This is a genomic window from Photobacterium aquimaris (assembly GCF_002954455.1).
GTDB classification, from domain to species: domain Bacteria; phylum Pseudomonadota; class Gammaproteobacteria; order Enterobacterales; family Vibrionaceae; genus Photobacterium; species Photobacterium aquimaris.
The window spans coordinates 1-57,671 of the sequence record NZ_MSCC01000002.1 but is presented as its reverse complement, the minus strand read 5'-3'; the positions used below and the strand labels follow the sequence as shown (position 1 = coordinate 57,671).

At 38.2% G+C, this 57,671-nt stretch carries 53 protein-coding genes and 2 pseudogenes (1 of these 55 running past the window's edge); 33 read left to right on the top strand and 22 right to left on the bottom strand.

The window, feature by feature from the left end:
• The 3 genes in view from BTN98_RS11320 to BTN98_RS11310 are tightly spaced (each overlapping or abutting the next) and all read right to left on the bottom strand, a layout consistent with a single transcriptional unit that may run on beyond the window.
• On the bottom strand, positions 1-74 hold the 5' portion of the coding sequence (locus BTN98_RS11320) for a DUF4381 domain-containing protein (protein WP_060999980.1). 448 nt of this gene lie to the left of the window's left edge; 74 of the gene's 522 nt are visible here — the first part of the coding sequence; the start codon lies at positions 72-74; the stop codon falls past the left edge of the window.
• Entirely contained in the window at positions 74-1,024 is a 951-nt protein-coding gene (locus tag BTN98_RS11315; protein WP_060999979.1) for a DUF58 domain-containing protein, read from the bottom strand. Before BTN98_RS11315 ends, BTN98_RS11320 begins: the two co-directional genes overlap by 1 nt.
• Positions 1,021-1,977: an AAA family ATPase gene (locus BTN98_RS11310; RefSeq protein WP_060999976.1), complete on the bottom strand. Its 957-nt coding sequence runs from the start codon at positions 1,975-1,977 to the stop codon at positions 1,021-1,023. Before BTN98_RS11310 ends, BTN98_RS11315 begins: the two co-directional genes overlap by 4 nt.
• Before the next feature lie 691 nt (positions 1,978-2,668).
• Here BTN98_RS11310 and BTN98_RS11305 point away from each other — a divergent pair.
• From BTN98_RS11305 to BTN98_RS11280, 6 genes are all read left to right on the top strand, one after another.
• Positions 2,669-3,409, top strand: a complete 741-nt coding sequence (locus BTN98_RS11305) for an SDR family oxidoreductase (RefSeq protein ID WP_060999974.1) — start codon at positions 2,669-2,671, stop codon at positions 3,407-3,409.
• A gap of 57 nt (positions 3,410-3,466) precedes the next feature.
• On the top strand, positions 3,467-4,672 hold the full coding sequence (locus BTN98_RS11300; protein WP_060999972.1) for an acetyl-CoA C-acetyltransferase: 1,206 nt from the start codon (positions 3,467-3,469) through the stop codon (positions 4,670-4,672).
• 72 nt (positions 4,673-4,744) lie between these two features.
• Positions 4,745-5,095, top strand: coding sequence for a phasin family protein (locus BTN98_RS11295; protein ID WP_060999970.1), 351 nt, complete (start codon positions 4,745-4,747; stop codon positions 5,093-5,095).
• Positions 5,096-5,210: 115 nt separating this feature from the next.
• Positions 5,211-6,986: a class I poly(R)-hydroxyalkanoic acid synthase gene (gene phaC / locus BTN98_RS11290; protein WP_060999968.1), complete on the top strand. Its 1,776-nt coding sequence runs from the start codon at positions 5,211-5,213 to the stop codon at positions 6,984-6,986.
• Between the two features lie 199 nt (positions 6,987-7,185).
• Positions 7,186-7,590, top strand: a complete 405-nt coding sequence (locus BTN98_RS11285) for a DUF4332 domain-containing protein (RefSeq protein WP_060999966.1) — start codon at positions 7,186-7,188, stop codon at positions 7,588-7,590.
• Positions 7,591-7,636: 46 nt separating this feature from the next.
• Positions 7,637-7,957 (top strand): DUF1496 domain-containing protein, encoded by a 321-nt coding sequence (locus BTN98_RS11280; RefSeq protein ID WP_060999964.1) that lies wholly within the window; start codon positions 7,637-7,639, stop codon positions 7,955-7,957.
• 95 nt (positions 7,958-8,052) lie between these two features.
• Here BTN98_RS11280 and BTN98_RS11275 read toward each other — a convergent pair whose 3' ends face one another.
• From BTN98_RS11275 to BTN98_RS11250, 6 genes are all read right to left on the bottom strand, one after another.
• Complete coding sequence (locus BTN98_RS11275) at positions 8,053-8,352, bottom strand: DUF406 family protein (RefSeq protein WP_060999963.1); 300 nt, start codon at positions 8,350-8,352, stop codon at positions 8,053-8,055.
• A gap of 126 nt (positions 8,353-8,478) precedes the next feature.
• Complete coding sequence (locus BTN98_RS11270; protein WP_060999961.1) at positions 8,479-10,404, bottom strand: RecQ family ATP-dependent DNA helicase; 1,926 nt, start codon at positions 10,402-10,404, stop codon at positions 8,479-8,481.
• A 223-nt stretch (positions 10,405-10,627) separates the two neighbouring features.
• Positions 10,628-12,064 (bottom strand): amidohydrolase family protein, encoded by a 1,437-nt coding sequence (locus BTN98_RS11265; RefSeq protein ID WP_060999960.1) that lies wholly within the window; start codon positions 12,062-12,064, stop codon positions 10,628-10,630.
• A gap of 120 nt (positions 12,065-12,184) precedes the next feature.
• Positions 12,185-12,886 (bottom strand): PAS and helix-turn-helix domain-containing protein, encoded by a 702-nt coding sequence (locus tag BTN98_RS11260; protein WP_231730720.1) that lies wholly within the window; start codon positions 12,884-12,886, stop codon positions 12,185-12,187.
• A 267-nt stretch (positions 12,887-13,153) separates the two neighbouring features.
• Positions 13,154-14,032 (bottom strand): phospholipase A, encoded by an 879-nt coding sequence (locus BTN98_RS11255; RefSeq protein ID WP_060999958.1) that lies wholly within the window; start codon positions 14,030-14,032, stop codon positions 13,154-13,156.
• Between the two features lie 166 nt (positions 14,033-14,198).
• Positions 14,199-15,242 carry an alkene reductase gene (locus BTN98_RS11250; protein WP_060999957.1) on the bottom strand — a complete coding sequence of 348 codons (1,044 nt, stop codon included), beginning with the start codon at positions 15,240-15,242 and terminating at the stop codon, positions 14,199-14,201.
• Between the two features lie 124 nt (positions 15,243-15,366).
• Here BTN98_RS11250 and BTN98_RS11245 point away from each other — a divergent pair, with 124 nt between their 5' ends.
• Entirely contained in the window at positions 15,367-15,945 is a 579-nt protein-coding gene (locus tag BTN98_RS11245; protein ID WP_060999955.1) for a TetR/AcrR family transcriptional regulator, read from the top strand.
• Between the two features lie 95 nt (positions 15,946-16,040).
• On the opposite strand, the gene BTN98_RS11240 is transcribed toward BTN98_RS11245, so the two are convergent.
• Together BTN98_RS11240 and BTN98_RS11235 are read right to left on the bottom strand one after the other, a co-directional pair.
• Entirely contained in the window at positions 16,041-19,079 is a 3,039-nt protein-coding gene (locus BTN98_RS11240; RefSeq protein ID WP_060999953.1) for an efflux RND transporter permease subunit, read from the bottom strand.
• Positions 19,080-19,084: 5 nt separating this feature from the next.
• Positions 19,085-20,194, bottom strand: coding sequence for an efflux RND transporter periplasmic adaptor subunit (locus BTN98_RS11235; RefSeq protein ID WP_060999989.1), 1,110 nt, complete (start codon positions 20,192-20,194; stop codon positions 19,085-19,087).
• Between the two features lie 202 nt (positions 20,195-20,396).
• Between BTN98_RS11235 and BTN98_RS11230 the strand changes: the two genes are divergently transcribed.
• Together BTN98_RS11230 and BTN98_RS11225 are read left to right on the top strand one after the other, a co-directional pair.
• A complete protein-coding gene (locus BTN98_RS11230) occupies positions 20,397-20,999 on the top strand; it encodes a TetR/AcrR family transcriptional regulator (protein WP_060999951.1) in 603 nt (200 codons plus the stop codon).
• Between the two features lie 167 nt (positions 21,000-21,166).
• The gene (locus BTN98_RS11225) at positions 21,167-21,577 is read left to right on the top strand and encodes a YgiW/YdeI family stress tolerance OB fold protein (RefSeq protein ID WP_060999950.1); all 411 of its coding nucleotides are present in this window, start codon (positions 21,167-21,169) and stop codon (positions 21,575-21,577) included.
• Positions 21,578-21,632: 55 nt separating this feature from the next.
• On the opposite strand, the gene yidA is transcribed toward BTN98_RS11225, so the two are convergent.
• Entirely contained in the window at positions 21,633-22,442 is an 810-nt protein-coding gene (gene yidA / locus BTN98_RS11220) for a sugar-phosphatase (RefSeq protein WP_060999948.1), read from the bottom strand.
• Positions 22,443-22,716: 274 nt separating this feature from the next.
• On the opposite strand from yidA, the gene BTN98_RS11215 reads away from it, so the two are divergent.
• The 8 genes from BTN98_RS11215 (at position 22,717) to BTN98_RS11180 (ending at position 31,459) form a co-directional block, all read left to right on the top strand.
• On the top strand, positions 22,717-23,688 hold the full coding sequence (locus BTN98_RS11215; RefSeq protein ID WP_412779404.1) for an ABC transporter substrate-binding protein: 972 nt from the start codon (positions 22,717-22,719) through the stop codon (positions 23,686-23,688).
• 17 nt (positions 23,689-23,705) lie between these two features.
• Positions 23,706-24,602: an ABC transporter permease gene (locus BTN98_RS11210; RefSeq protein ID WP_060999943.1), complete on the top strand. Its 897-nt coding sequence runs from the start codon at positions 23,706-23,708 to the stop codon at positions 24,600-24,602.
• Positions 24,599-25,810 (top strand): quaternary amine ABC transporter ATP-binding protein, encoded by a 1,212-nt coding sequence (locus BTN98_RS11205; protein WP_060999941.1) that lies wholly within the window; start codon positions 24,599-24,601, stop codon positions 25,808-25,810. The genes BTN98_RS11210 and BTN98_RS11205 overlap by 4 nt, the downstream gene beginning before the upstream one ends.
• A gap of 167 nt (positions 25,811-25,977) precedes the next feature.
• Positions 25,978-26,976: a glycine betaine ABC transporter substrate-binding protein gene (locus BTN98_RS11200; protein ID WP_060999939.1), complete on the top strand. Its 999-nt coding sequence runs from the start codon at positions 25,978-25,980 to the stop codon at positions 26,974-26,976.
• Positions 26,977-27,235: 259 nt separating this feature from the next.
• Positions 27,236-27,964, top strand: a complete 729-nt coding sequence (locus BTN98_RS11195) for a response regulator (protein WP_060999938.1) — start codon at positions 27,236-27,238, stop codon at positions 27,962-27,964.
• 77 nt (positions 27,965-28,041) lie between these two features.
• Positions 28,042-29,493: an ATP-binding protein gene (locus BTN98_RS11190; protein WP_060999936.1), complete on the top strand. Its 1,452-nt coding sequence runs from the start codon at positions 28,042-28,044 to the stop codon at positions 29,491-29,493.
• 13 nt (positions 29,494-29,506) lie between these two features.
• Positions 29,507-30,763, top strand: a complete 1,257-nt coding sequence (locus BTN98_RS11185; protein ID WP_060999934.1) for an ABC transporter substrate-binding protein — start codon at positions 29,507-29,509, stop codon at positions 30,761-30,763.
• 33 nt (positions 30,764-30,796) lie between these two features.
• Positions 30,797-31,459, top strand: a complete 663-nt coding sequence (locus tag BTN98_RS11180; RefSeq protein WP_060999987.1) for an alpha/beta hydrolase — start codon at positions 30,797-30,799, stop codon at positions 31,457-31,459.
• A 66-nt stretch (positions 31,460-31,525) separates the two neighbouring features.
• On the opposite strand, the gene BTN98_RS11175 is transcribed toward BTN98_RS11180, so the two are convergent.
• Positions 31,526-32,890 (bottom strand): MATE family efflux transporter, encoded by a 1,365-nt coding sequence (locus BTN98_RS11175; protein WP_060999932.1) that lies wholly within the window; start codon positions 32,888-32,890, stop codon positions 31,526-31,528.
• A 103-nt stretch (positions 32,891-32,993) separates the two neighbouring features.
• On the opposite strand from BTN98_RS11175, the gene BTN98_RS11170 reads away from it, so the two are divergent.
• The 4 genes from BTN98_RS11170 (at position 32,994) to BTN98_RS11155 (ending at position 35,639) form a co-directional block, all read left to right on the top strand.
• Complete coding sequence (locus tag BTN98_RS11170) at positions 32,994-33,878, top strand: LysR family transcriptional regulator (protein WP_060999986.1); 885 nt, start codon at positions 32,994-32,996, stop codon at positions 33,876-33,878.
• Positions 33,879-34,030: 152 nt separating this feature from the next.
• Positions 34,031-34,363 (top strand): hypothetical protein, encoded by a 333-nt coding sequence (locus tag BTN98_RS11165; RefSeq protein ID WP_060999931.1) that lies wholly within the window; start codon positions 34,031-34,033, stop codon positions 34,361-34,363.
• 194 nt (positions 34,364-34,557) lie between these two features.
• On the top strand, positions 34,558-35,124 hold the full coding sequence (locus tag BTN98_RS11160; protein WP_060999929.1) for a hypothetical protein: 567 nt from the start codon (positions 34,558-34,560) through the stop codon (positions 35,122-35,124).
• A gap of 110 nt (positions 35,125-35,234) precedes the next feature.
• A complete protein-coding gene (locus BTN98_RS11155; protein ID WP_105030009.1) occupies positions 35,235-35,639 on the top strand; it encodes a copper resistance protein NlpE in 405 nt (134 codons plus the stop codon).
• A gap of 93 nt (positions 35,640-35,732) precedes the next feature.
• Here BTN98_RS11155 and BTN98_RS11150 read toward each other — a convergent pair whose 3' ends face one another.
• Entirely contained in the window at positions 35,733-36,638 is a 906-nt protein-coding gene (locus BTN98_RS11150) for a LysR family transcriptional regulator (protein WP_060999924.1), read from the bottom strand.
• Between the two features lie 174 nt (positions 36,639-36,812).
• Here BTN98_RS11150 and BTN98_RS11145 point away from each other — a divergent pair, with 174 nt between their 5' ends.
• Together BTN98_RS11145 and BTN98_RS11140 are read left to right on the top strand one after the other, a co-directional pair.
• Positions 36,813-38,069, top strand: coding sequence for an adenylosuccinate synthase (locus tag BTN98_RS11145; protein ID WP_060999922.1), 1,257 nt, complete (start codon positions 36,813-36,815; stop codon positions 38,067-38,069).
• 325 nt (positions 38,070-38,394) lie between these two features.
• Positions 38,395-38,526 carry a DUF2256 domain-containing protein gene (locus tag BTN98_RS11140; protein ID WP_082732203.1) on the top strand — a complete coding sequence of 44 codons (132 nt, stop codon included), beginning with the start codon at positions 38,395-38,397 and terminating at the stop codon, positions 38,524-38,526.
• On the opposite strand, the gene BTN98_RS11135 is transcribed toward BTN98_RS11140, so the two are convergent.
• Positions 38,523-38,921, bottom strand: coding sequence for a thiol-disulfide oxidoreductase DCC family protein (locus BTN98_RS11135; RefSeq protein WP_060999920.1), 399 nt, complete (start codon positions 38,919-38,921; stop codon positions 38,523-38,525). The two genes, BTN98_RS11140 and BTN98_RS11135, sit on opposite strands and share 4 nt — an antisense overlap.
• Before the next feature lie 175 nt (positions 38,922-39,096).
• Here BTN98_RS11135 and trmY point away from each other — a divergent pair, with 175 nt between their 5' ends.
• The 5 genes and pseudogenes from trmY (at position 39,097) to BTN98_RS11110 (ending at position 45,235) form a co-directional block, all read left to right on the top strand.
• On the top strand, positions 39,097-39,693 hold the full coding sequence (gene trmY / locus BTN98_RS11130; RefSeq protein ID WP_060999918.1) for a tRNA (pseudouridine(54)-N(1))-methyltransferase TrmY: 597 nt from the start codon (positions 39,097-39,099) through the stop codon (positions 39,691-39,693).
• Between the two features lie 401 nt (positions 39,694-40,094).
• Positions 40,095-41,555, top strand: coding sequence for a peptide MFS transporter (locus tag BTN98_RS11125; protein ID WP_060999915.1), 1,461 nt, complete (start codon positions 40,095-40,097; stop codon positions 41,553-41,555).
• A 172-nt stretch (positions 41,556-41,727) separates the two neighbouring features.
• Positions 41,728-43,046, top strand: a pseudogene (locus BTN98_RS11120) (ABC1 kinase family protein).
• Positions 43,047-43,200: 154 nt separating this feature from the next.
• On the top strand, positions 43,201-44,190 hold the full coding sequence (locus BTN98_RS11115) for a patatin-like phospholipase family protein (RefSeq protein WP_060999911.1): 990 nt from the start codon (positions 43,201-43,203) through the stop codon (positions 44,188-44,190).
• Between the two features lie 67 nt (positions 44,191-44,257).
• The gene (locus tag BTN98_RS11110; protein ID WP_328585773.1) at positions 44,258-45,235 is read left to right on the top strand and encodes an alpha/beta fold hydrolase; all 978 of its coding nucleotides are present in this window, start codon (positions 44,258-44,260) and stop codon (positions 45,233-45,235) included.
• A gap of 116 nt (positions 45,236-45,351) precedes the next feature.
• Here BTN98_RS11110 and BTN98_RS11105 read toward each other — a convergent pair whose 3' ends face one another.
• Entirely contained in the window at positions 45,352-46,197 is an 846-nt protein-coding gene (locus tag BTN98_RS11105) for a hypothetical protein (RefSeq protein WP_060999906.1), read from the bottom strand.
• A 270-nt stretch (positions 46,198-46,467) separates the two neighbouring features.
• Positions 46,468-47,406, bottom strand: a complete 939-nt coding sequence (locus tag BTN98_RS11100) for a Dyp-type peroxidase (RefSeq protein WP_060999904.1) — start codon at positions 47,404-47,406, stop codon at positions 46,468-46,470.
• Positions 47,407-47,877: 471 nt separating this feature from the next.
• Here BTN98_RS11100 and BTN98_RS11095 point away from each other — a divergent pair, with 471 nt between their 5' ends.
• A complete protein-coding gene (locus tag BTN98_RS11095) occupies positions 47,878-48,075 on the top strand; it encodes a hypothetical protein (RefSeq protein WP_036791113.1) in 198 nt (65 codons plus the stop codon).
• A 370-nt stretch (positions 48,076-48,445) separates the two neighbouring features.
• Here the strand turns inward: BTN98_RS11095 and BTN98_RS11090 are convergent, their stop codons facing one another.
• The 3 genes from BTN98_RS11090 to BTN98_RS11080 are packed head-to-tail and all read right to left on the bottom strand — an operon-like array spanning position 48,446 to position 53,210.
• A complete protein-coding gene (locus tag BTN98_RS11090; protein WP_060999903.1) occupies positions 48,446-50,452 on the bottom strand; it encodes a diguanylate cyclase domain-containing protein in 2,007 nt (668 codons plus the stop codon).
• Positions 50,442-51,059 carry a YfiR family protein gene (locus BTN98_RS11085; protein WP_060999901.1) on the bottom strand — a complete coding sequence of 206 codons (618 nt, stop codon included), beginning with the start codon at positions 51,057-51,059 and terminating at the stop codon, positions 50,442-50,444. The genes BTN98_RS11090 and BTN98_RS11085 overlap by 11 nt, the downstream gene beginning before the upstream one ends.
• A 9-nt stretch (positions 51,060-51,068) precedes the next feature.
• Positions 51,069-53,210: a TonB-dependent receptor plug domain-containing protein gene (locus BTN98_RS11080; RefSeq protein ID WP_082732202.1), complete on the bottom strand. Its 2,142-nt coding sequence runs from the start codon at positions 53,208-53,210 to the stop codon at positions 51,069-51,071.
• A gap of 583 nt (positions 53,211-53,793) precedes the next feature.
• Between BTN98_RS11080 and BTN98_RS11075 the strand changes: the two genes are divergently transcribed.
• From BTN98_RS11075 to BTN98_RS11065, 3 genes are all read left to right on the top strand, one after another.
• Positions 53,794-54,084: a hypothetical protein gene (locus BTN98_RS11075; protein ID WP_060999899.1), complete on the top strand. Its 291-nt coding sequence runs from the start codon at positions 53,794-53,796 to the stop codon at positions 54,082-54,084.
• A 314-nt stretch (positions 54,085-54,398) separates the two neighbouring features.
• Positions 54,399-55,271, top strand: a complete 873-nt coding sequence (locus BTN98_RS11070; RefSeq protein WP_060999897.1) for a class I SAM-dependent methyltransferase — start codon at positions 54,399-54,401, stop codon at positions 55,269-55,271.
• A gap of 140 nt (positions 55,272-55,411) precedes the next feature.
• Complete coding sequence (locus BTN98_RS11065) at positions 55,412-55,828, top strand: GFA family protein (protein WP_060999895.1); 417 nt, start codon at positions 55,412-55,414, stop codon at positions 55,826-55,828.
• Between the two features lie 33 nt (positions 55,829-55,861).
• On the opposite strand, the gene BTN98_RS11060 is transcribed toward BTN98_RS11065, so the two are convergent.
• Positions 55,862-56,242 carry a hypothetical protein gene (locus BTN98_RS11060; RefSeq protein ID WP_060999893.1) on the bottom strand — a complete coding sequence of 127 codons (381 nt, stop codon included), beginning with the start codon at positions 56,240-56,242 and terminating at the stop codon, positions 55,862-55,864.
• A 160-nt stretch (positions 56,243-56,402) separates the two neighbouring features.
• Between BTN98_RS11060 and BTN98_RS11055 the strand changes: the two genes are divergently transcribed.
• The gene (locus BTN98_RS11055; RefSeq protein WP_060999891.1) at positions 56,403-56,969 is read left to right on the top strand and encodes a GNAT family N-acetyltransferase; all 567 of its coding nucleotides are present in this window, start codon (positions 56,403-56,405) and stop codon (positions 56,967-56,969) included.
• Positions 56,970-57,113: 144 nt separating this feature from the next.
• Here the strand turns inward: BTN98_RS11055 and BTN98_RS11050 are convergent.
• Positions 57,114-57,671, bottom strand: a pseudogene (locus tag BTN98_RS11050) (porphobilinogen synthase); the annotation flags it as partial.

Genomic DNA, 57,671 nt, shown 5'->3' with positions numbered 1-57,671 from the left:
AGCGGCCAATAGCTGGGAGCGGAGTGAAGGTGAATATCAGCCAATGGCAATGTGGGTGTTGTCGGTTGTGTCATTACCTGATCCCTTGTGAGTGTGCGCCAAGCTGCTGCAATAAAGGTTGCGCCGCTGACAGCGAATGCAATGGTATGGCAAGTGAGGTTGCCATTTCAGTAATAAAATTTTGGTGGTGCTGATATTGCGCGCTTAATGAGTCACGCGTTTTTTTGGCTGAAAAGTCTAGCCATGCCGATTGCTGATTATCAGTAACATGTTCATAGCCTCGAAATTGTGTTTGCCCTTGTTCAAGTGGATCATAAATTTGGACAAATTGGATTCGATTATGCTGACGAAGTTGGCTTAAACGGCGTTTATCTGTGGCTTTTAAAGGGTAAAAATCACTGATAACAATAATCTCACTACCTTTAGGGCAAAGATAATGCAAACGTTTTAAAGCCGTTGAGAAGCCGTCATTATTAGCATGATCAAGCGCTTTTAATGCATCCTGCTGGGCTGAAATTAACGCGTTTATAATATGTAATGGTCCTCGTTGGCGTGCTGTTGGTTTACATTCAATGGTACTAATACCGTTATAGATAACAGCGCCTATACGATCTTGTTCATCAATAGCTAACCAACTCAGTAAACTAGCAAAATGTGCCGCTTGGACTGATTTAAGCATTAACTGCGACCCAAATTGCATACTGGTACTAATATCGATAAATAACATGACTGGCTGTTCACGTTCTTCTGTGAACAGCTTAGTATGTGTTTTGCCGGTACGTGCAGTCACCCGCCAGTCAATGGAACGAATATCATCTCCCGCTTGATACGGGCGAACTTCTGAAAAATTCATTCCTCGCCCTTTATGGCGACTTTGATGGTGTCCATTAAGCTGTGACCAAATACTTTTTGCAGGTGCTAACCACCTTACAGCTTGATTTTTATATTGCAGTAGCTCTGCAAGACACACATTGACGCCATCGCTATGGGGTGGCAGCGCTACGTTGATGTGTGCTGATTTCATAAGCTAGCAACCTGCGAAATAAGCGTATCGACAACACGATCTGCTGCAATTCCTTCAGCTTGTGCTTCATAGCTTAATAATAAACGGTGACGTAGTACTGGATATGTCATTACTTGAACATCTTCAGGTGTTACAAAATCTCGACCGCTTAACCAAGCATGCGCACGTGCACAACGATCAAGCGCCAACGTTGCACGTGGACTCACACCCATTTGTAGCCACGATTGTAATTGTTCACCAAAGCGGTGTGGTTCACGGGTCGCCATCACTAAGCGAATAATGTAATGCTCAACATCGTCAGCCATATGAATATTGAGTATTTCTTTGCGAGCCGCAAAAATATCACTTTGACTAATATGAATTTGTTCAGCAGCTGCAACGCCTAATGCTTCGCCACGATTAAGGCGTAGAATTTCAAGTTCGCTCTCTGCATTGGGGTAATCGACATTGAGCTGTAATAAAAAGCGATCTAATTGTGCTTCAGGTAATGGGTAAGTCCCTTCTTGTTCAATCGGGTTTTGGGTTGCCATTACTAAAAACAATTCAGGTAATGGGTAGGTTTTACGACCGGCCGTGATTTGTTTTTCAGCCATTGCTTCTAACATCGCCGCCTGTACTTTTGCTGGCGCACGGTTAATTTCATCAGCAAGCACTAATGAATTAAAGATAGGCCCAGGTTGAAAAGTAAATTCTGCTGTTTCTGGACGGAAAATATCAGTACCTGTTAAATCAGAAGGTAATAGATCGGGCGTAAATTGAATCCGATGAAAATCCCCTTCAATACAATCTGCAAGTACTTTTACAGCACGTGTTTTCGCTAATCCTGGAGGACCTTCAACAAGAATATGACCATCAGCAAGTAATGCAATTAGGAGTTGTTTTACTAAATTAGGCTGACCGATAACCTGACTTTGGAGATAATCATTTAGACGTTGAAATGTGCTAGCTAACATACCGAGACTTCCTTTGAAATTTAAAATACTTACGATGGAACAATTTTTTTCGGACTACTAAAATTTGATTAAGTTCACATTTTATACCCCGATTTTTTAAAATAATCAGCGTGGAATCGATGTTTATTACTGCAAAAGCTTCGTTATTAATATTATTTGGGCAATATTATGAGATTCAATCTTTGAGAGTGAATTTATAATTTAGTACCATTTTTGTAACATTTTCAAAAAAACTATCCAGTTCTTAACCCTTCTATTTTATTAAAGTCATCCGACCACTTATCCGTATTAAAATCTCAAATTTTAAAAAGTATGCAACATTTAATTAACTCACTAATGGGTATTAATACGCATGTGGTTTTATAATGCTATGATATCAAATGAATTATTACTTTTTTTTATTCATTTGATAATAAAATCTTATGTTAATAAAATGATTTCTTTTACACGCTAGTGATTAATTTGTTAATACCAAATGGTAATGGTTCTAAAAATGTTAATTCCTTTGCTTGCCATAAATATGCATCTGTGTTGTTATGTTTGGCATATGCAATGTGTTTGTAATAATCACGTATTATATTGAAGTGACTGTAAAACAGCAGGTCCAAGAATGTAAGGCTAGTGTGAACAAATATCAGATAGAGCGTTTATTTTAATAAGTACGGCAAGATCAAAGGAAGGAGCCTTAGAAATGAAAAAAGTAGCATTAGTGACAGGCGCGAAAGGCGGTATCGGTTCTTCAATAACTCAGGCTTTAGTTGACGCTGGCTTTCGTGTTATTGCCACTCATCACCCAGAAAGTGAGCAATCAGCTAAAGAGTGGATGAAAGAAAATAACTATTCAGATGAATCTGTAAAATTGTTGCCATTAGATGTTGTTGATACTGCATTTTGTAAAGAGTCATTAACTGCACTACTTGAACAAGAAGGTCATATTGATGTTCTTGTTAATAACGCAGGAATTACCAAAGATACCACATTCAAACGCATGACAGCAGAACAGTGGAATGATGTGATTAACACAAACCTTAATAGCTTGTTTAATGTTACTCAACCTTTGTTTGACTCAATGTGCCAACACGGTAATGCGCGCATTATTAACATTACCTCGGTTAATGGTTTAAAAGGTCAATTTGGTCAAACAAATTATTCAGCAGCAAAAGCGGGAATGATTGGTTTTACTAAAGCACTTGCTGCTGAAGGTGCTCGTGCTGGTGTTACGGTAAATGCTATTGCCCCAGGCTACACAGGTACAGCAATGGTTGAAGCAATTAAACCAGAAGTACTTGAATCAATTAAAGCAGAAATTCCAATGAAACGCTTAGCGCAACCACAAGAAGTTGCGGCAGCGGTTGTCTTTTTAGCAAGTGATGCTGCGGCCTATATTACTGGTGAAACATTATCAGTGAATGGCGGTTTATACATGCACTAATGGTGCTGTTTATAACAAAGACAAAAAATAAATCATATTATAGAAAGGATGCAAAATATGGCTAAGGTTTACATTGTTGCCGCAAAACGTACCCCAATCGGTAGTTTTAATGGTGCGTTAAAATCAGTGTCTGCAGCACAACTCGGCGCGGTTGCAATTAAAGGTGCATTAGCACAAATCAACGTGCCTGCTGATGCAATTGATGAAGTTATTTTAGGTAATGTGGTTGGTGCTGGCCAAGGTATGGGGCCTGGTCGTCAAGCAGCTATCTATGCTGGATTACCTAATGAAGTTCCAGCTTATTCATTGAATATGGTGTGTGGTAGTGGCATGAAAGCATTAATGGATGCTGCTGCGCATATTAAAGCTGGTGATGCAGATCTCGTGGTTGCCGCTGGTGCTGAGAACATGTCACAGATTCCATTTTGTGCATCATCAAAAATTCGTGATGGTCAGAAAATGGGTAACCTTGAGCTAACAGATCTTTTAATTGCTGATGGCTTAACGGATGTTTTCAATAACTATCACATGGGTGTAACAGCTGAAAATGTGGTAGAAAAAGTCGGTTTAACACGTGAGCAGCAAGATAATTTTGCGCTTGCGAGTCAGCAAAAAGCCGTTGAAGCAATTGAACAAGGACGCTTTGTTGCTGAAATTTGCCCAGTAGAAGTTGTTAGTCGTCGCGAAACCGTGATTGTTGACACTGACGAATACCCGAAAGCAAATGCTTCAATTGAAGATTTGGCTAAGTTGCGTCCTGCATTTAATCGTGAAGGTTCAGTTACTGCGGGTAATGCTTCTGGTATCAATGATGGTGCAAGTGCAATTATTGTTGCTTCTGAAGCGGCTGTTGCTAAATACAACCTAACACCATTAGCTGAAGTTGAAAGCTATGCGCAAGCGGGTGTTGCTCCTGAGATTATGGGTTTAGGCCCTGTTCCTGCGGTACTTAAAGCATTAGAAAAAGCAAATCTTTCAATTGAAGATATTGATCTTCTTGAATTTAATGAAGCATTTGCTGGTCAAGCATTAGGTGTCTTCCATGAAGTTGCTAAAGAAACAGGCACTAAGGTAGAAGATTTAGTTGAGCGTGCGAATGTAAATGGTGGTGCAATTGCACTAGGTCACCCTCTTGGTGCATCTGGTAGCCGTATTCTAGTTAGCTTACTGCATGAAATGTGTCGTCGTGATGATAAATACGGCATGGCAACATTATGTGTTGGTGGCGGTATGGGTACTGCAGTTATTTTAAAACGTGTTTAAGTAAATAAACTAATACAATCAGTGTGATATGGATAATTATCACACTTTATTACTATCAATGAGGAATGTTCTATGTATACGGAAATGTTTAAATCTTTTTCTGAGCAAACAGAGAAAACACTAGCACCATACGCAAAATTCAACAAAGTATTTGCTAAAAATGTTGAGCAATTAACTGAGCTTCAATTGTCTGCAGTTCGTGCTTACAGCGATCTTGGCTTAAAGCAACTTAAAGCAGTAAGTGAAGTGAAAGATATTCAATCTCTAACTGCATTTAATAGCCAGCAGCTTGAAACGTTAACTAAGCTTTCACAGCAGCTTCTTGATGATAGCAATAAGTTTTCTTCTGTAGCACAAAGCTTTAAAACTGAAGTTGAAGAGCTTGTTGCCGACAACGTTAAGCAAGCAACACCAGCTATTTAAGTGATGGTCAATTACACGACTCTAAATTGGTGTGTAATTATCTGATACTTATATAAATCAGCCATATAAGATGATTATATGGCTGATTACTTAGTCCAAGTACAGGGTTTTTGTTATGAACAATCACTTTTTTTCGGACTACTTTGCCAAGCTCCAAGATATGAACCAGTTATGGTGGAAGGAGTTAGACTCCGGCAAGGCAGCCATGAATACCCCAGTAACAAAAGCGCTTAATGATATTAACTTGGAAGATGCCACTGAATTTTTAGAGAAAGCGGCTGCTCAGCCTGGCGCTTTAGCTAAAGTCCAAATGGACTGGTGGGATAATCAAGTAAAAATTTGGCAGAATGTTGCAATCGGTAATACGACAGCAGAAAGTGCCTTTATTAAGCCTGCAAAAGATGACAAGCGTTTTAGTGATCCTGCATGGGAAAATGAAGCTTTTTATAATTATATTAAGCAGTCATATTTATTATTCAGTAACACAATGCGTGAAACAATTGAATCAATTGATGGACTTGATGACAAAGCAAAAGAGCGGTTAGGCTTTTTTTCACGTCAAGCGATCAATGCGATGTCTCCAACCAACTTTGTTACAACTAATCCTGAATTAGCTAAATTAACTGTTGAAACTAACGGTGAAAATCTAATTAAAGGGATGGAACTGTTACAAGAAGACATACAAAGCAGTGCTGATGTACTCAAAATTCGTATGACGAATAGTGGTGCATTTGAGCTCGGTGTCAATATCGCTAATACTGAAGGTGAAGTTGTTTTTAAAAATGAATTATTTGAATTAATTCAGTATAAACCTCTCACTGAAGCTGTTAATAAAACACCTCTCTTGATTGTGCCGCCATTTATTAATAAATACTATATTTTGGATTTGCGTGAGCATAATTCAATGGTACGTTGGCTAGTTGAACAAGGCCATACTGTATTTATGATGTCGTGGCGTAATCCTGATGCATCATTGAAAGATGTTGATTTTGAGCATTATGTTCTAGATGGTGTTGTAAAAGCGGTTGATGCTGTTGAAGATATTACCGAACAAAAACAAATCAACACAGTTGGCTACTGTATTGGTGGTACATTATTAGCAACGACACTTGCGTATTATGCTGCGAAGCGTATGCGTAATCGTATTAAATCAGCGACATTCTTTACCACATTATTAGACTTCTCTCAGCCAGGTGAAATTGGTGCTTATATCAATGATCCAATTATTACGGCGATTGAAGCACAAAATATTGAAAATGGTTATATGGATGGGCGTTCATTGAGCGTTACTTTCAGTTTATTACGTGAAAATAGTTTGTACTGGAACTATTACGTTAATAATTACTTGAAAGGTAATAGTCCAATTGATTTTGATTTACTCTACTGGAATGGCGATAGCACCAATGTTGCGGCGAAATGTCACAATACTTTGTTACGTCAATTCTATTTAGAGAATAAATTAGTTGCCAATAAAGGTTATAAAGTCGGCGGTGTATACATTGATTTGAGTAAGATTAAAGTGCCTACATACTTTATTTCAACTCAAGAAGATCATATTGCTTTATGGCAAGGTACTTACCGCGGTGCTAATCAATTAGGTGGAAAATCAACATTTGTTTTAGGTGAGTCTGGCCATATTGCAGGTATTGTGAATCATCCTCAAAAGAATAAATATGGTTTCTGGGTTAACGACAGCAAAGAAGAAAGTGCTGAAGCTTGGTTAGCTGGTGCTAAACGTCAAGATGGTTCTTGGTGGACACATTGGAATGTATGGTTAACTGGATTTAGCCCTGCAGAACAAGTACCACCACGTGTGATGGGCAGCGAAGCTTATGCTCCGTTGTATGTTGCACCTGGTGATTATGTGAAGCAAGTATTACCAATCTCTTGATTATATTTATTATTTTAAAACCCAGATTATTCTGGGTTTTTTTTGATTGTACTTTTTAACATTATTATTGTGATGATTTTATATTTTTTTTGGGGCGTTATATTTAATTTAGCGTTTTGTGTGTAAATCATGCGGTGTTCTAGTTTTTATTGGCTATATTTTTCAAATAGGTATAGCTAAAAAATAGTAGGAGAAAGCAATGACAAAGCTCGTTAGTGTTGAAGGGATCGGTGAAACTTACGCTGCAAAGCTAGAAGCAATTGGTGTTAGCACTGTTGCACAGCTATTAGAGCAAGGTGCAAAACCAAGCGGTCGAAAAATGTTGGCTGAAAAAACAGCAATCAGTAGTAAGTTAATATTGAAGTGGATTAATCGTGCTGACTTATCACGAATTAAAGGGGTTAGCACTCAATATGCTGACTTATTAGAGTCGGCTGGGGTTGATACTGTTCCTGAACTTGCGCAACGTAATGCAGATAATTTACACACCAAAATGGTTGAAGTGAATGCGGCTAAATCATTAGTACGTCAATTACCGCCACTGTCAGCCGTGGAAGATTGGGTCGCACAAGCCAAACTTTTACCACGTGCAATTGAATATTAATAACATTTAAATGATAGAGACGAATGGTTGTTAATAAGGATCAACGATGAGCATTCTCAAGCTTAGATGGCTGGCTATCATTTGCGTTATAGCTAGTGGTCCTTACAGTCATGCTGCGCAGTATAGTACCAAAGATGTTGGTAGTATTGCGCCTGTGGTAGCGTTGCAAGTTGGTGATTTACAGCAGCGTCATTGCTTATATGCTGGCAAATCGTATTCTTTAGGTGCAATGATCACGACAGGTAATATTGTCTTAGAATGTCGTCTGGCATCATCTATTGAACTAAATGGTGCTTTAAAATGGACAGAGCGTAAACAAACATCTGACAACGATGATCTATCAAACGGTATTACTATCAATAAATAATAAAGCCAGCGTCAGATTTTATTCAATAATAATCGAATAAGACTGTCTACTGGCTTAATTGTTATCAGAAAGGCTATTGATACCTTTTTGATAAATTACTTCGCTAGAGAGCGGCTTTTTAGTTCAAAAATTAACTTTTCAGCGCTACATTCAAATTGAATACGTGCTGTTAATTCTGTACTTGTTTCATCAATCGGTGTTGTTTCTACTTTAAAGTTAGCATTTACTTCTTTTGCTAACGCTAGGTAGTTTGCAAGCTCTGATTCTAATGCTGTTTTGCCGTTAGCGAAAATTTGTACGTCAGCGATATCATCATTTTCGTTGATCATAAAGCCCATTTCAGCTGAAACACCACAAGCATCACATGGTTGGTATTCTTGTTTTTCTGTAGTCATAACTTTACTTCCTATTAGTTAATATCCGCATTTTAAAACGATGTGAGTCAGATCGCTATTGATTAATATGAAAAGTCAGTTTTTAGCTATTTAAGTCCTGAATCAACATTGCTGGTGGTTGTTTATTCAACAGTTGCTGTTATATAAGCGGCAAATATGGGCGAAAGTTTGTTGAAATGGATAGGCTTCCAAAACACCAAATCCGTCTAATTGCTTGGCTTTTATTTTGCTATTTAATGGCGTACTCATACCATGTAAAAAACGGGTGATAGCCGCCATTGATGGTGAACTGTCATTACGTTCAATAAAGCTATCACTCCAGATTGTGATTTGCTGATCACTGATCTCTGGCAGGGTTGGCAAAGTGGGTAAAGTGACTGTTTTGCCCCGACAGACTGAACAATGACCACATTGCTCGGGTGCATGATGATCGGCAAAATAGTTGGCTAACTTATGGCTTAAACAGCTTTTACTTTCAAAAAAGGCGATCATATTTTCAATACGGTGAATTTCACTGTGTTCTTTTTGTTGAAACAGTTGGTATAGTTCAGCGGTTTCAGCTTCAATATCAAAATGATGTTGATTAACACGATAAACATCGGTCATTTGTTTACTTTCAAGAGTGATCCAACCTTGCTCATGTAAATAATCGATCGCCGCGACAACCCGTTTTCTATCGACTTGATAACCTTGCCATAGTGCATCCATATCTAAAGTATGCCAAACCCGAGCTTTGGGTGAACACGCAAAAATTGTTTCAATGAATTGACGACGTTCACCTTGAAAGCGCTGAATGATTTCATATTGGGACACATTCATTTTATAGCGATAATCAGCAAAGTAAGTGAACATCGGTTCAATGATTTGTCGTATTTCAAGGTAAACTAGAAGGGTTTTTAGTGGCAATAAACGAATATTACTGTCTTTTGATAAACGGCCACTCATGATTTCCCATTGCTGATCTTGTGCTTGTATTTCGCGTAAAACATAAGCGATTGCATTACGATCTGGTGTATCACCAAAAACAAAGTTTTCTAATACATTTAGTCCCGATTTATTGGCGATCACCGTGCAATGTGATACTTCTCCATCGCGTCCAGCACGGCCAATCTCTTGGCTATAGTTTTCAATGGATTTAGGTAGGTCAAAATGAATAACTTGGCGTATATTCGATTTATCGATTCCCATTCCAAAAGCAATTGTTGCCACAATACAGTTAATCTCACCATGCATAAATTGTTGTTGAATGCTGTGGCGACGCTCTGAGTCCATACCTGCGTGATAAGCTTGCGCTGGTATATGGCTGCGAGTTAGCACTTCTGCCACTTGTTCAGCTGTGTGCTGTAAAGTGACATAAACAATCGCGGGTTCATTGCTGCGTTGTGACAATTGATGTTTGAGGGTGTCTATCTTCTCATCTTCATCGGCTGCTAAAACCGATAAATCTAGATTATTACGATAAAAACCAGTCACGATAATATCATTCTTATCGATAGCAAATTTATCCTGCATATCTTGAATAACAGCGGGGGTGGCAGTTGCTGTAAGCAGTAATACTTGAGGAATATTTAAAGCCTGCTGGTAATACGGCAATTTGAGGTAATCGGGACGGAAATTATGACCCCATTCTGAAATACAGTGTGCCTCATCTACCACCAGTAATGAAATTTGGATTTGGCTAATAAAATGGCGAAAACGTTCATTTTTCAGGCGTTCAACTGAAATCATTAATACTTTGATTTCACCTTGACGAATTTGGTGCATAACTTGCTGAGTTTGTTGCCATGTTTGGCTCGAATCAATTGAAGCCGCTGGAATACCTTTGGTCGCTAAAAAATCTAACTGATCTTTCATTAATGCCAATAGTGGTGAAATTACCAAGGTGAGATGAGGCAATTCAATGGCGGGTAATTGATAGCATAATGATTTTCCTGATCCTGTGGGAAATATTGCCGCAGCAGAATGACCGTTAAGAACACGAGTGATCACTTCTTCTTGCCCGAGTCGTAAAGAATCAAAGCCAAAATATTTTTTAAGTGTTTGATGATACATGTATTCATACCCGCTAATCATTGATTGGTAGCTATCATACCGTATTGATTTGCGGAAAGATAAAAACCATGGTTAAAGTTGGATGGTTTTTGGTGCGGTTACTCTCACTTTGATAAGTGTTGATTCATTGTTGCAGTGATAATTGCTAAATAGACGCAAGCAAAATGGCCCTCAACAACGGTATTGATTGTTCAGGGCTGTAATCTTTTTTTATTAAGCGAGTCTATTTCATTAGGCTTGGAGAGGTAATGGCTTTCTTCGCGAGCTCTTTAGCAAATTCAGCGATATCGGCTTCGATAGCACGAATGTTTTTGGTGACATCGGCGCTATCAACTTGTGTCATTTGGCGTTGTTCCATGACGATATTACCATTGACAATAGTTGTGCTGACATTGCTTGGATTGGCTTGATAAACCAAAGTTGCATAAGGATTATAATTAGGCATCATGTTCGCTGATTGAGTTTCAACGATGATGATATCGGCTTTTTTACCGACTTCTAATGAACCAATTTTATCTTCCATATGTAATGCACGGGCACCACCGATGGTTGCAAGTTCAATCACCTGCTCAGGGATCATAATGGTTCGATCATTATGCTTTAAACGTTGCATATTGGCGGCGTAACTCAGTGTGCGCCATAGATCGACCTGATTTGAGCTCATTGGTCCATCAGTACCTAAACCCATCGGCAATTGTTGTTGATACATTTCCCATGCAGGAGCAATGCCTGTTGCGCCTTTTGCATTAGCCATAGGGTTATAGGCGACACCTGCGCCTGATTGTTTGATTAAATCAATATCAGCTTGATCAACATGAATCGCATGGGCAAGTACCATGCGGTTATCAAGTACGCCGATATCATGTAGCCAAGCCACAGGACTGAGTTGTTTAGGATTGTCACTAATACGCGCAGATTCATTACCAAATTCACCGACATGAATTAATACGGGAACGTTGAGTTTTTTAGAGATGGCATTGATCTGTTGTAGTTTCTGTTTTGAAACCGTATACGCAGCATGTGGCGCAAAAGCGGGAGTAATTAAAGGATCATTTTTGTAGTCATTGATAAATTGTTGGCCGTATTCAAGACCACCATAGGGTTGTTTTGCATCGACGACTGGAAATTTAATCACCGTTTCACCTAAGACTGCCCGCAAACCGACTTCTTTGGTGGCTTTTGCCATTTCATCTACGTGGTAATAGCTATCAGCAAAGGTTGTCACTCCGCTTTGAGCAAGATCAATTGCACCGAGACGCGTAGCTTGATAAATCAGTTCACGGCTTAATTTCTTGCTTTCAAGAGGGAAAAAATAGGCAAATAAACGGTTTTCGATACCTTCTTCACCTAAGCCTCGAAAAGCAATCATCGGTAAATGATTATGAGTATTTATCATGCCTGGCATCACGATACCATTTTGAGCATCAATAATGCGTTGAGCATCATATTGAGATAATAATGAATGATCACCAACAGCAATAATGGTGTCGTTATTGATAACAACAACCCCATTTTCAATCAGCTGTTTATTATCATTCATGGTGATCACTTGACCATTTTTAATGATTAAACTTGCAGGTGGAAGTGTGTCTTTGCTTGCAAATGAACTGCACCCAGAAATAAGCAGTAAGGTGGTTATTAAACTGATTTTTATGCGCATGATAAGCCAATAAATAAGAAGGTAAATAATTGGCTGGATTATAGGGGCAAAGTAATGTAACTAAACAATCCTTTGCTTAGGTTACGATGATTTTTGTGATCTTAATCCACCTGTTTATCATCATTGATTAACAATAATAGACATTGGTGTTTTAAATAATTGTGCTGGTATTAATGATAGCCAACCATTACCACGTGCATATTCAATTAATCCAGAACGACTAGAAATACCATAGCAAGAAAATCTAGTGACTAAGTTTGCTATTTGTTTTTCTACCGCTTTTGGCGTTCGATGAATAAGTTGTGCTATTTGTTTGGTTTGTCGACCTCGTAATAACCAAAATAAAACAATTTCTTGTGCAGGTGTTAATTTTGGTTCTGAGGGACGCGTTGTGCTGAATGATAAATTGGATTTATCTGCAGCAAGTACCTCTGCAAAAGAGGTCATATTTATCCAATCTTTTATTTTACTGGCTGTAAATTGAATTCCCCAAGGTTCACCATTAATAATAATTGGTTGTTTTGTAAATGTATATGCATCTATGCCATGAGAGTAATTATGTACATCAATGGTGATTATCGTTTTATTTTGCGTTAATGATAATCTATCTTGTTCCATAAAAATGTCAGCAAATGCCGCGGTATCACATGGAAAGTCACTATCTTTTAACCCTTTGATATCTGGCGGGGCATTAACAAGAGCTCGATAAGCATCATTGGCATATTCAAAAATGCCATCTTTCGATTTTAAGCCTGCTGGATAGGGAGATAATGATAACATGTGAATAAGTACAGATAAGTACGTTGATTGATTAATATTCACAATTTCATTCTATCAATAATTTATTTTAATCGTAATATTTATAAGTAGGGTTTATTCCCCGTTTTATTATATAGCTATTAAGAACATATAATATTCGAACAGTAAAGACATTATTATTTAATGTATTGATAAGAATGTTTTGACTACTATATTTAATTAAACATTGTAATGAAGATATTACAAATAATGGGACGTTTATCTCTAGTTATTTTGTGCATGCTGCTTATATGCAATTAATACTAGAGATAAGTATATTAGGTTATTTTATTAAAATGAAAAGCCAATACCACCGGCATTATCATAATGATTATAATCTGAAATAGAAATACCATAACCGCTTTCAAACATTAAATAGCCGCGTAAACGTTTATAAATTGGGAAATTTAGAGTGACTTTTTCGTAACCACGAGAGAAACCACTTTCTAATGCATTTCTAACGGTAAAGCTGATCATTGTTTTACCATCAATATTCCAATTCATACTGATGCGACCATAACCAAGGTAGTTATTGATATCTTTGTTATAGTCTTTTGCACCAAAATCCAGTCGTGCCCAAGGTTTAATGCTGAAGGTTAAGTTTTCTTTTTTGAACGTCATGTCAACAAATGCACGATTCCAGCTGCGTTCTTGCTCACCACCACGACCATTAGACTGATGCACTAAACCTAATGTACTACCGGTGTAGTGAAAATCATTGCTGTATATAGTCTTGGTTGGAAATGTCCAAAAAACAGATGGCTCATATTCGGTGTCTCTAAAGAAAGCTGATGATGCATAAGCTTGCCAATTTGAACGCTGAGTATAGGCAAAATAGAGTTGGTCATTATCATATAAAATACCTGATAATAAACGATATTTTAAGCTGATTTGGAAGTTGACATTATACTTACTTAATTTGCCATCTTCAGGTACAACAGATTGATATTCTTTGTAATTTGGAGATTGAGTATAATAAAAAGGTAGAACAAAGTTATCTTTGTATTGCTCTAGCAGTAATGCATTATCGCTACTGTAATTTAGAGCGTTATTTACCGATGTTGGCGTTGAGTTATCAGCGTACGCATGAGAAGCATAACCGCTGGTAGCGATAAATAAACTCACTAAAAGTAGGTTGGAATTATATTGTTTCTGCTTGATATTCTTCATTATTATCTATCATTATTATTTTAGCTCTTATTATCATAAGAGCTAAACAAGGCTTTTGTCTATCGATACAAATGCAAACAATGATTTTTCGTTATTTATATCTGAATTGTTAAAATAACTAAAATAAACGCCTTAATAATTTGATATTAAGGCGTAAAATAAAGGATTAAATTAATTGGGCAAGCATGGTATCGTCATAAGCAACCAATGTTTGTTTGGTTTTTACTTTACTAACGTAATCAGGGTTAGCAATTAAAGGACGCCCAATTGCCAGTAAATCAAATTTCCCTGCTTCGATAGCTTCACTGCCTGCTTGAGGGCTATAACAACCAACACCAATTAAAGTACCTTGATAATGGCTACGCATATACTGTGATGCGCTACCGTCTAGATACTCAAAGTTCATGCTGTCATCGAAAATACCCACATGCAGATACGCTAAACAACGTTTTTCAACTTCTGGTAATAAATAATCAAACACTGCTCGATCGCGTGCATCGCCTTCAAGGTTAAAATAACCGCCTGGTGATAAACGTAATCCAGTACGATCTCGACCAATGCGCTGGCTAATTGCATCAATAACAGCAAGTGGGAAGCGAGCCATGTTTTCAGCTGTACCACCAAATTCATCATCACGTTCGTTAGTGCTGAAATGTAGAAATTGATCGATCAAATAACCATTTGCGCCATGAATTTCTACACCATCAAAACCAGCATCAATGGCGTTAGCTGCTGCCTGACTAAAATCAGCAACAAGTTGTTCTATTTCTGCTTTTGTTGCAGGTTTTGGCATCGTATAAGTAAGCTCTCGCATTCTTGGTAACGTACCTTCAAGTGCGATAGCAGAAGGTGCGAGTACATATTCACCACCAAAAAAGAATGGGTGAGCAACGCGACCTGTATGCCATAGCTGAGCAAAAATTTTGCCGCCATTTTGGTGTACAGCATCAGTGACTTTACGCCAGCCATCAATTTGTTGTGGTGTAAATAAGCCAGGGGTATGCGGATAACCTTGGCCGTCAGCACGTATTAAGACAGCTTCTGTGATAATCAGTCCAGTTTCAGCACGGCGTGCATAATAATCAACCATTGCTTGGGTTGGAGTTAAATCATCATTCGCCATACAACGTGTTAATGGTGCCATAACGATACGATTGTTTAACGTTAGCGTGTCATTGAGTTTAAAAGGATGAAATAGGGTATCAAGCATGATTGTTGCCTCTAATTTGAATGCTCATTCAAGTTAGACGTATTTGAACAATCATTCAAGAGTTTTTTGAATGATTGTTCAAATTTAAGTAAACTAAGCCTAATAAAAGTAAATGAGAGTTATTATGCGTAGTGCTGAATTTGATCGCGACCGAGTATTACGATCGGCAATGGATGTTTTTATAACTAAAGGTTATACCAACACCAGTATGCAAGATTTAAAACAAGCGACAGGGCTTCATCCCGGTTCAATTTATTGCGCGTTTACCAATAAACGCGGGCTGTTATTAGCTGCATTAGCGCATTATCGTGATCAACGTTCAGCACAATTTATTGCTTTATTTTCTCAATCAGAGTCGGTAATTACTGCGCTCAAGACGTATCTTGAACAGGTTGTCGATGAGTGTGAGCGCGAACAGATTAAAGATTGTCTGTTACAAAAATCCTTAAGTGAACTAGCACAACAAGATATTGAAGTGGCAGATGTTATTAGCCAGATGTTAAGGCAATGGCAGCAAACATTGGCAGATCAAATCGTATTAGCACAACAAGCGAATGAAATTAACTCTCAACGTGATAGCCAACAGTTAGCAGAGTTTTTAGTGATGGGGATTTATGGTCTACGTACTTTTTCTCATACACGGCCTGAACCCGGTGTATTACGACGTTTAGCAGCAGATCTTATGGATTACCTGCAACAATAGTAGTGAGAGCTATGACTGCTAAAAAAATGCGGCATAAAAAAGGGAGTCAACATCAATGATGTTACTCCCTTTTTGTTTATTAGTTATGCTGGTGGTTACTCTACTTTAACGCGGAACAGTACCGCATAGAGCAAAGGGATCACGACTAGCGTTAGAATGGTTGCAAACAACAAACCAAACATAATCGTTACTGCCATACTTTTGAAGAATGGATCAATCAGTAACGGCGCAACACCTAAAATTGTCGTAAAGGCACCAAGTAATACTGGTCGAGCACGACTAAGTGCTGAGTCAATAATTGCTTGATACGGTGTTTTACCTTCTGCTATTTCAACATCGGTTTGGTCTACTAATACAATCGCATTTTTAACCATCATTCCGATCAAACTTAAGAAACCAAGAATCGCCATAAACTCAAACGGGGTTTGGAATATCACCAAGCCGACAGTAACACCCACTAATGCTAGTGGTACCGTAAGCCAAATCACTAATGGTTGACGCATGGCGTTAAACATGAAGATCACTGCTAAAATCATTGCTGCAAAGCCGTAAGGGGCTGAGATAGCAAGACCTACGTTAGCGTCTTTCGATGCTTTATACTCTCCATACCATGTTAATTCATAACCTGGTGGCAATTCAATCGCTTCAACTTTACCGCGTAGATCATTAAATGCATCTGCTGTGAAAACCCCCGGCGCAGGATCAGCTTGAACCAAAATCGTTGGAATACGGTTGATACGACGTAAGATTGCATCTTCCCAGCCAACATTTACCGATTCAATTAATTGGCTAACCGGAATTAAACCATTCACCATACGGCTGTAAACGTCAGTGTTTTCAATCGCACGTTCATGAGTACGCTCGTTATCTGGCGCACGCACTACGATAGGGATCAAATTATTACCTTCACGGTAAACACCAATGTTACGACCGGTCAATGTTTGTGCAATAGCTTGGCTAATTTCTTGATTGGTCAAGCCAAAACGTTGCGCTTTCTCTGCTGAATATACCGGTTTGATCACGGGTACTTGCTGACGCCAATCATCTTGTACTGCGATTAAGTTTGGATCACTTAGCATGATAGCTTTAGCTTGTTCCGCAAGTGAACGTAATATTTTGCTATCAGGACCTTTAAAGCCGGCTTCGATTTTCTTACCGCCACCGCGACCAAGCATAAACTTCCATACTTTGATTGAAGCTTCTGGGTATTTTTTATCAAGCTCGGTTTGAAGCTCGACCAATAATGGTGCAATGTTACGGTAATCATCAATATCGATCAGTAATTGACCATAACTTGGATTACGTGCTTCAGGTGCATAGGTCAGCATAAAGCGTAAACCGCCACCACCGATGAAGCTGGAAATATTACTGATACCTGGCTTTTGCTTAACGTCTTGTTCGATGTCTGCCACAACCGCTTCAGTATTTTTGATATCAGTGCCTTGTGGTAAGTACACGTCAACTACAAATTGTGCGCGTTGTGATTCAGGCATAAAGCCCGGTGGAACAAATTTAACGCCCCAAACAGCACCTAATAGTGTAGCAACTAATAGTAAACCCGTAGTCTTACGATGAATAAGCACCCACGTTAACAAGCCTTTATAGCTGTTGACAACTTTACTTGGTTTTTCATCACCTGATTTCAGTTTTACTTTTAGGAACTGATGACACAGTAACGGCGTAACAGTGACCGCAAACAGCCAGCTTAATAGCATTGAGTAAAGAATTACCCAGAATAATGAACCTGCGTATTCACCCATATCTGATGGTGAAAGGCCGATAGCACTAAATGCACAAATACCAACAACGGTACCACCTAACAATGGCCATTTAGTTGCATTTACCACTTCAGGTATTACAACTTCACGATCTTCATTATTTTGTAGGCGGACTAAAATACCGTCAGTAACCACTATTGCGTTATCTACGAGCATTCCCAAAGCAATAATCAATGCACCTAAAGAGATACGTTGCATCGCAATATCATCAATTAACATGATGCAGAATGTGCCGGCGACGGTTAGCACTAACACAAAACCGATAATGATCCCAGAACGAAGACCCATGAACAGTAGTAATACAATAAATACGATCACTACAGCTGCAATAAGGTTATCGATGAAATTCGTCACCGAGTCACGTACTGAGTCTGATTGCATCGAAATAACATTCAGTTCCATACCCAGTGGACGTTGACTTTCTAACTTGGCAATACGGGCTTTAACCGCATCACCCATATCAACCACGTTACCGCCAGTAACATTAGAAATACCAAAACCAATCGCACGTTCGCCGTTGTAGCGCATTAACATTGAAGCGGGTTCTTGATAACCACGTGTTACATTTGCAATGTCTTTTAAATGTAAAACCGTATGATTTTCACCAATCCCCACTTGTAGATTGCGTAAGTCATTAAATGAGTTTACATCAGGCGCAGGAATAACCGGAATACGCATGCCATTAGAGGTTAAACTTCCCGCGACATTAACAATATTCTGCTTTTGTAAAACCGATAGTACATTATCAACTGACAATCCAAATTTGGCTAAACGCTCACTAGTAAATTCAACAAAAATAGTTTCTTGTTGTTCTGCTAATGTTGCTGTTTTAGCAACGCCAGGGACCAAAACCAGTTCACGGCGGAGGCTATCTACATAGTCAGATAGCTGTTTATCAGTAAAACCGTCACCAGTAACGGCAAAAAACAACGCATACACATCTGAGAAGTCATCGTTAACAATTGATGGGCCAGCACCAGGAGGTAATTGACGCTGTGCATCACTTATTTTACGACGTAACTTATCCCATACTTGCTGTAGATCAGCTTGGCTTTTCGCAAATTCAAGTTTGATTTCAACTGTAACTTCAGACATACCTTGCTTTGAAACTGATTTAACTTCTTTCAGTTCCTGCAATGACTGCACGGCGCCTTCAATAATATCGGTGACTTCATCTGATACTTCTTGTGCAGTTGCACCAGCATAAGGTGTGATTATCACCGCCTGACGGATCACAAACTCCGGATCTTCAAAGCGACCCAGCTTTAGATAGCTGATGTAGCCACCAATTAGAATGAGGGCAATCATTACCCACACACTGGTGCGCTTAGCTATAGTATAGCGAGCGATATCCATTACTTTTATGCTCCGTCTTGGGTGTTATCAGTGTATGGACGAATTTCCATACCCGTTTTAAGTTTTGATACACCTGCAATAACAATGCGTTCACCTGATTTGAGGCCTGATGGCACCGTAATACAATTTTTGTTGATGGTGCCGACTTTAATGTAGCGTTTCTCGACAATGTTGTTTTCACCAACAATCCATACAAATTGTTTGTTTTGATTATCAGGAACAACAGCGGTTAACGGTACGATTAGTGGGTTGTTTTTATTATCGACATAGTCTTCAGGGCACAACTCAACACTTGGGGTTACCCTTACTGGCATTCCCGGCAAAATATTGAGCCCTTTAGAATCATCAAGACCTAAAACAATTGAGAATGTTTGCGTAATAGGATCTGCTTGGGTTGAGTAAGTACGTAAACTCAACGGTAATAAATGCCCCGGAATTGTTGTGATTTCAGCATTAGCTTTTTTACATTTCAAACCACTTAACATTACTGTGTCTGGAATATTAACCACCACCTCTAGATCATCGAGGTTATGTAATGTCAGTACTGATGTATTCGCCTGAATTTGAACGTGATTATCAATCAATTTACGACCAATAATGCCATCAAATGGCGCTTTTAATTGAGTGTAAGTGAGTTGGTTTTTGGCTTCTTCTAGGCGATTCTGAGCCAAGTTATAACGGGTCATTAATTCATCAAGATCACTTTTTGCAATAGCTTGTGAGCTTTCATAAATTGACTTACCACGTAAATAATCTTTTTTAGTGTTATTTAATTCAAGTTGCGCTGCTGCAAATGCTGTTTGCGCATCTTTAGGATCTAGTTTTGCAAGCAGTTGGCCTTTGTGGACCTCATCACCTTCATTAACAAAAATATGGCTTACGCGACCACTCACGTGAAATGATAAATCAGCACGCTGAGCTGAGCGAATTACGCCATTAAAACTTAAACTACTGTCTGCTTTTGGCATCACAACTTGAGTAAGAGCTGGGCTAATGATAGGCGCGGCGACCGTTTCTTCTTTTTTACTGTCACACCCCGACAACATCACTACCGCTAAAGATAAACTAACTGCCATGGTCAGTTTATTAATTGTTAACGATGCCACATTGGACATTGCTGAATGAGTTTTCACCGTGTTCTCCACTATCATTAGGTTGATGGTTAACCACATTAACTATCAAAAAGGTAAACTAAGTGTGCATTCTAGTGGTAAAAAATCATTTGTAAACTATGGAGTGTACTTTTTTGGTGTGAATTGTTAGACTACGGTCATAAATCAAAGTAAAAACGTAATGATAATAAGGAACGAGAACAGGATGAAACAAACGGAACGTAAGCACCTAGCTATTATTGAAGCGGCAAAAGAAGAATTTATTACTCACGGTTTTTTAGCTGCCAATATGGACCGCATCTCAACCGAAGCGGGGGTTTCTAAGCGTACGTTATACCGTCACTTTGAAAGTAAAGAGGTGTTATTTGTTTCTGTACTCACCATTATTCAAGAATCTGTAGCAGAAAATGTGAAGTATGAATTTGATTCAACGATGACATTAACTGAGCAGTTAACGTTGATTACGCGTCGTGAGGCTGACATATTATATTCAACTTATGGTATTCCGCTGTCACGGACTATTGTGATGGAGTTTTTGCGTCAACCGGAGTTAGCGATAAATCTGATTAAAGATTTATACAGTACTAAAGCGGTGACAGATTGGTTTCAACAAGCGATTAGTGCTGGATGTTTAGTCAATAAAAACTTGATGGTCATGACCAATATTTATATCAGCTTATTTCAAGGGTTATTGTTCTGGCCGCAAGTGATGAATGTTTTACCTAATAGTGAAGGTCAGGTGTTAGAAGATCATATCGATACGATTGTTTCAGTGTTTCTGGCATCACATATGATTAAAGAAATATAACAATAAAAAATTTAACCATATGATTTTTATTATAAATAAAATAAAGAACACTGTATTGTTGCAGTTGGTTTTTTAGAGACTATAATTGTTAGCCCGATATGCACTTATTTGTTATTAAATAAGCGATGTTTTAACCTTAATCAATTGTTTTTTGGAATCATAGGCCAATGAAGAAATTACTTGCTGTTTCTGTTTTAACGCTTTCATCAATGTCTGTTATGGCCGCACCACAGTCAACTCAAGGTGGATTTAATGGTCCAACAGAGGCTGCGCCACTTGTTCAACCACAAGGTGGTTTTAATGGACCAAGCGTTGTTCCTGTATTAACTACAGTAAAAGCAGCATCTCATGCTGATGATAATGCAGCAGTAGAGCTTACTGGCCACATTATATCTTCAATTGGTAAAGAAGATTATATGTTTAAAGATGTGACTGGCGAGATTAAAGTAGAAATTGATAATAAAGATTGGCGCGGTGTGACAGTAACACCAACTACTAAAGTTATTCTTCGTGGTGAAGTAGATAAAGATTGGACAGTTCGTACTGTTGATGTTGATACAGTTACTATTGCTAAATAATTAATAGTAATCATAAAAAAAAGCCAGCAACGCTGGCTTTTTTTGTTTTAGTGCATTAAGCATTAAGAATGAATTTTTCGATAACTTGAGCTACACCACTATTATTATTAGTGTCAGTAACATAGTTGGCAATCACTTTTGTTTCTTCAGTTGCATTTCCCATCGCAACGCCTAAACCTGCAAATTCGATCATGTGGTGATCATTGCCAGCATCACCCATCGCAATAACTTCATCTTGTTTGATATTTAAGAAATCAGCTAACGCTTTAACACCAACACCTTTATTACTATTCGTGTGCATAAACTCAAGGAAGAATGGTGCACTTCTTACAATCGTATATTGTTGGTATAGAGCAGGGGATAATTGTGCAATGGCTGCTTCAAGACGTTCAGCATCATCAATAATCATGACTTTCATGATTTCTTCGTTGTCATCAAGCTCGGAAAAATCAGCTAACGTAATTGTTAAGCCATTAATTTTAGCTTCATGATCGGTGTAATAATTATGCGCAGGTGTAATAAGTCCCTGACGACGAGAGAATGCATGAACATGAACACCAAGATCGTGAGCAATTGCTGCAATTGCTTTTGCATCACGGCCAATTAAGGTTTGGCTTCTAACGATTTCTTTACTAGCCACGCGTTGTACTAAAGAGGCGTTATAAGACAGCACAAAATCATTATCACTATCCATATTAAGTTCTTTTAACGCCCATTCCATGCCTTCAATAGGGCGTCCAGAAGCCAATACAACACATACGCCTTGTGCACGAGCAGCTGCGATAGCTTGTTTATTAAGATCTGAAATAGCACCGTCTGAATTAAGTAATGTACCGTCCATATCAAGTGCAACTAATTTATACATTGTTATTGTCCACTACTAATAAAATACAAGCGTAATGATAAGCAAAATTAGCATTAAAAACGATAAAAAGTGGTATTTATATTTAGCAATAAAAATGAATAACAACGATCGGTAATCAACGAAATTAGCCATTATTTACAGTTCATTTGTAAATGGTTTGTTGCATATTTTTGTGTTACGACAGTTATTTGGTTAGACTGATTGGTGTTGTGTATGTTTAATTGTAAATAAAGGGAAGTTATTTATGCGTAAGTTAGCTATAGCATCACTATTTATGGCGAGTTTTTCAGCGCAGGCGGATGCTGGTAAAGAATGTGGCAAAGTCACGATTGCTGATATGAATTGGAATTCAGCAACCTTAATTGCCAACGTTGACAGTTTTATTCTCCAGCATGGTTACGGCTGTGATACAGAACTGGTACCGGGTGACACGATGCCGACAGGAACATCAATGATCGAAAAAGGAGAGCCAGATATTGCGCCTGAAATGTGGAGTAATTCACTTAAAGTTGCGCTCGATCGTGGTGTTAAAGAAGGCCGTTTACAATTTACAGGGCCAACATTCTCTGATGGCGGTGAGGAAGGGTTTTGGGTACCTGAATATATGGTAGAAAAAACACCTGAATTGGCCACAATTGCAGGCATTAAGAAACATGCCAAACTATTTACCCATCCAGAAGATCCTGATCAATCCGCATTTTATGGCTGTCCTGCCGGTTGGAATTGCCAGATCTCTGCGGGTAATTTATTTAAAGCACTTGATTTAGCAAAATTCGGATTTGATTTAATTGATCCAGGTTCTGGTGCAGGTTTATCTGGCTCAATCGCTAAAGCTTATGAACGTCAGCAACCGTGGTTTGGCTATTACTGGGCACCAACGGCAGTATTAGGTAAATATAAAATGGTGAAGGTTGATTTTGGTTCAGGGGTTAATGCGAAATACTTTTCATCATGTATTACAAGCACTGAATGTACAGATCCTAAAGTAACCATGTATCCACCATCAGCGGTTGATACGGTTATCACAACCTCATTTGCTGATCGTTCAAGTGCCGCGGTTAAATACCTTGCTGCACGTTCATTTACGAATGCTGAAATGAATGGATTATTAGCATGGATGGAAGATAACCAAGCCGATGGTGAAGCCGTCATGGTTGAGTTTTTAACCAATCATGAAGCGATTTGGACACAATGGGTCTCAGTTGACGTGGCGACAAAAGTCAAAGGCGCATTACAAGATTTATAAGTAACTGGATGATACTTATGTCAAATGATTCATGGATAACAGAATTTCCTCAACTTGAACGTGCGCAGCTAGTTGAAATAAGGAAAACCCTAGATGGAAGTTATCGCGCATTTTCTCGTGAGTACGGCGATACCATTGAGAGCTTTTTTGATCCATTACTGGCTTTTTTAATTTGGTTTGAAAAATTGTTGCTAGCAACACCATGGTGGTTAGTTATTGCGGTATTAGCCGCGATAGCTTATATGGCGAGTCGTTCTTGGAAGTTATCACTGGGAGTTGTGATTTCTTTTGTTCTGATTGGTATTTTTGGTATGTGGGATAATACCATGCGTACCATGAGTATTATTTTAGTCTCGACCTTGGTCGCAATTGGCATCGGAATACCTACTGGTATCGCAATGGCAAGATCCGATCGTATTCAGCGTATTGTGACGCCATTGCTTGATGTAATGCAAACCATGCCTGCGTTTGTGTATTTAATTCCAGTAGTGATGCTACTGGGTATAGGTAAAATTCCAGGTGTAATAGCCGTTGTTATTTATGCCGTTCCACCTGTTATTCGTTTAACTAATTTAGGGATTCGTTTAGTCGATGAAGAAGTACTAGAAGCTGCTACTGCCTATGGTGCAAGTCCAATGCAACGTTTGTTTGGCGTGCAAATACCTTTAGCAATGCCCAACATTATGGCGGGTATTAACCAAACTATTATGATGGCACTAGCGATGGTAGTGATTGCATCAATGATTGGTGTTAAAGGGTTAGGTCAACCAGTACTTAAATCGATTACTAATCAATATTTTACATTGGGTTTGCTAAATGGATTAGCTATTGTGGCATTAGCGATTATTTTTGACCGTATCTCTCAAAGTTATGCTCAACGAAGTCAGCAGCATCTAGGAGGGGCACCTAAATGAGTCATCAACAAAATAGTGCACCACTAATTCAAGTTAAAAATCTGTATAAGATCTTTGGTCCTAAAGATAAGCAAGTACTTACTAAAGTTAAAGCGGGGCAGTCAAAAGATACTATTTTGGCTGAAACCGGTCATACCGTCGGGCTTAGTGACATTAATCTAAATATTTATGCCGGTGAAATCTTTGTCATTATGGGGCTGTCAGGATCGGGAAAATCAACATTAATACGTCACTTTAATCGGTTAATTGAACCGACAGAAGGCAGTATTATTATTGAAGATACCGATGTAATGACTCTAAATGCTAGCCAATTACAAGATTTTCGACGTCATAAAATGTCGATGGTTTTTCAACGCTTTGGTTTAATGCCGCATCGGACAGTATTACAAAATGTCGGTTATGGTTTATCTGTTCAAGGGGCGAAACCAGCTCAGTGGCAACAACAAGCGCAACAATGGTTAACCACCGTCGGGCTAACAGGATATGAGCAAAGTTATCCTGCTAATCTATCGGGGGGACAACAGCAACGGGTTGGGCTTGCTCGCGCGTTATGTACTAATGCTGAAGTATTATTAATGGATGAGGCTTTTTCTGCATTAGACCCATTAATTCGCAGTGAAATGCAAGATCAGCTGATTGAATTGCAAGAGAAACTCCATAAAACGATTATCTTTATTACCCATGATCTTGATGAAGCATTGCGACTCGGTGATCGGATTGCGATTTTACGAGATGGTAAATTGATTCAACAAGGTAAGCCGGTTGATATTCTACTTAATCCTGCTGATGATTATGTCGAAGCATTTGTTAAAGATGTTAATCGTGCTCGTGCATTAACTGTTGCAACCGTCATGAAGCCGCAAGGGGTAAGAATATCAGCCGAGACCATTGGTGAAGCAGTAGCTGAAATGCGTAATGCTAAAGATGATTATGGTTACTTTATTGATGATGATGGTTATCAAGGGGTTATTACCCAACAAACCCTCGAAGATATAAATGAAGCTGATTATAACAAAGCCATTGATCAATCGATGTTAGAAACAGTGCCTGCGATAACAACTGATGCGTTACTTGAAACCGTGATTCCAGAAACACTAGATAGCGACCACCCTTTGCCAGTGATTAATGAAGCTGGCGATGTGACAGGGCGATTATCGCGTTCAACACTGGCTGAGGCATTAAGTGATCAAGCAGTGCCACGACAATAAGATGATGTAATGCATCGATTTGTAGGATGATAAAACATAAACACTCTCTCCATTATGGTTGAGAGTGTTTTTTTGTTTGTGGTTTATTTTTTGGTATTTGATATTACGGTTGTTTAAAATAGAAGTAATAACTTGCGCTTGATGTGCAGCAAGAAAAGGAGGGCATAATGCTAAAGCAACTGACAGTGTTGATCGTATTGTTTGCACTAACATATAAAGTGCAGGCAACAGAATGCGGTAAGGTCACTATTGCTGATATGGATTGGAATTCAGCGACGTTTGTTGCAAATGTCGACAGTTTTATTTTACAACATGGATTTGGTTGTGAGACAGAACTGGTACCAAGTGAAACTATTGTTGCGGCTAAATCTATTCTTTTACAAGGTAAGCCCGATATTATCCCTGAAATGTGGCGTAACGCCTTAAAGGGCGGGCTTGAGTATGGTATTGAACAAGATAAAATTAAATTTGTTGGCAAGGTATTATATGAAGGCGGCTTAGAAGGCTTTTGGGTACCTGCTTATATGGTAGAAAAAGAGCCATCATTGGCGACAATGGCTGGTGTTAAGCAACACAGTTATTTATTTAAGCGTCCAGATTTGGGAAATACGCAGCCCTTTTTTAGTTGTGCGCCTGGTTGGCGTTGCCAAAATGCAGTCACCAACTTATTTAAAGCCCTTGATCTTAAACAAGCAGGTTTTGAAGTTACACCAACAGATGAAATAACCGGATTATCGGGCTCTATCGCTCATGCTTATGCAAAAAAATTACCTTGGATTGGTTATTATTGGTCGCCAACAGCTGTATTGGGTAATTATAAAATGGTGCGGGTTGAGTTTAATGCAGGTGTTAATCGTGAGTATTTTCAAGAATGTATTGAAAAAAAATACTGCAAAAATCCACGAGTAACGATGTTTCCTTCACGTGCTGTTGATACCATTGTAACCCTCAAGTTTTCTCAACGCGCACCTGCTGTAATGATGTACCTATCATCCCGTAGTTTTACAAACCAAGACATGAACAATTTAATGGCGTGGAAAGTCAATCATAATGCAGACGGTAAACAAACAATGGTGGAATTTCTGACGCATTATGAAAGCATATGGACACAATGGGTATCGCCGCCTGTTGCAAATAAGATACGCAGTGCTCTCACTAATTTATAATGCTATTTTTTGTCACTATTAATAGCGTAATTTGCTAGTAAGGTAACGATTTTGTCATCAAAATAACGCCATTTACTGACTTTTATGGTTGTTGGTGGTCAAATGTTGTATTGCAATGAACGATAAGTCAGATGAATATGTGTCTAATGGCACAAAATTAGCCAACGTTATGTTCAATTAATAAGGTTGTAGCTATAAAAATGCAAACATTTATGTTTAAAAATAATAATAAGATATGTACCAGTGAAGGATGAATAACATGGGGGTAACCAAGACAGTACTCGTTGTCGATGACGATCAAGAGATCCGTGAGTTATTGGACGAGTATTTAACTAAAAACGGCTTTGAAGTTATAACTGCTGCGGAAGGTGAAGAGATGAAACGCCGATTAGCGGCTGGTTATCCCGATCTGATTTTATTAGATGTTATGATGCCAGGAGATGATGGTTTTACACTTTGCCAGCATATTCGTAAAAGCTCAAATGTGCCGATTATCATGTTAACAGCAGTTTCAGATGAAATGGATCAGATCATTGGTCTAGAAATTGGTGCTGATGATTATATCGCTAAGCCGTTTAGTCCTCGTCAGTTATTAGCGCGTATTAAAGCCTTATTAAGACGAATAAAACCAACCGAAAGTCAGTCATTACCAGCAGAAGCTAAATTTATTCGATTTTCTAATTGGCGACTTGATACTACTACCCATTGCTTATTTGATCTTGAAACCAAGCAAGATTTTGAATTGACTGGGGGGGATTACTCGTTGCTGATGCTGTTTTTATCGCGTCCACAAGAGATATTAGATCGCGATACGATTTCTTACGCAACGCGAGGGCGTGATACGTTACCTTCAGAGCGTGGAATTGATGTTGCTTTAAGTCGACTGCGACAACGATTAGGCGATAAAGGTCGTACTCAGCGCTTAATCAAAACTAGTCGTGGTAATGGTTATATTTTCACGGCTGATGTGGTTTACGAAGACGCATAATATTCAAATAATGGCGTTGAATAAAGTGTGATTGCTTGTATGGGCGTCACACTTTTTTACTATATGGATAATAGTTAATGAATTGGAAAATGCTATACCCAAAGTCATTGGTTTCAAGGACATTGTGGTTAACATTATTAGCAGTATTTTTAGCACAAGTGATAGCAACTGCGATTTGGTATAGCCAATCGAAACAGCGAGATTTGGATGGATTGCAATCAACGTCGGCGAGTATGGCGACCATGTTTGCCTCAACGGTGACTTTTTTCCAATCATTACCAATGCAATATCGGCACATTGTATTAGATCAATTGCGTAATATGGGCGGTACTCGTTTTTTTGTATCTTTTAATGATGAAGAGATCCGTATTGAGCCGATTGCTAATTCAGAACAAAAACAGATGGCAGTGTCAGTATTTGAAAAAGTGCTCCATCAAAAATTACCGCGCTTACCAACCATCAAAGTTGAATTTTCTCGTCCTGAAACATTACATGTACTTAAAAATGACATTTTATTAAGCGATCTGCCGCGATCGTGGGTGCATAATACCTTAAGTTTAGAGCCTTTAAATCCACCGATTTTAGTGGTGCAGATTGAATTAGAAAAAAATCAATGGCTTTATATTGCAGCTCTGTTACCTGCTCCTTATATGAACTTAAAAGATGAAGTGATCACGCATCAGCAAATCATATTTTTAGTTTTTATCACCAGTTTATTATTGGTGTTTACTTATATTATGGTGCGTCGCCAAACCAAGCCTTTAAAACAGTTGGCAGATGCAGCTAATGCATTAAGTCTTGATATCTATCAACCGCCGCTTAAAGAACAAGGTGCGACAGAGTTAGTGATGGCAACTCAGGCTTTTAATCGAATGCAACTGCGGCTACGGCGTTATATTGAGGATCGCGAACAGCTATTTTCATCAATTTCCCATGATCTAAAAACACCGATTACACGCTTACGACTGCGGGTTGAGTTAATTGATGATGATAATAAGATTGATAAATTTAACCGTGATCTTGATGAATTAGAGATGATGGTTAAAGGGGCATTACAGTGTGTAAAAGATACTGATTTACATGAAAACATTGTGCCGATTGATTTGAATATATTATTAGCAAGTATTGCCGAACGACATAATCACCATGCAATTAAAGTAACATTGCCGACACTGACGATTGCACCAATGATGGGTAAAGAATTAGGTTTAAAACGCTGTTTAAGTAATTTAATTGATAACGGTGTTAAATATGGCCACAAAGTGACGGTAGCGGTGATAGACAAGCCCGATAAAATTATTTTGACGATCACCGATCAAGGCAAGGGAATTCCTGAATCGTCATTATCGGCGGTGTTTGAACCTTATTTCCGTCTCGCGACAGATGCTGATGGCCATGGTTTAGGCATGGGAATTGCGCGTAATATTATTCATGCTCATGGCGGCAAGTTAGTGATTAAAAATGGCCTTACACAAGGGCTAATTGTTGTGGTTGCCTTACCACGCGTACTGCCCGTGGCATTGACATAAATAAAGAGCCTATATGAAATTAAAATATCTTATATTGTCATCTGTTTTAGCTTGGTTACCAATGACATCGGCAATAGCTGCAGGTCAAGTTGAAGTGCTTCATTGGTGGACATCAAGTGGTGAAGCAAAGTCAGTTAAAATCCTTAAACATATGATGGAACAACAAGGCCATAGTTGGAAAGATTTTGCTGTCGCTGGTGGTGGTGGTGAAAGTGCAATGACAGTGTTAAAAATGCGTGCTGTTTCGGGCAATCCTCCGACTGCTGCGCAGCTTAAAGGCCATGATATTCAAGAGTGGGGACGACTTGGCTTTTTAACCTCACTCGATAGTGTCGCTCAACAAGAACATTGGGATAACGTATTGTCTCCCGTAGTGGCGAATATCATGAAATATAATGGCCATTACGTTGCAGTACCGATTAACGTACATCGGGTTAACTGGTTATGGGTCAATCCGAAAGTGTTAAAAGCGGTGGGGGTCAAAGTACCAACAACGTTAGCTGAATTTTTTATTGCGGCAGATAAAATCAAAGCCGCGGGGTTTGTTGTATTGGCCCATGGTGGGCAGCCTTGGCAAGATGCAACCTTATTTGAAAGTATTGCGCTAGCTGTATTAGGTTCTGCTGATTACCGTAAAGCGTTTGTTGATCTTGATATGACGGTGATCAATAGTGACAAAATGGTTAATGTTTTTCGTCAATTTAAACACATGAAGGCTTATATTGATCCTCAAGCTGAAGGACGGCATTGGAATGCTGCCACTGAAATGGTCATTGATGGTCAAGCTGCAATGCAGTTTATGGGAGATTGGGCGAAAGGAGAATTTGCTCAGGCTGGTCAACAACCGGGTAAAGATTATTTATGTGTGCCTGCACCTGGTACTCAGCATCAATTTACATTTAATATTGATAGTCTGGCTTTTTTTAAATTAAAGGGTACTGAGGCTGATAATATTGCGCAGTATGATTTGGCAAAAACATTATTGATGCCATCTTTTCAGCGAGTTTTTAATTTAAATAAAGGTTCGATTCCGGTTCGATTAGACATGGATATGTCAGCATTTGATCAATGTGCATTAGATTCGATGAAAGCGTTTAAACAAGCCTCATTATCGGGAGATTTAGTACCCAGTTTTTCGCAAAACTTAGCAACAACAGCTGATGTGCAATCTGCCATTGTTGATGTGGTGAGTGAATTTTTTAATCAAGCCGATTCGAATCCCACATTAGCGCCCTCTCGACTTGCACGGGCAATAAAATCAGCGATATAGTGAGTAAGGTTTATAAAGGATAAAAATATGAATATAACCTATTTACCTTGTGTTGAAGTAGAGCCAACAGTTAGCGCAACGGCGACGGTTATCTGGCTCCATGGCTTAGGCTCTAATGGCCATGACTTTGAAGCAATACTGCCACAATTACAGTTGCCTAGTGATATGCCGGTGCGATTTATTTTTCCTCATGCTGCGTCTATTCCTGTGACTATCAATGGTGGCGCAGCGATGCCGGCTTGGTATGATATTATTTCATTGGATGTGGCACGTAAGCTTAATGTCGATCAATTGATGCATTCTGCTCAACGTGTCATTGATCTTATTGAACGTGAAATCAGTCGCGGTATCGCATCAGATCGGATTATTTTGGCGGGATTTTCTCAAGGTGGCGCTGTGGTTTATCATGCGGCATTGTGTTATTCAAAACCATTGGCAGGGTTACTGGCATTATCAACCTATTTTCCAACCGCCAATGTGATTCAATATAGCGAGGCTAACCGTAATATTGATATTGAGATCATGCATGGTAGCTATGATCCAGTAGTGGTACCTAAACTTGGGGAAATGGCGCGCAATGATTTAATTGCGGCAGGATATCATCCTCAATGGCGTATGTATTCGATGGAACATCATGTGTGCTTGCCACAAATTAAAGATATTGCAACATGGATTACAGCCCAACTTAAGCTGTAGACTGACAATATTACAGCGGATAAGACATTCTTATCCGCAGTGTTGGTTGTAGGGCAAGCGAATACGCTAGATGGTGGCTGGTGGCATTGATGGCGTGACTTTGTTTCGCTGTTGTAAGTCATGCCATACCATCGGTAATACAAATAGGCTTAATAAGATGGTAGATAACGGCATTGATAACCAGACGCCATTAACACCGAGCCATTGCGGTAGGAAATATAAAAAAGGTAATTGTACTAGCATGTTACTTACCGAAATAACCAATGCTTTACCTGCTTTATCTACCGCCATAAAGTACACGGTTGCAAGGACAATTAAACCATCTAAAAACATCGCAAATAAGTGTAATTGAATACCACCAACGGCTTCTGTTGTAAGTGCTGCATTACCACTATTAAAGAATCCAATTAATGTGCGAGGGAAGCTATACAATAATGCAAACCAGGCAATGCCAGCAATAATAGTTACTTTTATTGCTAATTGTATTGTTTTATTTATATTTTGTGATTGTTTTGCGCCATAGTAATAACTCACTGGTGGCTGCATGCCTTCTGCGATCCCTTCGGCAACCAAATAATATAATGTCATCATATAGCCAACAATCGCAAAAGCACCAACGGTAAGTTCGGTCCCATATTTCATAAATTGGTAATTATGCAAAGCGACAACAAAACTAGCATAGAGATACATGATCAACACGGATGAACCAAGGCTAAGGATTTTCCAGCAATAATTAAATTGGATATTTTTGGTTGTTAAATGGATGGTCAGTGGCGAACGTGATGAATAAAAATAGATGATACCGCCAATGACAGTTACTGCTTGGGCAATAATGGTTGCGACTGCTGCCCCTTGTAATTGCCACTTAAAAATGCCAATAAACAGATAATCCAATACAATATTAGTTAATGCACCCGCAATTAATAATCCTGTAGCTATTTTAGGGCTGTCATCATTACGGATCAGCATCGGAATCGCACCTGCAAAAATAGTAACAAATGCAGCCCAACCAAAGCTTTGAACATATTGTAGTGCTAATGCTTTTATGGTGTGGTTAGCCCCCTGAATGGTTAATAATGTTTCGCCAAAATGAACGAACAACATTAATGCCATTACACTGACAGCAGCAATTAATAAAACAGCATGATTTAATGCGTGTTGTGCGTGTTGTGGGTTGTTTTCTCCTCGAGCAATTGAGATCAGTGTGCCGCCACCAATACCGATCATCAAACCTAAGCCTGATAACAAATAGGTAATTGGCCACGCCATATTAATCGCAGCTAATCCTTGATAACCCACATAGTGGCCGACAAAAATACCATCCACAATTTGATATAGTCCGGTTACCATCATTGCTGCAATTGATGGAATCGCATAACGCCAAAAATTTTGGCTAATAGTCAGTGTAGGCGGCGAGTGAGTCAATGACATAAAAAATCTCAATCTGTTGGGCGATATTAGTAGCGGTATTATCCTTGTTTATTGGATTGTTCAAAGATAATATCTATCTTATTTTCAGATAGTTTTAGCCATGATGGATTGGACATTAGATCAGCTTAATGCGTTTGTTATATCAGTAGAACAAGGTTCTTTTTCAGGTGCTGCACGCCGAATAGGTAAGGCACAATCACGTATCAGTACTGCAATCAGTAATCTTGAAGCGGATTTAGGCTTTGATCTATTTGACCGTAGCGCCCGTTTACCGGTACTAACTCAGGCGGGAGAGCAAATGTATGAAGAAGCGAAAGTTGTTTTAGCTCAATGTGATCGGTTGCAATCCCGAGCATTGACCTTAACTAAAGGCGAAGAAGTATCACTGACGATTGCAATGGATGAAGCAACCCCAACCACAGTATTTGAAGAATTTTTTGAACGGGTAGCAACGACTTTTCCATTACTAAAGCTAACGATTATCAGTGGTTCAAAAGATGATATTGCAAGTCAAGTTGATGATCTAACAGCTGATCTTGGAATTTTGTTTTTTAGTAAAACGTTGCCAAGTAGTTTAGAATTCACACCTATTTGTGAGTTTAATTCGTCACTTATTGTTGCTAAAAATCATCCATTAGCAACAATATCAGCCCCGACGATGCAGCAACTTAGCCAATATCGACAACTATTGATCTGTGATCGTATGGGTTATTACCATACCGATGCGCTTTCTGCTAACTATTGGCATATTGATAGCTATTATTCAATTACTGCGTTTGTACTGAGAAACATGGGCTGGGCGTTTGTGCCTGACCATGTATTTAATTATTCAATCTTTAAAGATGGGGTAGTGAGATTATCAATTGAAAATATTCCCACTTCACCGTGGATTGATATGGGGTTAGTTAAGCGGCGCGATCAAGGTAATGGCCCCGTTCTGCGTTGGATGTATCAAGAGCTTAAGACTATGTTTGCTCAGCATAATTAATAGCGGATAGTGTGGCTATGTAGTTAACGATAAAATATACCTATTAGTAATAACAAGGTATTTACTTGTCAATGACAAATATATCACTGTAATATGTCTGTGAAATTATTGTTGATTTCTGGCGCTGTTTGTTTGCTGTAAGTGAGGTTCATATGCGGTTTTCACAGAAGGTAGGTTTAACCTTAGGTGCTTCTTTGCTAATACTTACTATTTTGTTAATTATTGTTGCAGGAAGAACCTATAAAACCGAAGCAGTAGTCGGAAGAGTAGTAAATATTAACTCTGATTCTTTTTTATATGAAGGTAAATTTTATTTACAGGTTATGTCTGATCAAACAAATACAATGATCAATATTGATATTAAGGATGGTTTATATTGTCCAATTGGATCTCAAGTCGTATTTGTACAAAAAACATGCTTGCTATTTGGCGATGATGCCTATGAGTTTATTTCGTGTGATTTTTCATATTTACCATCGTATTAGTTATTAAGTTTAGTACTCAGTTTTATATCACGAGAGAAAAACATTTTCTGCATAAATAAAACAGATTTAATACCACATAATGAAAAAAAATGACCTATTATTGACTTTGACATGACGTTAACGAGATAAATTTTTCATGCTAATAGTGGATACTGTTAAGGTTATATTTTATTAAGATTTTTACAGGAGTTGATATGAAGAAGAGTATTATTGCTATAGCGATCGCTGGTTTAGTCCTTGTTGGTTGTGATCAAGCAAGCCATGATTCAGCAAAAGAATCTGCGGCTTCAGTAAAAGCAACAGCAACCCAAGTACAAGATAATGCCGTAACAACAACAGATTCAGCGCTAGACTCTACTAAAAAAGCCGTTGATGATTCAGCAAATGCTGTTAAAGACACAGCAGACAAAGCTATGGATAAAGCGACTGAAGTTAAAAACAGTGTTGCAGATACCACAGCAGCAGCCGTTGAAGATTCTAAGCAAGCTGTTTCTGATTCGGCAAATGCTGTTGAAGCTAAAGCTTCTGAGCTAAAAGATAGTGCTGAAAATGCAACAGCAGGTGTTGTTGATGCCTCTAAAGATGCAGCAAAAGAAACCAAAGATGCGGTGAAAAATGCAACAACTAATGCTGTAGATACTGCTACAGAAGTAAAAGATGCAACGGTTGATAAAACTAAAGCCGTCGCTGATAACGCAGCTGATATGGTAAATAAATCAGTTGATTCTGCAGAAAAAAAAGTAGCTGATTTAACAAAGTAATCAAAAATAAAACTATTGATACTAACATTAAGATACCGAGCATTAGCAATGCTCGGTTGTTCTTTTTTTCACAAGGAGTTTACGGTGAAAAAAAATGTTTATTCGTTGCTATGATCGTGTTGACACTCGCTGGATGTGATCAAGCTAAAAATGATGCGACTGCAAAACAAGCAGATACCCATAATGCACAAAATTCCTTATCTTGGATGGGTGAATATACTGGTATTCAACCTTGTGGTGACTGCTCTGGCATTGAAACTAGCTTAACCTTAAATAAAGATGGCAGTTACGTTTTAAATGAAACCTATCAAGGTAAAGACACCAAGCCATTTATCAATAAAGGTAAGTTTAAGTGGAATGATCGTGGTGACACCATTACGTTAAATCTTACAGGTAGCCAGTCAGTGAAGTATTTCGTTGGCGAACACCGTATTTTCCGACTTGATCAGCAAGGTAAACGTATTCAAGGTGATCTCGCGGACGCTTATACACTTACCCAAAATAACGATAATTAAATTCTAAAAAATGCTCTTAGCCATCTTTATTTATAATGATGACTAGAGCATTTTTTAATGCTGTATTACATTCTCGATATTTAGTGATTCTTTTTATTGTGAACGCTGAATTTCATCATCAACCCAGCGTAATAATTGTTTTATAGCCCGCGATAGTACCTGATTTTGACGCACTATATAACCAAGGCTAGTGGTGGGAAAGTGCGGTAATGGCGTGATCGTAGTTTGTAGATGTAACTTTGAATGTAATGAAAAACTCGGCACAATAGCCACCCCAAATCCTGCTTCAGCCCAATCTATTTGTGCATCAACACTGCCCACTTCCATTACATGATATTTTGCCAGCTGTAAACTAGGTAAGGCTAAATCAATTAATTCGCGAGTACGAGTATCATGACCTAATAAAATTAGCGTTGGCTCTTCTGCTGCAAGAGGCTGAGGTTCAACAATCGCATAAGGATCCTGAGACAATTGCTGCCAACGTTGTAAGCCATTACCCAATGCACACCATTTAACTTGGCGTAGCTCCATAAAATGTAAGGGTTGGCTTTCTTTTTGGGCGATAACAAACCCTAAATCAGCTTTAGCGCTTTTTACCAACTCTGTTGCTTGTGATGAGGTGGTATTAAACAGTGATAAATCAATGCCAGGATATTCTTTTTTGAATGCTTGGAAGGGACTAATAAGCAATAAGCGTGAGATAATATCACTGGCTGCAATAGTTAGTGTGCCTTGGTTAAGCTCGTTAATCGCATTAAGATCTGCTTGGCAAACTTGTAATTCCATTAAAGTGTTTTCAGCACTTTTAAGTAGTCTTGCACCAGCTTGGGTTAACCGAAATGGATTCCTTTCAATTAATTTAACTCGTGTGGTTTGCTCGAGTTGTTTAATGTGAAGACTGACATTTGGTTGTGTCATATGCAGTGCTGCGGCTGTTTTTCCAAAATGTTGGTGTTTAGAAAGAGCAACGAATGTATTAAGCCAATGCAAATCTATCATATTTACCTTCTTATTTTGTTACAGACGCTATTATTGATAATAATGTTACCTGAAAAACGTAATGACTAATGTACGCCACATAAGAGATTCTTATCAAGTTAATAACGATTATTAATTATTTTTATTGCGTCATTGATCATAGGATAAAGGTCTTGCTTTTGAGGAGTGTAAATTATGTCGTCTATTGTTGTTGTTGGTGCAAACTGGGGTGATGAAGGTAAAGGTCGTATTGTTGATTATTTAGCAGACCAAGCTTCAGCGAGTATTCGTTTCCAAGGTGGTAATAACGCAGGTCACACTGTTGTTAACGATTTTGGTACATTTAAACTGCACCAATTACCAAGCGGCGTATTTAACCCTGATTGTATCGCTGTTTTAGGTCCTGGTATGGTTATCAGTCCAGAAAAACTAAGCTTAGAAATTGCAGAAGTAGCGACATCAGGTGTTGAAGTTAAACTTTGCATCTCAGATCGTGCAACACTTTGTCTGCCTTTACACGCACTAGAAGACACACTAGAAGAAGAACGTCTAGGTGCTGGTGCATACGGTTCAACACGTCAAGGTATTGCACCTGCGTACGGTGACCGTGTAATGAAGAAAGGTATTCTTGTTGGTTGGTTAAAACAACCTGAAGTACTTCGTGAGCGTATTCAATTTATGATGGATTGGAAATTGCCACAGCTTAAAGCGTTATACCCATCAATGGAGTTTACGCAAACAGCCGAAGAAATGACAGAGTGGTTGCTTGAAGTGTCTCAACCTTGGCGTGACAGCATTTGTAACGTTACAGAGCCACTAAAAGCGCTACAAAAAGAAGATAAAACATTATTGTTTGAAGCACAGTTAGGTGCAGGTCGTGACTTAGTTTATGGTGAGTACCCATGGACAACATCATCTAACGTGACTGCAGCTTATGCTGGTATCGGTAGTGGTTTACCTGCACTTCACCCTGAGCGTGTTATCGCTGTTGCTAAATCATTTAGCTCTTCAGTAGGTACAGGTACTTTGATCACCGCAATGGAAGATCAAGACCAATTCCGTGAAGATGCAAAAGAGTTCGGTGCAACAACGGGTCGTCCACGTGATATGGGTTACTTTGATGCAGTTGCAACACGTAACGGTATTGAGTTACAAGCAGCAACAGAAATCGCATTAACTAAGATTGACTGCCTAAGCGGCATGAAAGATCTTAAAATTTGTGTTGCTTACAACGGCGATCACACCGAAAACCCAATTTGGCCTCAAACTGCATCACTAACAGCAGTTTACGAGCAAATGATGGGTTGGGATGAAGATATTACTGGTTGCCGTAAGTTTGAAGATCTACCAGAAGGTGCACAACAATACGTACTTCGTATTGAAGAACTAATGGGTGTGCCTGTTAAAATGGTATCTGTAGGTCCTGAGCGTGAGCAAATGATCCTACGTTAATTGTAGTGTAATCAAAAATTATAACGGGTGAGTTACTCAGTAACTTGCCCGTTTTTTATTCATATATAACGTAAGTGCAAACAACCAATATAAGCTGTGTCGTTATCATTATAGTGATACGCAATTAACCTCGAAATCTCGTCCCTATTTCCCATACCGCTCTGCAGTAATCAGAATTACATCGATAAACTCACCAATGCCTTTTCTATATCACTATGGTTAATCTTCTCTTATTTATCGCTATTCACACGATAATTACTAAGCTAGTTATAGAAGGAGGAGTTCAGTAGGATCTTTATTGTAGAGGGCTTTCGAAGTGGCATTTATGAAAAAATCAGCGTTACCACAAAAAATTTGCGTAGTGTGCCAACGTCCTTTTTCATGGCGAAAAAAATGGCAACGATGTTGGAATGATGTCAAATATTGCTCTGAGCGTTGCCGGCGGCAACGACGTTAATCAATTTTGCAGTTTTCACAGCGCGATTTTCCTGTAAATAGATAGGAAATTTTGTAGCGATTTCGAGCAAAAAATAAATAACATTTATCAGCGAAAAACCTAATGATAGGCCAGCGCAGTATCGCCAACCATTTTTTCTTTCCAATTGAATTCCAAGCACGATAAGTGACATCCAATCCAAGCAATAACTGTGGTGATTGTTGAGGGTTTGAGAAATATAAGCCGTGTAATACAGCAGAAGCATCACGAATATTTATATAAGGGAAGCGTTGATTAAAATCTGGCGCAAGAATATCTTCAAATAGTAATTGTTGATGATTATTGTAGGTTTGTAGTTGACGCATTTCGGCGACACACAATGGACAGCTACTGTCATAGAATAAGATTAATTTCATAATATCCTCCTAATATCTATTAATAATAGTGGCTAATCAGTATTCTTTTGCTGATTTTATCATTTAAGGTTACATCGACGCTAAAACCTAGGATAATAATAATAACAACTATCTATCGTTAATTTTCTGCTGTGAAACATTAACGAGAAAAATTCAAACGTCTAGGATATTGATTATGCGCGCTTTCGTATTACGAGCTCGTTCTGCCCCAACTGATAGTAAATTACTAATCGCATCAGTTGGACAAGATGCTCACACTGAGATTTTAGCCCACGTTTTAATGAATGCTATTTTTGTGGCGCAATCGCATCGTGAAGATATTATGGTGCATTTAGTTCTTGAAAGTACACAAGACTTCTCTCGTACTATTAGTTTTAGCTCAAATGATATAAGTAATCTATCTGGATTTCATGAGCAAGCTTGGTTAGATAAAATAGCGCATGCGTTAGATAAATCTGTTGGCATGAATAAAGAACAATTACGTAATGTTGAACCTGGTATTAGCGTGCGTACTATTAGTTTTGAAAAGCTAGTTGGTGAATTAGCAGAAGATTATCAGCTGTATATGCTTGATAAAAAAGGCGACTTCATTCGAGATATTGAGTTAGCTGCTAATCCTTGTTTTTTATTAACCGATCATATGCCAATGCCAAAGAAAAGTTTTAATAGTTTAAAACGCTTAGGTGCAGAAAAGATCAGTTTAGGGCCAAAAATGTTATTTGCTTCTCAATGTATTGTACTTATACATAATGAGTTAGATTTAACAATATAATTGTTTGGTATTTGTTGTCTATTTGTTTGGTATTTAACAAATAAACCAAGAGCCGTTAAGTGGTTGTTGATTATTCAACGCACTGCTTAGCGGTTTTTTTTTATCTTTTTAATGAGTTATTATGCTGAATTTTAGTTTTATTTGAGTATTTATGTGATTTTTAAGCAGTTATGTAACTAAAATTGGAAATTATCGCTATATGGTATATAGTTCGGCGTAATTTTTTTTATTTGATAAAGTCCTCTTTATTAGTGTGAAAATTAAGATACTAAATATGGAGCAAGATTAAGCTTGAGCTTATGAATGTTCAGTGTATTTTCAGTATTAAATACCAGCGGTATTTCAAATTAAATAATAATTATTACCGTTAGCCTATATGGCCCCTTTACCTAGGAAACAATATGCAATTATCCTCTCAGCCTAAAGGGCTTTTTCACCTCATTGCTATTCAGATGTGGGAATTCTTCAGTTATTACGGCATGCGGTCGTTATTAATTCTCTTTTTAACGCAAAAACTTTTAATGTCTGATGACCATGCATATGCTTTATATGGTGCTTATACATCGTTGGTTTATGTTACTCCGATCTTGGGTGGCTATTTAGCTGACCGTTACTTAGGTAACTATTGGTCAGTGATCATTGGCGGCTCTTTAATGGTGGCAGGGCATGCGGTATTGAGTATTCCTAGTCATGACAATACGGTGTTATATGCAGCATTGGCATTGATCATCTGTGGTTATGGTTTCTTTAAAACCAACTCAAGCTGTTTATTGGGTGAGTTATATAAAGATCATGAAGATGCACGTGAATCTGGCTTTTCGATTTCTTATATTGGCGGTAATGTCGGTTCAGCACTAGCACCAATCTTTTGTGGCTATGCTGCGAGCCGTTGGGGCTGGAACGTTGGTTTTGCGTTGGCTGGTATCGGCATGTTGATTGGCTTAATTATCTTTAGTACTGGTCGTAAGCACTTTGCTCATGTTCAAAAAGCAAATATTCCTGCATTACGTAAGAAAACGGCAGGTTTTAGTCACTGGCAGTTGATTATTCTTGGCGTGATAGTGTGTGCTATTGGCTTAGTGTTTGTACTACAAGATTTACTGGCAGGTTATATTCTAGCTGTAATTTTGGCTTTTTCTGCACTACAAATGTTACGTCTATACCGTAAGAGTAATACCGAAGATCGTAAAAAATTAAATGCTATCATTTACTTTATGCTATTTGGGATGGTGTTTTGGGCGTTTGATCAGCAGGGTGGTAGCTCAATAAGCCTGTTTATTGAACGTAATATAGATACTGATATCTTTGGTTTTCACATTCCGACAGCATTTTTCCAGTCAGTGAATCCTATTGCGGTTATTGTTGGTGGTGGTGCTGTTGCGTGGCTATGGAAAGTATTAGCATCACGCCAGATATCAGTGCGTACTTTGACTAAACTTAATATGGGTTTATTTTTGCTAACCGCAGGTTTTAGTTTGATTACGCTATCGTCTAAGCTAGCAATGGTGAGTGGTCATACAACCTTCTTATGGTTATTCATTGGCTTGTTCTTAATTGGTATTGCAGAGCTATTTATCGATCCAGTAGCACTATCGGCAATTACCCGCATGAATCCGCAAGGTGCAACGGGTACAGTAGCTGGTATTTATATGCTAATGGGGGGATCAGTTGCTAACTATTTAGCTGCGAATATTGCAGAACTTACCTCAACGGGTACACAAGCGACGAATACAGCAGATTTAATAGCATCAGCAACACAATATCACCATGTATTCCAATCAATTCTTATTGTTACAGTGGTAGTGTTAGTGCTTGGTTTATTAGTGAATTTCAAAAACCGTAACGAGCCTGAATATGATTAATGTAGGCGCTTAAAAAGAAGGTCGGTAATGTCAGTTATTTTTAATCGACATTATCGGCCTTTTTTTTGACTGCTTATAGTGATTTTGTGTCAGAGGCAGGGAGCATTTTTATGATATTATTAATAATAGTAATGAGCGTTTTAAATGACTGTTAATAGCAAAGAGTCGTTAAATGAATGATAAAACAAAGTATTCAAAAGTACCCAGTGGACGATTATCACGCTTAGCTAAACTGGGTTCATTGGCAACGCGCGTTGCTTCTGGTGTTGTCGCTGAAGGTGCGAAACAATTAGCGACAGGTCACCGACCCAAAGTCAGTGATTTGATTTTAACGCCGGCTAACGTGAAACGTGTTGCAGAACAATTAGCCGATTTACGTGGCGCTGCAATGAAAGTTGGTCAATTATTATCAATGGATGGCGGCGATTTATTACCACCGGAATTAACCGAATTGTTGTCACGCTTACAAGCTAATGCTAAACCAATGCCCATTAGTCAGCTCAATCATTCACTTGAACAGCAATGGGGTATTGATTGGCAGCAACAGTTTAGTCAATTTTCATTTTATCCGATTGCTGCGGCATCGATTGGACAAGTGCATAAAGCAACAACCCTCGATGGGCGTCAATTAGCCCTGAAAATTCAATATCCAGGTATTAATAAAAGTATTGATAGTGATGTAAATAATGTCGCTACTTTATTAAATATCAGTGGGTTAATTCCAAAATCATTAGATGTTTCAGAATTATTGAATGAGGCTAAAAAGCAATTACATGCAGAAGCTGATTATTTGCTTGAAGCACAATATGTGAAGCAATATCGGCATTTATTAGCCACTGATGAGCGTTATTTATTACCGGATATTGCTGATGATCTTACCACTGAACATATCCTCGCGATGGCCTTTGTTGGCGGTGTTGATATCGATAAATTAGTCGAACAACCTCAAGCTGTGCGTGATCATATTATTGAATTAGCGTTTAGCTTGATGTTTCGGGAAGTGTTTGAATTTAGATTGGTGCAGACTGATCCTAATTTTGCTAATTATCGCTATGATATTGAATGTAAAAAATTAGTTCTACTTGATTTCGGTGCTACAAGGGTTTATCCCAAGCTGATTGCAGAAGGGTATCGGCAGTTAATGACCGCTGCAGTGATAGATGATCAGCCTCAAATGTTAGCGGCTTTGAAACAGATTGGTTTTTTTCTCAGCCGATTGAACCTCAAGCACAGCAGTCATTATTGGGATTATGTTTGCAAGCTTGTGAGCCATTGAAACATCAAGGAGTGTATGATTTTGGTCAATCAGACATGGTAGCTAACATTCGTAATGCAGGCAGTCAGTTAAGTATGAAACAAGGCTATTGGCATACACCACCGGCTGATGCGATTTTTTTGCATCGTAAATTAGGTGGGTTATATTTATTAGCAGCAAAGTTAAAAGCACGGGTTGATGTAAATAAAATATTTTTACCTTATATGACTGAATAATTATATAAATCGAATTACTTTCTATCAGTCAAGTATTTCATATTTAGAATATCAGTTATTATTTTGGCTAATTTATAGTTTTAATAGTAGTCGTTATAATGACTTTCCTTAAATTAATTTGTATGACAAATGCCAACTAAAAAGTAAAAGCGCTATGACTGGTAAACACATCTCTTATGCAGTACAGAATATTGAAGGGCTTTCCTTTGATACAACCGATATATCAAAGATAGCTTTAGTCACCGAAGGTGGTGGTCAACGTGGTGTTTTTACTGCAGGAGTGTTAGATGCATTTTTAGAAGCTGAGTTTAATCCTTTTTCTTTAATGGTTGGTACATCTGCGGGATCATTAAATTTAGCTTCTTATATTTGTGGTCAATATAAACACGCTTATAAAGTTATTACTCAAGCGACAACCGATCATCACTTTTTCGATGTTTACCGCTTTATTTTTGGTCGAGAAGGATTAGATTTAGATTGGTTAATGAAACAAACGCAAACCAGCTTTGAACTTGATTGGCATCAAGGGCGTGAAAATATGCGCTCACGGACCGTGTTGGCATCAGCAAGTGGTGTTACTAGCCATCAAGCATCATATTTTAATTTAAACAGTGATAATTGGTCGCTAGCCTTAAAAGCGTCTTGTGCTGTACCTGTGTTAAATAAACAACCTATTTTCTCTCAAAATGAGTTTTGGGTTGATGGTGGTTTATGTGCACCGATTCCAGTACAAGAGGCTTATGAGCGTGGTTATCGACACATTGTTGTTGTGAGAACAGTGCCTATCGACACCTCGTTTGACCATTGTTGGATGACAAATATTCGTCGTGCTCTTGGTAATTCAAAAGCTGCAGGTATGATTGAAATGTTGCTTGAGCATGAAGATAACTATAGAAAAACTCAAGAGTTTTTAAGTAATCCACCAGATGATGTCACCATTTTTGAAATTCATCCTCAAAAACCATTGAAATCAAAAATGATTGGCAGTGATTTCGCGTCACTGGATATGGATTATCGTTTGGGGTATCAATCAGGTAAGTATTTTTTAAATACTGTTGGTCGCCATATTAATATTAAAGATGCGCCGTATAAAACTGATTATAAACATGATGCTACCAATGTTGATTTAATGAAATATGCTTAATGATCAAATAATATCATAGTCAATTGTGATGTATTTGAGAGGAGCGCTACTGAGAAGTTGTTAATAAATGAGCCAAGTTAATGTGGAATTTTCAACCAAGGAGTCGGTGTTTACACAGCTAATGGAAAATGACGTTCATAGTATGTGGTTACAGCGTAAACAAAGTGCATTCAGTGGTAAAGATGGCGTACAGATCCAGTGGATCAGTGTCACTAATCCAATAAATACGCGCTGTATTGTGATTGTTAATGGCCGTAATGAAAGCTTTTGGAAGTACCAAGAAATTTTCTTTGAATTCTCACGTCAAGGTTATGATGTTTATGCTTATGATCATCGAGGCCAAGGTGCTTCTGGTCGCTTAACGTCAGATCCCGAGTTAGGTCATGTGCATAATTTTGATGATTATGTTGATGATCTACAAGCTTTTGTTTCTCAAATTGTCGATAAAGAAAAATCCTATCAACAACGTTTTTTATTAGCGCATTCAATGGGTGGAGCAATTACAACGCTCTATTTAGAAAAATATAAAAGCCATTTTGATGCGGTAGTATTAAATGCACCAATGTTTGGTATTCATATGCCAGTGCCGTTAAAACTGGTTGCATCGTCGATTGCTAAAATTATGGAACATTATCAGCATGAACCTTCGTATGTTTTAGGGCAAAAGCCTTATCATGAAGAGCCATTTGAAAATAATGCCTTGTGTCAAAGTAAATTGCGTTATATTTGGGCTAAACATTTATACCAAGTTCATCCTGAATTACGCATTGGTGGTCCAAGTCCACGTTGGTTATGGCAAGCTATTCAAGCAGCAGATCACTGTATTCGAGACGTTGATAAAATAGATATTCCGGTATTATTACTACAAGCGGGCAACGATACTATTGTCGATAATAATAGTCATCACCGATTCTGTGGCCAAAATAAGAATTGCAGCATTAAAGTTATTCGTGATGCGCGCCACGAGATATTAATGGAAAAAGATGTTATTCGAAATCAAGCATTATGCGAAACATTAGCCTTTTTTAATCAATTTATAGTGTAAATCGATTAAAAACCTATTCTTTTGGCATTGTAGTTAAAACAACGGCGTATTTAGTGATTAAATACGCCGTTATTGTTTGAGGCTAAAGCTGCCGTTTATTGAAAACGAAACGACGACTAGTGGCAAATAAACCAAGATTTAGCATCAGCTTCAATAAAGGCTTTTTTATGCCATGGTAGCGGTGTTGAAACTGGTGCTATGCGCATATCACCTTTTATTTTACGTGTAGCCAGCACGCGTACACGCCCATCCTTGACACTTTCGATAGTACCTTTGTAAGTAACACCGTAAGCATCTTCTTTTGACTTTTTATACATACACACGGTTTCACCCACATGTGAAGTAATGAAGGCTGTCTCTTCTGTCCATACTTCTTCTGCTGGCGCTGGCGTTACATCATCAAGATGCTCAATGGCTTTGGTGCTCATTAATCGGCGATGAACCGAATAAGGTTGATAACCTAATAGTTTCGCGCCATCAATCCACGCAGTTTGAGGAATGTCACGGTTTTCAATAATGCGCATGGTCACAAAAGGACCGCTAGCACAAATATCAGCCCACAGATCAGTAGAAGAAATACGTGCAGCAAAGAGAGGTGTTTCTTGATCGGTATTAGGGTGTTGAACACACCATGTGCCAGTATCTAAATTTACCATAGAGCCTTTGTTGATCTTACATGTCTTGGCTGCTAACTGGTTAAACTGTTTGATATCTTGCTGAGCTTGTTGGTCGTTATTAGAGCAATAACGGTAACTATAAGAAAACGTTTCTTTGGGATAAAACAAGCCTTTATCAACAACGACGCCATTGCTACGAATGGTATCGGCGTTAATAAACTTTTTAGCCGCTGTTTTAAAACTGTAATCAGGTGCGGGTTTTGGTGGTGGTGGTGGTGAACTACAACCCGCAAGCACAGCAATAACTGCTGCGAGAGATACACGGGTAAAAAGGGTATTGTACATGCTTGCCCCCAGAGAAAATGCTTTTTGATATAGATATTCAAAAAACACTAATAATAAATAAGTCTATAGGGGACAACAGAAATTGTTAGGAAGCAAGCCATTATTCTGTTAAAAAATATGAGTTTTAATAGATTCAATGAGTTAGTAGTGACAAAGATTTGCTTAGCAGAATAGGTTGGTCGTTATTGCGGTTTTTATCGGCGCTATAATTGAATCAGCCATTGATGTGAACCATCAATGGGCTGCAAAGTGATTGATAACTAAATAAGATTAATCAGCAAAAGTATCAAGCAGTGTTTGTGAAACGATAAAGTAGTTAGTACCTGTTTTCGCTTCTACAAAATCAAGGAGGCGATCATAATGACCGTTGCTGTCAGCAAAAACCATCTGTTGCAGTGATGTGCTCATCGTAATAGGAGAGGCAGTTAAACCGATAAACATGGTGCCATGCTCCATCGCGTTACCGTAAGGACGATTTTGACGTAGCATTTTGATTTCTTTGTCGTCAACAATCACTTTACTCTTATTGTTGTGAGCCCAAACAGGTTTCACATCATCATCAAGCTCAATGTCATCAAGTTTAGTACGACCAATCACTTGCTCTTGATATTCAGTTGATTGCTTGTCCCATAAACCTTGACGGTCAATGTAACGTTGAACGGTTAAGTAGCTGCCGCCTTGGTGGATCTCAATATCATCAGCAACCAATACTGCTTTCATACGAGCGTCATTTTTCGGGTTTTCAGTACCATCAACAAAGTCAATCATGTCGCGGCTATCAAGGTATTTAAAGCCTTGAATATCTTCAATCAAAGTTGCAACGTCAGAAAAAGCTAACGCTAAATATTTAGCAGCTTGATAGTTTAAATCCATACGTTCAGATTTAATCATAATGAAAACATCGCCAGCCGTGCTTGGGAATTGGCGTTCGCCATCAACCATGGCTTTAAAATCTTCCAGTAAAGCAGGTACTGCAACTTCAGGGAATGCAGTAGACCAACCTTGACGAGATACTGCAACGGTAAAGCTAAGGTCTGCGGTTGAGTCCTTTTGACCAATAGATTTTTCAATGATCTGAATTTTAGCGAAAGCATCACTCACCGCTTCAGCACTAACATCTGCTTTAAAAACAAAAGTGAGATATTCAGCAAAAGTATTTGGATTTGATAAAGCACCTGGTTGAGCGCGTTCAGATAACATTGCATTCATAATAGTAGACCTTAATTAAAGCTATCTTGTAACGGTACGCTTTTTAGATAGCGAGCTATAGGTGAATTTTTGTAATGTAAAGTTTCACATTTTAGACTGTAAAATGATACCTAATCTGTTGTTAATAGTGAAACTACGAAGTGTTCTAATGAGTTATATCATTAATATTTTTTACTTCTAATTTTATTAACACGAGATGGCAACTAAATGATGAGTGATAGCTAGTAAAGCATCAAAATGCATGAGGCAAAAAGGTGACATTGAGGTAATTATTATTTGCGTTTAAGCATGCTTTATTTGTAGGGCATGAACGATTAAAACTACGCAAAAAAAGATCGATGACTAGTCTTTTTTGGTAATTTTCTTACGAACATGGCGTTGCTCACAAACTTGTTGTTATGTGCTTTTTTCAATGAAAAACCTTTGATACTAAGTACTACATGTCGACACAGGTTTCTTTAGGAGGGTATTGTGTCTATTAACTCTATCGATTATTCAGAAATTTCTTCCGTTTCATCTAAGTGGGAACACAAAGACGATTCGGCGACCAACATCGCAGATAGCAAGAAGCAGCAGGGTGCTGCAAGACGACGCATTGAGATGCTACGCGATATTCAAGCAAGTGGGTTAACCCTTGCCGAAGCTAGAGAGTTAGGTTTATTGCATTAAGTATGGAGTGAATCAGGGCATTAGCCATTAGAGGCAAGATGCATGTATCAGTTATTTGTTAACCGCATTACAACGCAACAAATGTTAGACGTAAATTATAGTCAGAGCCAATCTAACAGCCGTTACATGATTAACGCGAGCAATATCTTTACCGTTATAGCTCGCACTCTGAACTCATCATAGGGATGCCCATCGCGGTGTCCCTTTTTCTGGTTTAAATCCTCATAAACAACAACCGTCATTCCCTACAGTGAATGCCCGCGATGGCGATAGGGGATCTACTCGCCGCGTGTTGACTCAATTAGACACCCAGGTTAATGAAAATTTGATCTATATAATTAGTTAAGCATATTGTTACTCTCAATGGTAATTACACACATTCAACTTCTTCAACCGGGTTAAATTCTGTAATACACCCTTTACCTTGCATCTTGGATTGATACATTGCCATGTCTGCACAATGCAATACGTTATCAATACCAGTAACATCTTTTGGTTCAATATAATAATAACCAATACTGGCACCCACATGAATAATGTGTTCTTTAATACGAATTGGCTGAGAAATGCTAGCGATAATGTGCTCGCTAATATTAATAATAGGCTCACGGTTTTTTACTGGATTTAATACCACAACAAATTCATCTCCAGCTAAGCGTGTCACAATATCGTTTTGGCGTACGCTCTGCATTAATTTCTTGGCAACTATTTGCAGAACATGATCACCAACTTCGTGCCCATAAGAATCATTTACAAATTTAAAGCCATCTAAATCAATAAATAAGACAGCCATAACATGAGTACGTGGTAATGCGAGTTTTTCTACTAAATAGTGGTGTAAAAACTCACGATTAGGTAAGTGTGTTAAAGCATCATGCTGAGCGATATAGGCCAAACGCTGGGCTTCTTTTACAGAGCTAATATCAGAAGCAAGCACCACAATTTGGCTGTCATTGGTTTCGTTATCAATAATTTCATTAATTTTTAAATGTAATGGTGTTGAGACTTTCTTGTTGCGATTATAAAACAAGCATTCACCTTGCCATTGTTGATCTAACGCTAAGGCCATTAAAATTTCTTTTTTCATCGGCAAATTGTTAGTTTCAGTCAATACTGAACGATAATATTTACCAATAACCGTAGAACTTTCTTGCCCGATTAAACGACAAAATGCTCGGTTTACCATTTCTATATGACCATGACTATTAAGTAATAATATCGCTTCACGGCTATTTTCAAATATCTTTGCTGCTAAATGTTGCTGTCGTTCAGCGAGGCTCTTTTCTGTGACATCTTCAAGTGCAAATAGCGTTTGATGCTTATGTGATAACGGATGGCTCACCAGTTGATATATTGCTGTTCCATTTGCGTTTACTGCTTTGATCAGCTCATGATTAAACTGTTTCTTACCAAGTAATGCATTTTGTAGAGATTGTTGAAAAAGTTCAGGATCTGACGGGTTAATCACATCACAAATATGCTTAGATAACAGGGCTTGTGGAGAATCGTAAAATAATTTTGAGCAGCTATCATTGGCTAAAATAATATGCCCTGCATGATCAACCACTAATAATGCATGTTGCACAGTACTGATCACATCATCTGCAAACGCTTTCTCATATTCTAACTGAACAATAGTATGCTTTATTTTAGATTCACGCTGATTTAGCTTAATAATCATGGTATTAAAATAATTAATCAACTTACTAAATTCATCTTTTGAATTTGATTGCTGCTGCACCATTTCAGTTTGATTAAAATGAATAACATTAATCATCGCATCATTCAGTTGACGAATAGGGCTAATCATCCAATGCCGTAAGCGATGAATAACAAAGCTACTTAATAAAACTAAAATTACTAATAAGTAGAGACTAATTTCTAGCTGCGACCATTTTAATGCGTGTAATCCATTTAATGATACGACGATCCTCATTTTTGCGAGTTCTGTTTCATCCATATAAATGGGCACTAGCATATATAAATGTTGCTTGCTAAAGACATATCCTTGCTTTGTTAGCGTTAATTCTTCGGCATTATTGGCTGAAGTATGCAATTTATCAGTATTGTTAAAGTTAGCGAAAACAGTGTCAGCCGCCGTTAATACAGAAACAGAAACAAGCATAGGATCAGCAGAAAATGCAGATAAGATCTCTTGGCCTGTAATTGCATCATCAAATTGAATAGCAGCAGTTAAATTGGCACCTATACCTGTACTTAAAATAGTGATCCGATTAATTAAGTTCTGTTTTTCGCTCTCGATATATTGATAAGAGCTTAACGTTTGAAATACGATAAAAAGTACAACAACAAAGAACACCAACGGCAAATATAGGCGTTGATTAAGAGAAAGAGAATTCATCCAATTATTTCGCATGATGTTCCCCTCCCTGTTGTGGAGTGTTTACTGAAGGTAATATCGCTATTTTTAATAGTTTCGAACTTATCGTTATCTCTGATTTTTTTATGCTTGATAAAGCAATAACCGGACGTATTTTATTATTGACTGAACGTAATTCAATCATTCCGCCTTTATCTAAAAAGGAGTCACCCGTACCTATGGTTAATACACCTTTTTCAATAGGGATTTGAGATAAGCCTACTGCTTTCTGGCGAGAAAAATAGGCGATTTGGCACTGAGCGAGTTGGCTTATATTGGTTAATGTAACAATTTTATTATTTTGGCCCTTGAGTAAGCGACTTAACGTTAAGGCGATATTATCTGTACCTAATGTACAAAATGTTAACTTGTTATTTTGTTGAGGCCAGGTCACAAACTGAGAAAAACGGTAAATATAGACTGCAGATATTTCATAGTCAGCAATGTTATCAGCATGCGCTTTATTGGTTGTAGCGTGAATACAAATCGACAAGCTAACGACGGCATACATAAAATACAGGCGGAAAAAATGGTAGGGCTTATTAATAAGACCCACCAATAATTTCGATGTTAATTTACTCGTGGGACAATCGCTAGTTTGCATTCTGCCTCATTACAATCTGGTCCATGATAAACGTAAAAACGCAGTTTCCTCTATTGGTGCCTTATTTGGTAAATCTTGGTAGGTTGAACTACCTAAACCATCAACAACAAACTCGACAAGAGGCCAAGCTTGATTGTATTGCCACGCAACACGCATATCCATTGTCGTGATCTCGGGTACGTTATAAAAATCAATTGGCGATGACACCGAACCTTTATGTTTTAGCCAGCTGTCAATTTGCCATTGAGAGTTAATTGTCCACATCATTTGTAACGAAGCGTAATGGTTAGGTTGGTGATCATATAACCCTTTGTATCCGCCACTATCATAGCTATTGCATGATGCATATTTAGAGTCACATTGAGTCTGTGTATCTATATAACTATATGATGCATTAAAATTTAATTTATGGGTTGGTTGCCAGAAAAAGGCTAACTCAGCACCGTAGCTCTGGGCATCTAACGCATCAACATAATTAAATTCATGAATAGCAATTTGTCCAGGTTCTATTGAACCATCAGAACAGACGCCATAACGGCACAGCCATTGTCCATTATCTAACATGCGTAGGTTTTTATATTGACTAAAGAAAATCGTTGTATCAATCGAAAATGTGTCTGAAATTTTACCACGATAGCCCGCATCCCATGTTATAACGGATTCATTCTCCATATCCAAATTGCCTGTTGTCAACGCCAGCATTGGGTATTGGGTATAACAGTTTGGATTTGTAACATCACAGTTAGGAAATGGTGCAACCACTGCGCCTAATCCATATATATCTGTTGTAGAATCAACCGCAGAAGGGGTGACAACTGCTCGACCAACCCCTGTCCATAATTGATGGCTATCAGAAGCACGGTATAACAACCGAGCTTGAGGCTGTAATTCTGTAGTATTATTTCGCGTAAAATGCTCGACTTTAATGCCTAAACTTGAGGTTAATTTATCTGTCAGCTGTGTTTCTAATTGCGAGTATGCATTATAAATTTGCTCGCGTTGTGCCTGTTGGTCACTAGTACGTCGATATGGATACATATCAGCGTAAAAGTCTTCTTCTGATTGTGGTACTTTTACTTTAGTAAAACGCGTACCTAAGCCTAATGTCAGTTCATTATGTGCATTGACTTGCTTGATAACTAACGCATCAGCATTAAAGGTATCGTATTCACCGTTTGCAGTTGGTTCTGTTCTTGAATTGCTATCAACCCATAATGTTGCTTCATAGTGTGTATCAGCAACCGTTTTTCCAAAGTTTAAGTTACTATAAAAACCGCGAGAGAAATCTTTTAATTGTGTTTGATAACCAATCACAGCACTCATTGGATAATTAGGGTAAATAGGCTGTTCTAAAACGTAGTAACGATACCAGTCAGAATGTTGAGATTTGGTGTGATAGCCACCAACTTGCCAAGTTAAAAAGCGATCGTCTTTGATATAATCCGTACGAAAGTCGATATTATAATTATTCCACTCATCGTTATTGAATGAATAATAATCCGATTGAACGCCCTTTACTGATAATCTTGCTGTTGTTAGATCGTTAATTTGAAAACCGTTACGATAATTGGCTTCTTTATAGTTATATTCACCCATGCCGACTTCAAAAAACTGACCGAGTGTTTCATTACTATTTTTGGTGATGATATTAATAACACCATTAGTGGCATTGCCTCCCCATATTGTCCCTGCTGAACCACGTAAAATTTCAATGCGATCAATATCTTCTAAAATGGTGTCAATTGTGTGCCAAAAGGTACCTGACATTAAAGGACTAAATACACTGCGTCCATCCACCATCACCAATAGTTTATTAAACAGGGTTTCGTTTAATCCTCGCAGTGATATTTGCCAGTTAAACTCACTGATCTTAGTGACCTGCACGCCAGGGGCTAGCGCCAATGCCTCAGCAATAGATCGAACACCACTACGCTTAATTTGTTCATTGGTAATTACATATACCGCAGCAGGTACATCTTTTAATGGTTGTTCTTTTTTGGCAGCCGTTGTCACTGTTACACTTTGTGTTGTGAGGTCATCTAAATCCATCGACATTAAATCATCAATTTCAGATGCTAATGAAATATTGACATAGCACGAAAAAAAAAGTGCTGAAAATAAAATAGGTGAATAGCTTAAGTAGTTTTTCATAATGATTAGAAGTAAAGGTCTTGCGGTAATTCTAACAAAGTAATTATGGTTATTAATAATTAGAGTCACTCAAACAACAATACTCTAATGGTATTGCGTGGTTGGGAAATATTCTTTAATGATTATTAATAAGACAATCAAATAAATAAAAAAACAATTAACTGATATTCTGAATGAATATATTTACTCACTGTCATAGTGATTAATATTTTATTACACTTTAAATTCCAAATGAGTATTTTATTTTTCTTAACTAAATACACATTATTAGACTTAGTTAACATTTTGTTCTTTTTTTAAGCAATAATTTGATGATAATGTTGGTTTACGGTTGCTGAATACCCGTGAGGGTGATAGGAATCTACTGTTTATCTGCGATCGAGTTTATATTTCTTCGTAAAATTTCAGGTGTTTCATTAGTAGGTTTAATAGTGCTGGTTGTATGTATTAACTTGTTGTTATTTATAGGATGAATGCGGTTGTTGTAAATGGGGATTTTAGGGTTAAATTTGACACAAAGCTGAGTGTTGGGAGTAGAGAAAAAGAGTAAGATTAGCGTTAAATTTTCTATTCTGGATTTACCATGAAACACATTTTACTTGTAGTTCTTGCTGTTCTTTCTTTTCAAACATATGCCCAAACAAAATATGTGTGTACTAAAGATCATGTCGCGCGTGATGTTGAAGTGATTTATCATGCACCAAACAGTAATACTTTGTGTGAAGTTAAATATACCAAAAATAATCACAGTGAAATTTTATGGAGCGCTAAGCATAAAGTTGGTTATTGCGAAACGAAAGCACAGCAATTTACTGAAAAACTAACTGGCTTTGGCTGGTTTTGCTATGCGGTAAATGATCAAACTGCTGAGTAATTATTGGGTTGTAAACACTTTAATTGTTGCTATTCCCCCTTTGAAAGAACAATTATAGAAGCAAAAATACGGTTATTTGTGGCTATATTTTTGCTTCTAAATCTATTGTTGTGAGCTATTTCCCTCCTTTAATTCTGTACATTTATTATTTATAAGTCTGTTCTTACAATCTAAATCGCACTTTCAAACTATAGTAATAAAATTATCATTATTAGTATGAGTTTATGCAATGCATTGATTTGCTTGTTTTATTTACTATTTGTGTACTTAAAGTTAGACGTTAATAGTCTTTGTTTTATTTGAGGGCGTTGATTATGCGACAAAACATTGATGCAGATTACATTCATAAGTTAAACAAACACTTTCACGATCAAGAGGAGGCATATAATTATGACTCTCGTATGGGAGCAAGGTATGACTATGAATCACAGCAACAGACGATCAAAGAGCTAGAGTCGGTATTAGGGCATACACTTCCTAAAGGTGGAACCGTTGTTGATGTGGCTTCAGGGACGGGTAATTTAGCTGTCAAGCTTGCGGCGACTAATTGGTATAGACAGGTGATAGGGGTTGATATCAGTGAGCGTAGTTTAGATGTGGCACATCAAAATGCCCGTAAAATGAAAACAACCATTAAGACCATCACCTCAGACATGACCACATTACCTTTTGATGATAACAGTGTTGATTTAGTAGTCGGTTGTGCTTTTCTGCATCATCTTCCGAATCCGAAAACCTTTATGCAGGAAGTGTTACGTATTTTAAAACCCGGTGGTGAGTTTATTATTATTGGTGAGCCAACAACACATGGTGGACAATTGATAGATATTATTAAGGCTCCATTAGTATGGATTAATAATCTACGGCGTTACTTTTTTAATCAGCGTAAGCAGCAGATGCGTTGGGATCATGCCAATATTGATGTGCATGATTTTAATCAACAAGATGCAGAACAATTATTACAGGGTTTTAAGACACCAAAGATCATTACCGAAGGCTTTTTATCACCAATAATAGATCAAGGGTTGATGACTCCGATTCGAAGTATATTGAGTGAAAAATCTAGAATAAAATCGCTATTTTTATCGATTAATCGTGGTCTTACTTGGTGCGACGTTACTATTTTTAATTATATTATTCCTAAGTTTTGGCGAGTGTCATTAAAACTTAGTGGTGAAAAGCCATAGCGTATAGTTAGCCTTATGATCATTCTTTCACGTATTATCGCGGCTGGTATCACAAAATTTAGCTGTGTTTATATACAGTGGTTGATGTTGATCTATGATGATATATCTGAATTATTATTTACTCATTAGGGTGTTATGTCATGGCTGATTCAAAAGCGAGTTGTTTGTGTGGTGCGGTGAAGATTGTTGCTGCAGAGATCAACCCTAAGTTTACTGTATGTCATTGCCAATCATGCCGAACGTGGGGCGGTGCGCCATTTTTTGCTGTGCAATGTGGCACTGACGTAACCTTTGAAGGTCAAGAGAACATTAAAATATATCCATCATCTTCTTGGGCATCACGTGGGTTTTGTTCTGAATGTGGTACGCATTTGTTTTATAAAGTGAAAGCAAGTGGTGAATATAATATGCCTGTTGGCTTGTTCCCTTATGTGAAAGGGCTAACAATGAATATGCAATATTTTAGCGATGCCCGTCCTAGTTATTATTGCTTTACTAATCAAACGCAAGAAATGACCACCGCTGAAATCATGGCTTATTTTGCCGATAAACTGTAAGTGTGTGATGGGCTGAAAAGAATCAGCCCATGATTACTTAATCGTTTCAAAGTGAAACTTATAGTCACGTACACCGTCTATCTGAACACCTTTTTCTCTTAACTCAAGATATTGCTTGAGCTTTACGGTTCTAAAATCCATCGCCTTTAGTGCCAGTATTATGCGTAGTTCATCCATTGAACGTGATTTAGCATCAGTACAACAACTGTTGCAGACAACATGTGTTTTTTGCTTAAAACCAATCTGATTGAGCCAGTTGAGTTCTTTGGTGTCTTTACGTAAGCCGCAAAAGTAACACTGATTTTGTTGTTGCAATACTGCTTGTTCTCTTAATGCTTTAGGAGATGGCGCTTGTGAAGCTGGAGTAGTTTTCTTGTTGTTATTAAACGCAGACAACTGCACGATATTAGACATATAAATTACTCTTACTATTTAAGATCTATAGTATATAACTGAACATTATTATGGTGTGGTTTTATATGGTATTTTTTTATTAGGGAATCGACTAACACTGTACGACTGCCACCCTCGCTAGTTGCCAATAGTTGAATTTAGCTGCAATTAAGGAGTAAACATGAATATGGAAACGCAACGACTTATTCTTCGGCAATGGAAATCGGAAGATTACAGTGCTTATGCGACATTGAATGCTGATCCTCAAGTGATGCGCTATTTTCCTGCAACATTGTCCACTACTGAAAGTGATCAACAAGCTGCTAGAATCGAAAGTCTTATTGCAGAACGAGGTTGGGGTTTTTGGGCGGTAGAGCTTAAATCAACCGGGCAATTTATTGGTTTTGTTGGCTTACATAATCAAGATGCATCGAGTGGTATTCCTGATGCGCCTTTTTTTGAAATAGGCTGGCGATTAGCTGCTAAATATTGGGGAGCTGGTTATGCAACTGAAGCAGCAAAAAAAGCATTACAGTTTGCTTTTGAAGTCCTTAGTGCTCCGTCTGTATTTGCATTTACTGCGTTACAGAATACACCTTCGCAACAGGTAATGATTAAAGTGGGAATGAAAAATACGCACCAAGATTTTAATCATCCTAAATTGGAGCAAGGGCATCGATTAGAGCGTCATTGTTTATATAAAATAACCCAGCAACAGTGGGTTGCAGTAGCGGATAATATTGATTAAGTTCGCTTGAATAGAATTGTGATCTTTAAGGATGAGAGCAAATTATTGTATACCAACCCAGCCGTGATTTATGAGCATTCCACTTTAAGCATCATTGTTATAGCAACAATGATGCTTAAAGACGAGACGATAATATAGCGCTAACTATGCTTTATCTTGCGCTAACCACTCAGCAACTTGCTTGGTGTAGTAGCTCACAATAAGATCAGCACCTGCACGTTTAAAGCCAGTTAATGTTTCATAGACCACACGCTTTTCATCTAATGCGCCCGCCAATGCTGCAAACTTGATCCCCGCGTATTCGCCACCGACTTGATAAACTGCTAATGGTAGGTTGGTCTTACGGCGAAGATTGGCAACCACATCAAGGTATGGTGTGCCTGGTTTCACCATCAGAATATCTGCACCTTCTTCCTCATCAAGTAAGGCTTCGACTAAGGCTTGACGACCGTTAGCGCAATCCATTTGGTAGGCTTTTCTATCGCCGCTTAATTCACAATCAACTGCGGTACGGAAAGGACCATAAAAAGCAGAGGCAAATTTTACCGCGTGAGCAAGAATTGCCACATGTTCAAAACCTGCGGCATCTAATCCTTCACGAATAGCTTTAACTTGACCGTCCATCATTGCTGACGGCGCTAACATATCTGCGCCAGCTTTTGCTGCTGTGACACTTTGTTTAACTAATAACTCAAGTGTTTT

Bases quoted from the DNA above. Each gene is read 5' to 3' on its own strand.
- BTN98_RS11315 (WP_060999979.1), bottom strand. From the start codon at position 1,024: ATGAAATCAGCACACATCAACGTAGCGCTGCCACCCCATAGCGATGGC.
- BTN98_RS11310 (WP_060999976.1), bottom strand. From the start codon at position 1,977: ATGTTAGCTAGCACATTTCAACGTCTAAATGATTATCTCCAAAGTCAG.
- BTN98_RS11305 (WP_060999974.1), top strand. From the start codon at position 2,669: ATGAAAAAAGTAGCATTAGTGACAGGCGCGAAAGGCGGTATCGGTTCT.
- BTN98_RS11300 (WP_060999972.1), top strand. From the start codon at position 3,467: ATGGCTAAGGTTTACATTGTTGCCGCAAAACGTACCCCAATCGGTAGT.
- BTN98_RS11295 (WP_060999970.1), top strand. From the start codon at position 4,745: ATGTATACGGAAATGTTTAAATCTTTTTCTGAGCAAACAGAGAAAACA.
- phaC (WP_060999968.1), top strand. From the start codon at position 5,211: ATGAACAATCACTTTTTTTCGGACTACTTTGCCAAGCTCCAAGATATG.
- BTN98_RS11285 (WP_060999966.1), top strand. From the start codon at position 7,186: ATGACAAAGCTCGTTAGTGTTGAAGGGATCGGTGAAACTTACGCTGCA.
- BTN98_RS11280 (WP_060999964.1), top strand. From the start codon at position 7,637: ATGAGCATTCTCAAGCTTAGATGGCTGGCTATCATTTGCGTTATAGCT.
- BTN98_RS11275 (WP_060999963.1), bottom strand. From the start codon at position 8,352: ATGACTACAGAAAAACAAGAATACCAACCATGTGATGCTTGTGGTGTT.
- BTN98_RS11270 (WP_060999961.1), bottom strand. From the start codon at position 10,404: ATGTATCATCAAACACTTAAAAAATATTTTGGCTTTGATTCTTTACGA.
- BTN98_RS11265 (WP_060999960.1), bottom strand. From the start codon at position 12,064: ATGCGCATAAAAATCAGTTTAATAACCACCTTACTGCTTATTTCTGGG.
- BTN98_RS11255 (WP_060999958.1), bottom strand. From the start codon at position 14,032: ATGAAGAATATCAAGCAGAAACAATATAATTCCAACCTACTTTTAGTG.
- BTN98_RS11250 (WP_060999957.1), bottom strand. From the start codon at position 15,242: ATGCTTGATACCCTATTTCATCCTTTTAAACTCAATGACACGCTAACG.
- BTN98_RS11245 (WP_060999955.1), top strand. From the start codon at position 15,367: ATGCGTAGTGCTGAATTTGATCGCGACCGAGTATTACGATCGGCAATG.
- BTN98_RS11240 (WP_060999953.1), bottom strand. From the start codon at position 19,079: ATGGATATCGCTCGCTATACTATAGCTAAGCGCACCAGTGTGTGGGTA.
- BTN98_RS11235 (WP_060999989.1), bottom strand. From the start codon at position 20,194: ATGTCCAATGTGGCATCGTTAACAATTAATAAACTGACCATGGCAGTT.
- BTN98_RS11230 (WP_060999951.1), top strand. From the start codon at position 20,397: ATGAAACAAACGGAACGTAAGCACCTAGCTATTATTGAAGCGGCAAAA.
- BTN98_RS11225 (WP_060999950.1), top strand. From the start codon at position 21,167: ATGAAGAAATTACTTGCTGTTTCTGTTTTAACGCTTTCATCAATGTCT.
- yidA (WP_060999948.1), bottom strand. From the start codon at position 22,442: ATGTATAAATTAGTTGCACTTGATATGGACGGTACATTACTTAATTCA.
- BTN98_RS11215 (WP_412779404.1), top strand. From the start codon at position 22,717: ATGGCGAGTTTTTCAGCGCAGGCGGATGCTGGTAAAGAATGTGGCAAA.
- BTN98_RS11210 (WP_060999943.1), top strand. From the start codon at position 23,706: ATGTCAAATGATTCATGGATAACAGAATTTCCTCAACTTGAACGTGCG.
- BTN98_RS11205 (WP_060999941.1), top strand. From the start codon at position 24,599: ATGAGTCATCAACAAAATAGTGCACCACTAATTCAAGTTAAAAATCTG.
- BTN98_RS11200 (WP_060999939.1), top strand. From the start codon at position 25,978: ATGCTAAAGCAACTGACAGTGTTGATCGTATTGTTTGCACTAACATAT.
- BTN98_RS11195 (WP_060999938.1), top strand. From the start codon at position 27,236: ATGGGGGTAACCAAGACAGTACTCGTTGTCGATGACGATCAAGAGATC.
- BTN98_RS11190 (WP_060999936.1), top strand. From the start codon at position 28,042: ATGAATTGGAAAATGCTATACCCAAAGTCATTGGTTTCAAGGACATTG.
- BTN98_RS11185 (WP_060999934.1), top strand. From the start codon at position 29,507: ATGAAATTAAAATATCTTATATTGTCATCTGTTTTAGCTTGGTTACCA.
- BTN98_RS11175 (WP_060999932.1), bottom strand. From the start codon at position 32,890: ATGTCATTGACTCACTCGCCGCCTACACTGACTATTAGCCAAAATTTT.
- BTN98_RS11170 (WP_060999986.1), top strand. From the start codon at position 32,994: ATGGATTGGACATTAGATCAGCTTAATGCGTTTGTTATATCAGTAGAA.
- BTN98_RS11165 (WP_060999931.1), top strand. From the start codon at position 34,031: ATGCGGTTTTCACAGAAGGTAGGTTTAACCTTAGGTGCTTCTTTGCTA.
- BTN98_RS11160 (WP_060999929.1), top strand. From the start codon at position 34,558: ATGAAGAAGAGTATTATTGCTATAGCGATCGCTGGTTTAGTCCTTGTT.
- BTN98_RS11155 (WP_105030009.1), top strand. From the start codon at position 35,235: ATGATCGTGTTGACACTCGCTGGATGTGATCAAGCTAAAAATGATGCG.
- BTN98_RS11150 (WP_060999924.1), bottom strand. From the start codon at position 36,638: ATGATAGATTTGCATTGGCTTAATACATTCGTTGCTCTTTCTAAACAC.
- BTN98_RS11145 (WP_060999922.1), top strand. From the start codon at position 36,813: ATGTCGTCTATTGTTGTTGTTGGTGCAAACTGGGGTGATGAAGGTAAA.
- BTN98_RS11140 (WP_082732203.1), top strand. From the start codon at position 38,395: ATGAAAAAATCAGCGTTACCACAAAAAATTTGCGTAGTGTGCCAACGT.
- BTN98_RS11135 (WP_060999920.1), bottom strand. From the start codon at position 38,921: ATGAAATTAATCTTATTCTATGACAGTAGCTGTCCATTGTGTGTCGCC.
- trmY (WP_060999918.1), top strand. From the start codon at position 39,097: ATGCGCGCTTTCGTATTACGAGCTCGTTCTGCCCCAACTGATAGTAAA.
- BTN98_RS11125 (WP_060999915.1), top strand. From the start codon at position 40,095: ATGCAATTATCCTCTCAGCCTAAAGGGCTTTTTCACCTCATTGCTATT.
- BTN98_RS11115 (WP_060999911.1), top strand. From the start codon at position 43,201: ATGACTGGTAAACACATCTCTTATGCAGTACAGAATATTGAAGGGCTT.
- BTN98_RS11110 (WP_328585773.1), top strand. From the start codon at position 44,258: ATGAGCCAAGTTAATGTGGAATTTTCAACCAAGGAGTCGGTGTTTACA.
- BTN98_RS11105 (WP_060999906.1), bottom strand. From the start codon at position 46,197: ATGTACAATACCCTTTTTACCCGTGTATCTCTCGCAGCAGTTATTGCT.
- BTN98_RS11100 (WP_060999904.1), bottom strand. From the start codon at position 47,406: ATGAATGCAATGTTATCTGAACGCGCTCAACCAGGTGCTTTATCAAAT.
- BTN98_RS11090 (WP_060999903.1), bottom strand. From the start codon at position 50,452: ATGCGAAATAATTGGATGAATTCTCTTTCTCTTAATCAACGCCTATAT.
- BTN98_RS11085 (WP_060999901.1), bottom strand. From the start codon at position 51,059: ATGCAAACTAGCGATTGTCCCACGAGTAAATTAACATCGAAATTATTG.
- BTN98_RS11080 (WP_082732202.1), bottom strand. From the start codon at position 53,210: ATGAAAAACTACTTAAGCTATTCACCTATTTTATTTTCAGCACTTTTT.
- BTN98_RS11075 (WP_060999899.1), top strand. From the start codon at position 53,794: ATGAAACACATTTTACTTGTAGTTCTTGCTGTTCTTTCTTTTCAAACA.
- BTN98_RS11070 (WP_060999897.1), top strand. From the start codon at position 54,399: ATGCGACAAAACATTGATGCAGATTACATTCATAAGTTAAACAAACAC.
- BTN98_RS11065 (WP_060999895.1), top strand. From the start codon at position 55,412: ATGGCTGATTCAAAAGCGAGTTGTTTGTGTGGTGCGGTGAAGATTGTT.
- BTN98_RS11060 (WP_060999893.1), bottom strand. From the start codon at position 56,242: ATGTCTAATATCGTGCAGTTGTCTGCGTTTAATAACAACAAGAAAACT.
- BTN98_RS11055 (WP_060999891.1), top strand. From the start codon at position 56,403: ATGAATATGGAAACGCAACGACTTATTCTTCGGCAATGGAAATCGGAA.